The organism is Flavobacterium sp. SOK18b (assembly GCF_014156605.1).
Lineage (GTDB): Bacteria > Bacteroidota > Bacteroidia > Flavobacteriales > Flavobacteriaceae > Flavobacterium > Flavobacterium tiangeerense.
In genome coordinates, this window is sequence record NZ_QKNZ01000019.1 from 1 (window position 1) to 51,441 (window position 51,441).

Annotated in this window: 43 protein-coding genes and 1 riboswitch; of the genes, 22 read left to right on the forward strand and 21 right to left on the reverse strand. The window is 34.3% G+C overall.

Annotation, left to right across the window (positions count from 1 at the left end):
* Positions 1-48: 48 nt before the first annotated feature.
* Positions 49-2,226, forward strand: coding sequence for a carboxy terminal-processing peptidase (locus DNC80_RS04245; protein WP_182649507.1), 2,178 nt, complete (start codon positions 49-51; stop codon positions 2,224-2,226).
* A 159-nt stretch (positions 2,227-2,385) separates the two neighbouring features.
* Entirely contained in the window at positions 2,386-3,201 is an 816-nt protein-coding gene (locus tag DNC80_RS04250) for a DNA/RNA non-specific endonuclease (RefSeq protein WP_182649509.1), read from the forward strand.
* 57 nt (positions 3,202-3,258) lie between these two features.
* Here DNC80_RS04250 and rodA read toward each other — a convergent pair whose 3' ends face one another.
* The 6 genes from rodA to purH all read right to left on the reverse strand — a co-directional run bounded on the left by rodA (position 3,259) and on the right by purH (position 10,485).
* A complete protein-coding gene (gene rodA, locus DNC80_RS04255) occupies positions 3,259-4,494 on the reverse strand; it encodes a rod shape-determining protein RodA (protein ID WP_182649510.1) in 1,236 nt (411 codons plus the stop codon).
* Entirely contained in the window at positions 4,469-6,454 is a 1,986-nt protein-coding gene (mrdA, locus tag DNC80_RS04260) for a penicillin-binding protein 2 (protein WP_182649512.1), read from the reverse strand. The genes rodA and mrdA overlap by 26 nt, the downstream gene beginning before the upstream one ends.
* A complete protein-coding gene (mreD, locus tag DNC80_RS04265; protein WP_144891504.1) occupies positions 6,451-6,957 on the reverse strand; it encodes a rod shape-determining protein MreD in 507 nt (168 codons plus the stop codon). The genes mrdA and mreD overlap by 4 nt, the downstream gene beginning before the upstream one ends.
* Positions 6,950-7,774, reverse strand: coding sequence for a rod shape-determining protein MreC (gene mreC, locus DNC80_RS04270; protein ID WP_182649514.1), 825 nt, complete (start codon positions 7,772-7,774; stop codon positions 6,950-6,952). The genes mreD and mreC overlap by 8 nt, the downstream gene beginning before the upstream one ends.
* Before the next feature lie 102 nt (positions 7,775-7,876).
* Complete coding sequence (locus tag DNC80_RS04275; protein ID WP_086454445.1) at positions 7,877-8,905, reverse strand: rod shape-determining protein; 1,029 nt, start codon at positions 8,903-8,905, stop codon at positions 7,877-7,879.
* Positions 8,906-8,958: 53 nt separating this feature from the next.
* A complete protein-coding gene (purH, locus tag DNC80_RS04280; protein ID WP_182649516.1) occupies positions 8,959-10,485 on the reverse strand; it encodes a bifunctional phosphoribosylaminoimidazolecarboxamide formyltransferase/IMP cyclohydrolase in 1,527 nt (508 codons plus the stop codon).
* A 196-nt stretch (positions 10,486-10,681) separates the two neighbouring features.
* Here purH and DNC80_RS04285 point away from each other — a divergent pair, with 196 nt between their 5' ends.
* On the forward strand, positions 10,682-11,932 hold the full coding sequence (locus tag DNC80_RS04285; protein WP_182649518.1) for an ABC transporter permease: 1,251 nt from the start codon (positions 10,682-10,684) through the stop codon (positions 11,930-11,932).
* Positions 11,933-12,061: 129 nt separating this feature from the next.
* Here the strand turns inward: DNC80_RS04285 and accD are convergent, their stop codons facing one another.
* The 3 genes from accD to DNC80_RS04300 form a co-directional block, all read right to left on the reverse strand.
* Positions 12,062-12,916 (reverse strand): acetyl-CoA carboxylase, carboxyltransferase subunit beta, encoded by an 855-nt coding sequence (accD, locus tag DNC80_RS04290; RefSeq protein WP_086454725.1) that lies wholly within the window; start codon positions 12,914-12,916, stop codon positions 12,062-12,064.
* 74 nt (positions 12,917-12,990) lie between these two features.
* Positions 12,991-14,058 (reverse strand): class II fructose-bisphosphate aldolase, encoded by a 1,068-nt coding sequence (gene fbaA / locus DNC80_RS04295; protein WP_144891512.1) that lies wholly within the window; start codon positions 14,056-14,058, stop codon positions 12,991-12,993.
* A 61-nt stretch (positions 14,059-14,119) separates the two neighbouring features.
* Positions 14,120-16,687, reverse strand: a complete 2,568-nt coding sequence (locus tag DNC80_RS04300; RefSeq protein WP_182649520.1) for a BamA/TamA family outer membrane protein — start codon at positions 16,685-16,687, stop codon at positions 14,120-14,122.
* A gap of 38 nt (positions 16,688-16,725) precedes the next feature.
* Here DNC80_RS04300 and DNC80_RS04305 point away from each other — a divergent pair, with 38 nt between their 5' ends.
* Positions 16,726-17,451 carry an RNA methyltransferase gene (locus DNC80_RS04305; RefSeq protein ID WP_182649522.1) on the forward strand — a complete coding sequence of 242 codons (726 nt, stop codon included), beginning with the start codon at positions 16,726-16,728 and terminating at the stop codon, positions 17,449-17,451.
* Between the two features lie 27 nt (positions 17,452-17,478).
* Here DNC80_RS04305 and DNC80_RS04310 read toward each other — a convergent pair whose 3' ends face one another.
* The 4 genes from DNC80_RS04310 to DNC80_RS04325 all read right to left on the reverse strand — a co-directional run bounded on the left by DNC80_RS04310 (position 17,479) and on the right by DNC80_RS04325 (position 20,322).
* Positions 17,479-18,183: a porin family protein gene (locus tag DNC80_RS04310; RefSeq protein WP_182649523.1), complete on the reverse strand. Its 705-nt coding sequence runs from the start codon at positions 18,181-18,183 to the stop codon at positions 17,479-17,481.
* Between the two features lies 1 nt (position 18,184).
* Entirely contained in the window at positions 18,185-18,916 is a 732-nt protein-coding gene (gene ubiE / locus DNC80_RS04315; RefSeq protein ID WP_144891520.1) for a bifunctional demethylmenaquinone methyltransferase/2-methoxy-6-polyprenyl-1,4-benzoquinol methylase UbiE, read from the reverse strand.
* Between the two features lie 578 nt (positions 18,917-19,494).
* Positions 19,495-19,977 carry a dihydrofolate reductase gene (locus tag DNC80_RS04320; RefSeq protein ID WP_182649525.1) on the reverse strand — a complete coding sequence of 161 codons (483 nt, stop codon included), beginning with the start codon at positions 19,975-19,977 and terminating at the stop codon, positions 19,495-19,497.
* A gap of 18 nt (positions 19,978-19,995) precedes the next feature.
* Positions 19,996-20,322: a 2TM domain-containing protein gene (locus tag DNC80_RS04325; protein WP_182649526.1), complete on the reverse strand. Its 327-nt coding sequence runs from the start codon at positions 20,320-20,322 to the stop codon at positions 19,996-19,998.
* Between the two features lie 241 nt (positions 20,323-20,563).
* Here DNC80_RS04325 and DNC80_RS04330 point away from each other — a divergent pair, with 241 nt between their 5' ends.
* Positions 20,564-20,860: an isoamylase early set domain-containing protein gene (locus DNC80_RS04330; protein WP_182649528.1), complete on the forward strand. Its 297-nt coding sequence runs from the start codon at positions 20,564-20,566 to the stop codon at positions 20,858-20,860.
* A gap of 18 nt (positions 20,861-20,878) precedes the next feature.
* On the opposite strand, the gene DNC80_RS04335 is transcribed toward DNC80_RS04330, so the two are convergent.
* The 5 genes from DNC80_RS04335 to DNC80_RS04355 form a co-directional block, all read right to left on the reverse strand.
* Positions 20,879-21,703, reverse strand: a complete 825-nt coding sequence (locus DNC80_RS04335; RefSeq protein WP_182649530.1) for a thymidylate synthase — start codon at positions 21,701-21,703, stop codon at positions 20,879-20,881.
* Positions 21,704-21,721: 18 nt separating this feature from the next.
* Positions 21,722-23,005: an amidohydrolase family protein gene (locus DNC80_RS04340; RefSeq protein WP_182649532.1), complete on the reverse strand. Its 1,284-nt coding sequence runs from the start codon at positions 23,003-23,005 to the stop codon at positions 21,722-21,724.
* A gap of 122 nt (positions 23,006-23,127) precedes the next feature.
* Positions 23,128-23,751 (reverse strand): bifunctional nuclease family protein, encoded by a 624-nt coding sequence (locus DNC80_RS04345; RefSeq protein ID WP_086454858.1) that lies wholly within the window; start codon positions 23,749-23,751, stop codon positions 23,128-23,130.
* Positions 23,752-23,900: 149 nt separating this feature from the next.
* A complete protein-coding gene (locus tag DNC80_RS04350; protein WP_182649534.1) occupies positions 23,901-24,866 on the reverse strand; it encodes an electron transfer flavoprotein subunit alpha/FixB family protein in 966 nt (321 codons plus the stop codon).
* A gap of 101 nt (positions 24,867-24,967) precedes the next feature.
* Entirely contained in the window at positions 24,968-25,714 is a 747-nt protein-coding gene (locus tag DNC80_RS04355; RefSeq protein ID WP_144891541.1) for an electron transfer flavoprotein subunit beta/FixA family protein, read from the reverse strand.
* Between the two features lie 291 nt (positions 25,715-26,005).
* On the opposite strand from DNC80_RS04355, the gene DNC80_RS04360 reads away from it, so the two are divergent.
* The 5 genes from DNC80_RS04360 to DNC80_RS04380 all read left to right on the forward strand — a co-directional run bounded on the left by DNC80_RS04360 (position 26,006) and on the right by DNC80_RS04380 (position 33,614).
* A complete protein-coding gene (locus DNC80_RS04360; RefSeq protein WP_144891543.1) occupies positions 26,006-26,983 on the forward strand; it encodes a pyruvate dehydrogenase complex E1 component subunit beta in 978 nt (325 codons plus the stop codon).
* Between the two features lie 99 nt (positions 26,984-27,082).
* Positions 27,083-29,569: a DUF5686 and carboxypeptidase-like regulatory domain-containing protein gene (locus DNC80_RS04365; RefSeq protein WP_182649536.1), complete on the forward strand. Its 2,487-nt coding sequence runs from the start codon at positions 27,083-27,085 to the stop codon at positions 29,567-29,569.
* A 138-nt stretch (positions 29,570-29,707) separates the two neighbouring features.
* Positions 29,708-30,310, forward strand: a complete 603-nt coding sequence (locus tag DNC80_RS04370; RefSeq protein WP_182649538.1) for a DNA-3-methyladenine glycosylase — start codon at positions 29,708-29,710, stop codon at positions 30,308-30,310.
* Positions 30,311-30,416: 106 nt separating this feature from the next.
* Positions 30,417-30,947: an inorganic diphosphatase gene (locus DNC80_RS04375; protein WP_144891548.1), complete on the forward strand. Its 531-nt coding sequence runs from the start codon at positions 30,417-30,419 to the stop codon at positions 30,945-30,947.
* 111 nt (positions 30,948-31,058) lie between these two features.
* Positions 31,059-33,614, forward strand: coding sequence for a sodium-translocating pyrophosphatase (locus DNC80_RS04380; RefSeq protein ID WP_182649540.1), 2,556 nt, complete (start codon positions 31,059-31,061; stop codon positions 33,612-33,614).
* A gap of 86 nt (positions 33,615-33,700) precedes the next feature.
* On the opposite strand, the gene DNC80_RS04385 is transcribed toward DNC80_RS04380, so the two are convergent.
* Together DNC80_RS04385 and DNC80_RS04390 are read right to left on the reverse strand one after the other, a co-directional pair.
* A complete protein-coding gene (locus DNC80_RS04385) occupies positions 33,701-34,315 on the reverse strand; it encodes a deoxynucleoside kinase (protein WP_086453323.1) in 615 nt (204 codons plus the stop codon).
* A complete protein-coding gene (locus DNC80_RS04390) occupies positions 34,315-35,106 on the reverse strand; it encodes a hypothetical protein (RefSeq protein WP_182649542.1) in 792 nt (263 codons plus the stop codon). Before DNC80_RS04390 ends, DNC80_RS04385 begins: the two co-directional genes overlap by 1 nt.
* A gap of 114 nt (positions 35,107-35,220) precedes the next feature.
* Between DNC80_RS04390 and DNC80_RS04395 the strand changes: the two genes are divergently transcribed.
* Together DNC80_RS04395 and DNC80_RS04400 are read left to right on the forward strand one after the other, a co-directional pair.
* Positions 35,221-36,111 carry a GLPGLI family protein gene (locus DNC80_RS04395; protein WP_182649544.1) on the forward strand — a complete coding sequence of 297 codons (891 nt, stop codon included), beginning with the start codon at positions 35,221-35,223 and terminating at the stop codon, positions 36,109-36,111.
* A 31-nt stretch (positions 36,112-36,142) separates the two neighbouring features.
* On the forward strand, positions 36,143-38,893 hold the full coding sequence (locus DNC80_RS04400; RefSeq protein ID WP_182649546.1) for a carboxypeptidase regulatory-like domain-containing protein: 2,751 nt from the start codon (positions 36,143-36,145) through the stop codon (positions 38,891-38,893).
* 74 nt (positions 38,894-38,967) lie between these two features.
* Here DNC80_RS04400 and metK read toward each other — a convergent pair whose 3' ends face one another.
* Positions 38,968-40,218, reverse strand: a complete 1,251-nt coding sequence (gene metK, locus DNC80_RS04405) for a methionine adenosyltransferase (RefSeq protein ID WP_182649548.1) — start codon at positions 40,216-40,218, stop codon at positions 38,968-38,970.
* Positions 40,219-41,021: 803 nt separating this feature from the next.
* Between metK and DNC80_RS04410 the strand changes: the two genes are divergently transcribed.
* From DNC80_RS04410 to DNC80_RS04455, 10 genes are all read left to right on the forward strand, one after another.
* On the forward strand, positions 41,022-41,231 hold the full coding sequence (locus DNC80_RS04410) for a hypothetical protein (protein WP_182649550.1): 210 nt from the start codon (positions 41,022-41,024) through the stop codon (positions 41,229-41,231).
* A gap of 226 nt (positions 41,232-41,457) precedes the next feature.
* Positions 41,458-41,565, forward strand: a riboswitch (SAM riboswitch).
* A 77-nt stretch (positions 41,566-41,642) separates the two neighbouring features.
* On the forward strand, positions 41,643-42,605 hold the full coding sequence (locus DNC80_RS04415) for an alpha/beta fold hydrolase (protein WP_255493161.1): 963 nt from the start codon (positions 41,643-41,645) through the stop codon (positions 42,603-42,605).
* Between the two features lie 19 nt (positions 42,606-42,624).
* Positions 42,625-45,039 (forward strand): bifunctional aspartate kinase/homoserine dehydrogenase I, encoded by a 2,415-nt coding sequence (thrA, locus tag DNC80_RS04420; RefSeq protein ID WP_182649554.1) that lies wholly within the window; start codon positions 42,625-42,627, stop codon positions 45,037-45,039.
* Between the two features lie 95 nt (positions 45,040-45,134).
* Positions 45,135-45,584, forward strand: a complete 450-nt coding sequence (locus tag DNC80_RS04425; protein WP_182649556.1) for an OsmC family protein — start codon at positions 45,135-45,137, stop codon at positions 45,582-45,584.
* An 83-nt stretch (positions 45,585-45,667) separates the two neighbouring features.
* Positions 45,668-46,840 (forward strand): PLP-dependent aspartate aminotransferase family protein, encoded by a 1,173-nt coding sequence (locus tag DNC80_RS04430; protein ID WP_182649557.1) that lies wholly within the window; start codon positions 45,668-45,670, stop codon positions 46,838-46,840.
* A 101-nt stretch (positions 46,841-46,941) separates the two neighbouring features.
* Positions 46,942-47,352: an Rrf2 family transcriptional regulator gene (locus tag DNC80_RS04435; protein ID WP_144891578.1), complete on the forward strand. Its 411-nt coding sequence runs from the start codon at positions 46,942-46,944 to the stop codon at positions 47,350-47,352.
* Positions 47,353-47,442: 90 nt separating this feature from the next.
* Complete coding sequence (locus DNC80_RS04440) at positions 47,443-48,369, forward strand: sulfite exporter TauE/SafE family protein (protein ID WP_255493162.1); 927 nt, start codon at positions 47,443-47,445, stop codon at positions 48,367-48,369.
* 11 nt (positions 48,370-48,380) lie between these two features.
* Entirely contained in the window at positions 48,381-49,121 is a 741-nt protein-coding gene (locus DNC80_RS04445; RefSeq protein ID WP_370628691.1) for a phosphoadenylyl-sulfate reductase, read from the forward strand.
* Positions 49,122-49,179: 58 nt separating this feature from the next.
* Positions 49,180-50,079, forward strand: coding sequence for a sulfate adenylyltransferase subunit CysD (cysD, locus tag DNC80_RS04450; protein WP_182649560.1), 900 nt, complete (start codon positions 49,180-49,182; stop codon positions 50,077-50,079).
* A gap of 97 nt (positions 50,080-50,176) precedes the next feature.
* Entirely contained in the window at positions 50,177-51,421 is a 1,245-nt protein-coding gene (locus tag DNC80_RS04455) for a sulfate adenylyltransferase subunit 1 (protein ID WP_182649562.1), read from the forward strand.
* Positions 51,422-51,441 lie beyond the last annotated feature (20 nt).

Here is a 51,441-nt window from a genome sequence, read left to right on the forward strand (position 1 = left end):
TGTCTTTATATGGCATGGTTTTTACCGTATCTTAGAATAAAAAAATTCATGAATACTATTCTTCACTTTATGAAAAGAAATTATAAAATATTAATTGTTGTCGCATGTATTTCGATGGCTTTATTTGCATTTAATATCAAAAGCTCAAAAAGTAATGATCCTGAAAAAGATAAATTACTGTTAGAATTATTGACATTTGTTATTGAGAAAGGACATTATAGCCCTGCTACAATTGATGATAATTTTTCCAAGGGCATTTACAAGGATTACATTGTAGCATTAGATCCTTCAAAACGTTTTTTCTTGCAATCAGATATTGATGAGTTTTCAAAATTTGAACTGCAGTTAGATGATCAATTATTGAACAAAGATTTAAGTTTTTTTAATCTTACCTACGATCGTTTGATCAAAAGGATGAACGAGAGTACTAAAATTTACAAATCAGTGCTTAGTAAACCGTTCAATTATGAAACTGACGAGAGTTTCAATGTTGATTATGAAAAGGCACCATATTCTAAAAATCTTACTGAGTTAAATGATAAATGGAGAAAACAAATCAAGTTATCAACCCTTTCTTCATTAGTTGACAAGCAAAGATTAGAAGATGATAAGAAGAAAAATGACGCTAAGTATGTAGTGAAATCTTTTGAAGCATTAGAAAAAGAAACGAGAGAAAGTTCTTTAAAATCTCTTGATGAGTACTTCAGTTTTATAAAAGATTTAGATCGTAATGATTGGTTTTCAGTTTACATAAATGCAATCACAGCTCGTTTTGATCCTCATACTAATTATTTTGCTGCCGAAGAAAAAGAACGTTTTGACGTAAGCATTAGTGGAAAGTTAGAAGGTATTGGAGCAAGATTACAAAAGAAAAATGATCTTACTGAAATATCTGAACTTATATCTGGTGGGCCTGCTTGGAGAGGAAAACAATTAGAATCAGGTGATCTAATTATGAAAGTTGCTCAAGGTGATGGCGAGGCAGTTGATGTTGTAGGAATGCGTCTTGATGATGTGGTTAAAAAAATTAAAGGACCAAAAGGTTCTGAAGTGCGTCTTACGATTAAAAAAGTGGACGGAACTATTAAAATTGTTTCTATCATTCGTGATATTGTTGAAATTGAAGAAACATACGCGAAGTCAAGTGTAGTTGAGAAAAATGGATTAAAATATGGTGTTATTTATTTACCGAAATTTTATATCGATTTTGAAAATCCAGATGGTAGAGATGCTGGTAAAGATATAGCTCTTGAAGTAGACCGTTTGAAAAATGCAGGTGTTAGCGGAATCGTATTAGATGTTAGAGATGATGGAGGTGGATCGCTATCTACGGTTGTTGATATTGCAGGATTATTTATTGAGCAAGGTCCAATTGTTCAAATTAAATCAGCTGGACGTAAAAAAGAGGTTTTGTATGATAAGGATCCTAAAATTGAATGGGACGGTCCTCTTGTAATTATGGTGAATAGCTTTTCTGCTTCTGCTTCTGAGATTCTTGCTGCTGCAATTCAAGATTACAAACGAGGAATTGTAATAGGAAGTAAACAAACGTATGGTAAAGGTACTGTTCAAAATGTATATGATTTGAATACGCTTGTTCGTAATAGCGCAGTTGGAGATTTAGGAGCTATTAAAACTACTACTCAAAAATTTTATAGAATTAATGGAGGATCTACGCAACTAGAGGGTGTACATAGTGATATTGTAATGCCGGATCGCTATTCTTATTTAAAAATGGGTGAAAGGGATATTGACAACGCTATGCCTTGGGATAAAATTGACCAAACTAGTTATCAATTATGGAGTGATAATTCTAATTTTGGCCAAGTAATAATGAATAGTAAAAATAGAATTACTCAAAGCCCACAATTTCAATTGATCGAAGATAATGCAAAATGGATCGATGGCCGTAGTGAGGAAAATATTTATAGTTTAAATATTACTAAATTTAAAATTGCTCAAGCTCAAATTGAGGAAAAAGCAAAAAAGTATAAATCAATTGTTGATTATAAGAATGATTTAAGATTCACTTCTTTACCACATGAAATAGAAGCTATGAATCAAGATAGTTCTTTGAAAGAAAAAAGAGCGAGATGGCATGAAGCATTGTCGAAAGATATCTATGTAGAAGAAGCTTTAAATGTATTAGATGATTTACAGTCTAAAGCTTTTACTAACAAAGTGTTACCAGTTAAGGTAAAAAAAGATAAGCTTGTAAAGTCATAATTTGATGACAACCATACTAAAACGCTCAAAAGTAATTTTGAGCGTTTTTTTTTATGTTCTCTTTTTAATATTTCCCTATCTTTATTTCAATAATTTTTTTAACGTTATCTAAGTTATATGAGTTTTAATAGAAGCAAAATAGTAATAGGGTGTACTGTAATGATTGTAATACTTTTTTCTTGTAAAAAGGATATATCAAATACTCAAATAGGTTTTGTGCCAATCGCAAATGAAAAGAGTGAATACGTAAACGGAAGTAAATTTGAGGATGTAAATCAAACAGAATCGCGTTTTACTACAAATGATTTGTTGCCAATATCGACAACAAATACAATTGTGAAACACAATTATTATTCTCTTTCTTATAATGAAAATTATGAACAAGCTGAGTGGGTGGCTTATGAATTAAAGAAAGATTACATAAAGAACAATAACTTTAAACGCCCATATTTTATTGAGGATGCTAAGGTTATAACAGGTTCTGCTGATTGGAGGAATTACAAGAATTCTAATTATGATAAAGGGCATTTGTGCCCAGCAGGAGACATGGAATTCTCAATGTCAGCGTACAATGATACTTTTTTGACCTCAAATATAGCTCCTCAGGATAAGAAATTCAATAACGGTATTTGGAATAGATTAGAGCAAAAAGTTAGGTATTGGGCAGTGAAAGATAATGGTGTGTATGTAGTGACAGGAGGTGTTTTGAACAATTCCTTAAAAACTATTGGAAAAGAAAAGGTCGCTGTGCCTCAATATTTTTATAAAATATTAATGAATCGCTCTGGAAATAGAGTGAAAATGATTGGTTTTTTAATGCCTAATCAACCAAGTGATGAACCTTTATATAAATTTGTAGTCTCTGTAGATGCAATAGAAAAACTCACGGGAATTAACTTCTTCCCTCAATTAGAGGATCGTTTAGAAATTCAATTAGAAGCTAACAAGGATTATAAAGATTGGAGTTTTAACTAAATCTACTACTACACATTCGATAAGGATTAAGCTAATAGTTTTAAACTTAAGCAACAATTACCATTCATTCACTTTATTAGCATCCATTTTGATGAAAATAAACAGTAGTATTGTAAAGCCCCATAGGCCTGATCCTCCGTAGGAGAAAAAAGGTAATGGCACACCAATTGTTGGGAATATTCCAGATACCATAGCAATATTTACAAAGAAATGGGTAAATAAAATACCCGCTACGCAATATCCATAAACCCTACTAAACTTCGTTTTTTGCCTTTCGGCCAAATATATAATTCTAAGAAATAATCCTGCAAATAGGGCTATTACTACTAGTGATCCTGCAAAACCCCATTCTTCACCAACTGTTGTGAAAATATAATCGGTATGTTGTTCTGGTACAAAGCCACCTTTTGTTTGTGTGCCTTCTAGAAATCCTTTTCCCAGCCAACCACCAGAACCTATGGCTATTTCTGATTGATTGGTATTGTAACCTGATCCTTTTAAATCTACTGCTTTCCCTAGTAGAATATTAAAACGGTCTCTGTGATGCTGTTTAAAGACATTATTGAAAATATAATCAACAGAAAATACAAAACCGGACATCAGTACAAACAGAATACTGCTTAATAGTATATTTCTATCTGCTAATCTTGATCTATAATGAACTAAAACAATGACAAGTAAAGCTGCCAAAACAACGTAAATAGGTTGAATTACTAACGTAAGTACAAATAATAAAATGGTTATGAAACCCGTCCAAACATACCAGGATGGCAAACCTTCTCTATACAGTACAATAATAAAAATACTATATATTAAAGCGCTACCAGGATCTGGTTGCGGAAGTATAAGAAGTACAGGTAAAAGTATTATAGCTAGTGCTTGAATTTGTCTATTTGGATCTTTTAAATTTATTTGAGAATCACTTAAAAACTTTGCTAAGGCTAGTGAGGTAGCTGCTTTTGCAAACTCTGAGGGTTGAATTGTAAAACTTCCTATTGCATACCAACACCTTTGGCCAGCTATGGTTTTCCCAAATAAAAATAGACCAGCTAATGATAAAAGTGCTACAATAAAAATGATACTAGCATATTTTTCATAAAACTTACCATCAACAGATACAACAATAAAGATTAATGGGATAGTAAATAAAATGAATATCAATTGCTTCTCATAAGTGTCTTGCATAGACGATAATGAGGAGGAATAAATATTCAACCAACCTAATAGTACTAGCACCGTATAAATAATGATGCTGATCCAGTCAATATTATTTGTTATACTTTGGTTTTTCATTAGATTGAGAAGCTAGTTTTTTTTCTTTAATGGTATCAGTAGTCAACGGAACTTTTTTAGGTGTTCCTGTCTTTAATTTTTGTAACGAATCTGCTATTTTTAATTGCAGTTTAACGGTTTCCGAAAGTCCACCTAATTTGGCGTAACGACCTTGTAAACTGGTTGCTAGAATTCTTTTTTCAAGATCTACACGAGTGATTTTTTTTCTTAGGTATTTTTCAATCATCAAAGTCGCAATCGGACCTGCAATTGTAACTCCATAACCTCCATTTTCTACCATTACTGCTATGGCAATTTTTGGGTTGTTCATTGGAGCAAATGCTACAAATATGGAATGGTCTTCCATTTTTACTTTTATTCCACCAATTCTGGTTGAGTTTTCTGCTGTACCAGTTTTTCCGCAAATTTCAATTCCCTCTACTCGAAGGCTTTGTGCAGTACCTAGATTATAAACATCAAATAAACCGCTTATGATAGGTTTGAAAAACTTTTTATCAATTGTTGTGGTATGTTTAGTAGTGAACTTACTTTCAATTGGGACACCTTCTATTTTTTTTATGATGTGAGGCGTGTAATAATATCCTTCATTAGCTACTGTTGCCATCATATTTGCTAGTTGAATAGGGGTCATCAATACTTCTCCTTGTCCAATAGCGTTGGATACAATTGCAGTACTTCTCCAGCCACCATTTGGGTACATGCGTTTGTATGTTTTTGAGGTTGGTACCAATCCTCTTTTGCCAATAGGTAAATCATATCCCATAAATTGGCCTAAACCAAAACTTTTAAGGTGATTGCTCCAAACGTCAACTGCATAGGCAGGTTTAGCATACTTATTGATAGTTTTCATATAAGCAGTTGCAAAATAAGAGTTGCAAGACTCAAAAATTCCTCTATGTAATTGAAGCGCGCCTCCATGACAGTGACATCCCATAAACCTACCTCTAGCATAGCTAAAACCTCGATTACAAAATACGGTCGTATTGTAGTCAATTACGCCTTCCTGTAAAGCAACAAGCCCTGTTAAAATCTTGAATGGCGAACCAGGGGGGTATTCAGCTAGTAAACCACGATCGTATAATGGTTTAGCAATAGAGTCTCGGTATAATTTTGTGTAATTTTTTGAGCGTTGTCTACCTACTAGAATTCCGGGATCGTAAGATGGAGCTGTTACAAGTGCCAAGATTTCACCAGATTTAGGTTCAATGGCAACAATTCCACCTCTTTTATTAATCATTAACTCTTCTCCGTATTTTTGGATTTCGGCATCAATAGTAAGGTTAATATCTTGTCCTTGAACGGCTATAGTATCATACTTACCTGCTTTGTAGGATCCTATTTCACGGTTGTGCTTGTCTTTTTGAAGATATTTTACACCTTTAATACCACGTAATAAATCTTCATAACTTTGTTCTACGCCTTGTTTTCCAATTAAATCTCCGCTGTTGTAATACGGATTTTTTTCAATTAGTTTTTCATTTACTTGTGTGATAAAGCCAAAAATATTGGCGCCAAAATTCACTTCATAATCTCGAAGAGAACGTTTTTGAAAGTAAAAACCCTCGTATTTTCGTATCTTTTCTTGAAAAGCAGCAAACTCATTTTTATTTAATTGCGATAAAAAAACAGAAGGCAACCTCGGGCTGTAAACAGTTGCTTTTTCAATTTTTTTTATGAAATCTTCTTTTGTAATGTTCAGTAATTGGCAAAACTCTAGTGTATCAGTTTTCTTTACCTCTCTGGGAATAACCATAATGTCATAAGAGGCTTGGTTAGCTACAAGTAGTTTTCCGTTACGATCATAGATATAACCTCGTTCAGGATACTCGTATTTCTTTTTAATGGCGTTGTTTTCTGATTCTAATTTTAAGGTTTCATCAACTACTTGTAAATAAAAAATCCTTACAACCAATAATAGCGTAGCAATGGTTATTAGGCCGGGCAAAAGTGCTTTTCTCATCTTTTATTAGGCTTGATTAGATAAATAATTATGATGCAAATAATTATTGTAAAGATGGTACTCAATAACACAGTAAGTAATGTGTCTAAGATAAAACTCAACTGAAAGGCTTCTAATAAAAACAATGTAAAATGATGAATGACAACCGATAGTAAGATAAATGTAAAACGTTGTGGGGTAAGTACCTCATTTAATTTTATGGTTTGGTATTCATAACTTAATCCAAATGCAAATTTAAAAAGAGTAGGTCTTACGTAAGCTAGTAATATGCAAGCTGTTGCATGTGTTCCTCCAGAATTACTAAAAAGATCCATGATGATGCCCAATAAAAAACTAGATGCCAGCAAGGCAGATTTGTTTCCATTTACAGGATACAAAATGATAAACAATACATAAGGAAATGGACTAACATAGCCCAGTAAATTCATATTGTTGAACACAATTATCTGAAGTGCTAATAAGAGAATAAATCGAAATGTGTTGACAAACAAGGTGCTATTCATCTTTTTCTCTTTTTTCTAAATTAGTAATCTCTTCCTTGTCCTTACTTTTAATAATATATACATGACCTAGATTAGTCATGTCATTAAATAACTTTACGTCAAGTGTATAAAAGTTAGTTTGTGTGTCTCTGTAAATTTTTGAAATAGTACCAATATTTATATTCTCAGGAAAAATAACAGATTGACCACCAGTTACTATCGTATCGCCTATTTTTATCATTGCTAGTCTTGGTAGATCAGTCAGTTGAACAAATCCAGTACTTTTTCCGTTCCAATTTAACGACCCAAAGTGGTTTGACTTCTTAATCTTAGCATTAATTTGCGATCGTTTATTCAAGATAGAAATTACGGTCGCATAATTTTTTGAGGTGTTTTCTACAATTCCTACAATTCCTAAACTGTTGATCACGCCCATGTCAGGTTTTACTCCATCCAGCTCCCCAGAGTTTATAGTGAGGTAGTTTTCATATACATTATAAGAGTTGTGAATAACTTTAGAAACTAAAATGTCACTAGGTTTTACACCTTTCAAACTGTCCATTAATTTTACGCTAGCGGTATCTTTTTTATTAAAGAGTAAGCTTTTAAGGGTTGCATTTTCTTGTGCCAATGCGTCATTTTGAGCTTTTAAATTCAAATATTCATTGACATTGTTTATTTTTTCATAAACGCCACCACTCAAAAAATTAGCAGAACTTATTATTTTACTTCTATGAAACGAGTGTGATTGAATAGTCAAGGAAAGTGATATACCCAAAAGCAGCAAAAACAGCAATCGGTTGCTGTTTTTAAAAATAAAATTAAAAATTTGCTGCATTTTCTTAAATGAATTATTTTAAAGTAAATTGAAACAAAAACTAAATCCTAATTATTAATTCAATTGGTAAGCCTATTTAGGATTTAGTTTTAAATGTTTTAATTATTTAATAAGTATACTTTTAAATTTAACTATGTTTTTCAAGGCCATACCAGTACCTCTTACAACAGCTCTCAAAGGATCTTCTGCTATATAAACCGGTAAGTCTGTTTTTTGAGAAATTCTCTTGTCAAGACCTCGTAGCATTGATCCACCACCTGCAAGATAAATACCTGTATTGTAGATATCAGCAGCTAATTCTGGAGGTGTTTGAGATAAGGTTTCCATTACGGCATCCTCAATTCTTTGAATAGATTTGTCTAATGCTTTTGCAATTTCTCTATAAGACACTTCTACTTGTTTTGGTTTACCAGTTAATAAATCTCTTCCTTGAACAGACATATCCTCTGGAGGTGTTTCAAGATCTTCGATTGCGGCTCCAATTTGGATTTTTATTTTTTCGGCTGTACTTTCTCCCACAAATAAATTGTGTTGTGTACGCATGTAGTATACAATATCATTTGTAAAGACATCACCAGCAATTTTTACGGATTTGTCACATACTATTCCGCCAAGAGCGATAACGGCAATTTCAGTAGTACCACCACCTATGTCAACAATCATGTTTCCTTTTGGTTGCATAATATCAATACCAATACCTATTGCGGCTGCCATTGGTTCGTGAATCAAGTATACTTCTTTACCATTTACACGCTCACAAGATTCTTTTACAGCACGCATTTCCACCTCAGTAATTCCAGACGGAATACATACTACCATGCGAAGTGCTGGAGTAAACATTCGTTTTTTTAATGCAGGTATGCTTTTTATAAACATACTGATCATTTTCTCTGAAGCATCAAAATCAGCAATTACACCATCTTTCAAGGGTCTTATTGTCTTAATGTTTTCATGCGTTTTACCTTGCATCATATTGGCCTCTTTACCAACAGCAATGATTTTTCCAGAAATTCTATCGCGTGCTACTATCGAAGGGCTGTCAATTACTACTTTATCATTATGTATGATTAAAGTGTTTGCGGTACCAAGGTCTATCGCAATATCCTCGGTCATGAAATCAAAAAATCCCATAAGTTTTTTAAGGGTTAAAAGTTATATAAAAATGCCAGACAAAGTTAAACAAATTAATGTTTAAAATGACGCGTTCCTGTAAATACCATTGCAAGATTATTTTCATTGCAATAATTAATGCTTAATTCATCTTTAATAGATCCTCCAGGCTGAATTACGGCTGAAATACCTGCCTCTTTTGCTAATGCTACACAATCTGGAAACGGAAAAAAAGCATCACTCGCCATGGATGCACCTTGTAAATCGAATCCGAAATTTTTAGCTTTTTCAACAGCTTGCATCAAAGCATCAACTCGAGAGGTTTGTCCAGTACCCGAAGCAATAAGTGTACCGTTTTTTGCAAATACAATTGTGTTTGATTTCGTGTTTTTACAAATTTTAGAAGCAAAAATTAAATCTTTAATTTCTTGCTCAGTAGGCGCTGTATTGGTAACGGTTTTTAGATCCTCTTTAGTATCTGTGATGTTGTTTCTTTCTTGAATTAATAACCCGTTTAAACATGTACGAACTTGTTTTTGAGGCAAATCCATTTCGTTTTGGATTAAAATAATTCGGTTTTTCTTTTCCTGTAGAATGCTAAGCGCTTCATTATCATATTCAGGAGCTATTACCACCTCGCAAAATAAAGAGTTGATTTCTTGAGCGGTTGCTACATCTATTTTTGTATTCGAAATTAATACACCACCAAAAGCTGATGTTGGATCACATGCTAAAGCTGAAACATAGGCGTCATGTATTGTTGTTCTCGTTGCAAGTCCACAAGCATTGTTGTGTTTTAAAATGGCAAAAGTTGGGCCATCATTTTTGAATTCATGTATCAAATTAACGGCTGCATCAACATCTAGTAAATTGTTATAAGAAAGTTCTTTTCCATGAACTTTTTTAAACATCGCATCAAAATCACCAAAGAAAAATCCCTTTTGATGTGGGTTTTCTCCGTATCTTAAAACTTGACCATCTGCAATACTTTCTTTGTAAATGGTTTCATCTGTATTGAAATAATTAAAAATTGCACCATCATAATGCGAAGATACGTGGAATGCTTTGGTAGCAAATAATTTACGATCTTCTAGTGTTGTGGCTCCGTTCTGTTTTGTAATTGTTTCTAAAAATAAACTGTATTGCTCCATTGACGAAACGATAACGGTATCTTTAAAATTTTTGGCTGCAGCGCGAATTAACGATATTCCACCAATATCTATTTTTTCAATGATATCCGCTTCACTGGCTCCTGAAGCAACTGTTTTTTCAAATGGGTATAAATCAACAATAACAAGGTCTATTTGTGGAATGTCAAATTCTTTCATTTGTTGCACATCACTCTCATTATCCTGACGGTTTAGTATCCCGCCAAAAACTTTTGGGTGTAATGTTTTTACTCTACCGCCCAAAATAGAAGGGTATGAGGTCACGTCTTCTACAGGAATTACTGGGATTCCAAGATTTTTTATAAAATCTTCAGTTCCACCAGTAGAATAAATTGTAACATTTTGTCTGTTTAGTTGTCTAACGATTGGCTCTAATCCTTCTTTCGAAAAGACAGAGATTAATGCTGATTGGATTGTTTTTGTTGTGCTCATTATGTAGTTATAGTTATGAGGTGCAAAAATAGTTTTTTAATGTTAAAATTAAGCCATTTGAAAATGAGATAATTTTAATTTGTAAATCTCTTTTTTGGAGTTTCTATTAAAATGAAAGGATTCATGTAACGTTTCTTATTTTTATTAGGTTTTTGAATATTATTTATAGATTTTTACTTAACACAATACACATTATATGTTAGTTTACCTTAGATTGTTACGAGAAAGTTTTGGATTTGCGATGAGTGCCTTGCGCAACAATAAATTGAGAACCTTACTTTCGTTATTGGGGGTTACCATTGGAATTTTCTCAATCATTGCAATTCTAGCTGCGGTAGATTCACTAGACAAAAAAATTAAAAAAGATTTAAGTAGTTTAGATAAAAATACGATTTATCTAATGCGTTTTTCTTTTGGTCCTTCCGAAATACCTCAATGGAAAAGAGAGCAATTTCCAGATGTGAAATATGATGAATACGAATATTTGAAAAGTTCGATGAATGATTTAGATCAAATGGCTTTTCAGTTTTTTGTTGGAAGAGAATCCTTAAAATTTGAATCGGAATCTGTAAGTGATGTTAATGTTGTCCCGGTGTCTCATGAGTTTATTGACATACAAGGTCTTGAGTTTGATAAAGGAAGGTTTTACAACGAATCTGAATCTAATTCTGGAGCGGCAGTAATCGTTTTAGGGTATGATATTGCTCAGAGTCTTTTCGGTGAAAGCGAACCAATTGGAAAAAATTTACGATTGTATGGACAAAGATTCACCGTAATTGGTATGCTCAAAAAACAAGGTGCTGGAATGTTTGGGGACAGTAATGATACCTCCGTGTTTATACCGGTTAATTTTTTAAGACGTATGTATGGCGATAACAATAATGGGATGACTCCAGTAATCCTTGTAAAGCCAGAAAAAGGAGTTGATATGGACGCTTTTAAAGCTGAACTTGCTCAAAAACTTAGGAGTTTTAGAGGTATGAAAGTAGATGAAATGGATAACTTTTTTGTCAATGTGCTATCTGGTTTTACAGATTTGTTAGACGGAATCATTGGTGCAATGCGCGGTGGAGGAGTACTGATTAGCTTTTTCTCGTTTTTAGTAGGTGGATTTGGGGTGGCTAATATTATGTTTGTTTCTGTAAAAGAGCGTACCAATTTAATTGGTATTCAGAAATCATTAGGCGCCAAAAACAGATTTATACTTTTTCAATTTTTATTTGAAGCTATTATTCTATGCGTAATAGGAGGAACTATCGGTTTGATAATTGTGTGGTTGCTGTCTATATTACTGACAAATGTATTGGATTTTGAATTTGTTTTAAGTTTTTGGAATATTCTAATAGGTTCTGGATTATCCATTGTTGTTGGGGTAATTTCGGGAATTTTACCAGCAATTTCGGCTTCTAAATTAGATCCTGTTGAGGCTATTCGAACTGGTATGTAAAAGATTATTTCTAATTTTTAATAATTTATGGTAAAAAAAAGCAGCTTCCCAATTATGAGAAGCTGCTTTTTTTATTTTAATGAATCAAAAACGATTGAATAATATTCAGCCGATGCTTTAGATTTCAAATTATCGTACAGGATTGTTTTGAATCAAATCTATATACAAGTTGATCTTGTCTTTCAATTCTTTTCTTGGAGTAATAAAATCTAGGAATCCGTGCTCAAGAAGAAATTCAGCAGTTTGAAAACCTTCTGGTAAATCTTTTCCAGTGGTGTCTCTTACAACTCTAGGACCTGCAAAACCTATCAATGCACCTGGCTCAGCGATGTTAATGTCACCTAGCATAGCGTATGAAGCTGTAGTTCCTCCGGTAGTTGGATCGGTACATAAAGAGATGTAGGGTAGTTTTGCTTCAGCAAGTTGGGCCAATTTTACGGATGTTTTTGCTAATTGCATTAAAGAATAAGCGGCTTCCATCATTCTGGCTCCACCTGATTTTGAAATCATCAAAAACGGCATTTTGTTTTTGATAGCGTGATCTATTCCTCTAGCAATTTTTTCGCCTACAACAGCTCCCATAGATCCGCCAATAAAAGCAAAATCCATACAGCAAATTACTAAATCTTTACCTTTAGATTTCCCAACGCCTGTGCGTACGGCATCTTTAAGTTTGGTTTTATCCATGACATCTTTCAATCGATCGGCATACTTTTTTGTATCCACAAAATGAAGAGGGTCTTTTGAAGTCATGTTTTTGTCTAATTCAACAAATTCATTGTTGTCAAACAAAATTTGAAAATATTCAGCGCTACCTATTCTTACGTGAAAACCATCTTCTGGACTTACAAATAAGTTGCGAGCAAGTTCATCTGCATCAATAATTTTTCCTGTAGGAGATTTATACCAAAGCCCTTTTGGAATGTCCATTTTGTCTTCAGTAGCAGTTGTAATCCCTTTTTCTTTTCTTTTAAACCAAGCCATATTTATTGTTTTTGTTGTTTCAGGTTTAAAGTTTAAAGTTTTGAAACCTTAAACCTGAAACTTTAAACTTTTTATTATAATGTATTCACGTTGTTCAAGTCAGCAAATGCTTGCTCCAATCTTGTATTGAAAGTGATTTCGCTTTCACGCAACCATTTTCTTGGATCGTAATGTTTTTTATTTGGAGCGTCAGCCCCTTCTGGATTACCAATTTGTGTTTTTAGATAATCAATATTTTTAATCATATAATCACGAATGCCTTCTGTAAATGCAAATTGCAAATCAGTATCAATATTCATTTTGATAACACCATAGCTAATTCCCTCTCTGATTTCTTCAAGTGTTGATCCTGATCCACCGTGGAAAACAAAATCAACGGGGTTGTGACCTGTGTTGAATTTATTTTGAACAAAATCTTGAGAATTCTTTAAGATTTTTGGAGTTAATTTTACATTTCCTGGTTTGTATACTCCGTGTACATTTCCAAAAGCGGCTGCAATTGTAAAACGAGGACTTATTTTAGAAAGTTCCTCATAAGCATAAGCAACTTCTTCAGGTTGAGTGTATAATTTTGAGCTATCTACATCAGAGTTGTCTACACCGTCTTCTTCACCACCTGTAATACCTAGTTCAATTTCAAGAGTCATCCCCATTTTGCTCATTCGCTCTAAATAGCCTTTGCAAATTTCGATGTTTTCTTCAATTGGCTCCTCAGATAAATCAATCATGTGTGATGAGTACAGAGGTTTTCCTGTTTTTGCAAAATGTGCTTCGGATGCGTCTAATAATCCATCAATCCAAGGCAATAATTTTTTTGCACAATGGTCAGTATGTAAAATTACCGTTGCACCATAGGCTTCCGCTAGTGTATGAATGTGCAAAGCACCAGCAATTCCACCAGCAATGGCTGCCTTTTCTCCAGCATTAGATAATCCTTTACCAGCATTAAACTGTGCTCCACCATTAGAAAACTGAATGATTACGGGAGCATTTAGTTTAGCGGCTGTTTCAAGAACGCTATTTATTGTATTTGAGCCAGTTACGTTTACTGCAGGCAATGCAAATCCTTTTTCTTTAGCATAGTTAAAGATTTCTTGAACTTGATCTCCTGTTGCTACTCCTGGTTTTATGTTGTGTGCCATAGTGTTAATATTAAGTAATTTTTTTAGTTTTTAGTTCTGCAAAAATAGGAATTAAATAGTATTAGAACGGATAATTTATACCAAAATTTAAAACGGAGTTCGTAAAGTTGTACTCTCTAAACCATCTTTTATTTGTTTCATTGGCTGGGTTATAGGTTTTAAAACCCAAATCAAAACGGATAACAAAAAAACTCAAGTCATATCTAAGTCCAAAGCCAGAGCCTATTGCGATGTCCTTAAAATCTCGGTAACTGGTAAACGTAGATTTTTCATCTTCAACATTATCTAGTACGTTCCAGATGTTTCCGGCATCTGCAAATAAAGCACCTTTTAAATCGCCAAGAACTTTAAATCGAAATTCACCGCTTATGGCAATTTTCATATTGGCTTCATTAAAATCATTTACCGCTCCACTGCTTCCTGGTCCCAGTGCATAGGGTTGCCAAGCTCTATTATCATTTGATCCTCCCGAAAAATAACTTCTTGAAAATGGGATATTGTCAGAGTTGCCAAAGGGAATAGCAATACCAAAAAAAGATCGAAATGCAATTACTTTATCTTTTGTAAGTTCCCAATGTTTGATGTAATCAAACTCAGTTTTAATGTATTCTGAATACTCTAGATTAAAGATTTCATAGTTGCCATTAGAATTTCTTTTTTGTTTTGTTGAAGATGCAAAAGCAGACAATAACGTACCAGCAGATTCAATTTTGGTTTTAAATAAATAAAAGGTATTATCAGTTATATCTTTCTTAGTGGTTTTTGAAAAAGTGAAATTTGTAGCTAGAATAAAGTCATTTTCGGTTAATCTTTGTCTTCTTTCTTCAATGCTTTTTACAGATTGAAAATCAGCAGGTTCTATAGGTTTTAAAAATGTGCCACTATTACTCAATACATCATTTGTAAATCCCGAAGTACCTCTTTCAATAAGAAGATTTTTTGATGTTGGGTTATCGTAATAAGTACTATTGGTGTTGTATTCTTTACTAATGTTATTTAAAGCATTATAGGATGATTTGTAAACATTGAAATAATTTTGAGAATTTAAATTTCGTACAAATTGTGTGTTGAGCAAATCAAATCGTGCTGTATTGTTTTTTTGTGGAGTCCAATTGTAAGATAGTGTACTCGTAAAGTTTTCTTTATCAAGTCCAATGTTTTGTTGCTTAGCAAAACCTACCGTAATCAATGTTGAAGGAATCATGCTTTTTGGGATGATTTTTTCGGTTCTGAAAGGCATAAAAATCCTTGGGATATTTAGTTTTAGATCTAAACCATATTCAGATACATTGAAAAAATTATTATTCGGATTAGCTAAATCTCGAGAGGAGCCAATGTTGCCGCGCACTGCCAGTTCTAATGTTTCGGCACCATTAAATACGTTGCGCACAGTTTCAGAGATGCTAACTCCAACACCAAAATCTTGAATGTTAGAATGTGTCACATCAAGAGTGGTGCCAAAACTATATTTTTTTCGTGGTGTCAAGAATACTTTAGCAATAAGAGATTGTGCAGTAGTATCTCTCTTATCTACCTCGTACTGTATAGAGGGATAATTAAAAATTTTAAGATTGTTCAAATAGCGTGTTGTCAGTACGGTTTTGTTATCGGCATACAATCCTCCTTTTGTTATAAAAAGTGCATTAGTTATGGCTTTTGGTTTGTATTTAAGTTTGTTTTGACTGTAAATTGTAAAGCCATTATACGTCACGCTGTCTTTGATTTGAAACGAATTCAAATTAGGGCTGTAATCCGAATATATTTTTACATCACTAATTTTATATAGCTTAAACGGTTCCGTTTTAGTGCTGTCATTCATTTGGTATGAATAATTCGCAACTAATAAATTGATGTTTGCCTTGTTAATTTTTTTTATGGTATCTACATCAAATGTGATATAATTTGGCTGGAAATAATAAGCGCCATTGTTTCTAAAATGAGTTGTGATTCTGTTTTTTTCATTTTCAAAATCCACTGTCTTATACGTATTGCCAGCTTTAATGAAGCTTGCGCTTTTTATAGAAGTATATAAAGAATCTAGGGTAGGTGTTAATATTGTTGTTTTTATAGTATCCAGAGTATATTCTGAACCAGATATAATATTGTATTTAATTTTCCCTTTTTTTCTTTCAAGTGTGTCAATAACATATGATGCGTTTACATTGAAGAAACCGTTATTAAAAAAATAATATTTTAATCTGAATAACGATTTATCTGCTTTTTCTTTGTCTAAAATAACGGGAGCTTCTCCGGTAGTTTTTAAAAAATCATGAATGCCATGGTACCAGAAAGATTTGCCTAATCGGTCAACCTGTTTTGCAGAAAGCCATTTTGATTTACGATTGTACTTGTTGGGATTATTAGTAAATTTAGCTTGATAAGTTGAATCAGGATTTAAATTTGCAATAGAGTATAAATTAAGTCTTAATCGGTATCCAAGTAAGGTGCTATTTGGTTTTTGATACAATTGATTGAAAATAGTTTCATCAGAAACATTTTTATCATTCACCGTTATTTCATTCTTTGTAAGCAATAATTTGCCCTCAGGAACTCTTTTTACGGCGTTACAGGCACAAATAAGTATTGCAATTAGAATAAATGCAGTTATTTTTGTAGAAATTTTTTTCAAGAGGTCTTAATATATTTAATTCAAAAGTACATTTTTTTATGGTTAGTAAAAACCAAATAAAACTTATAACGAGTTTACAGCAAAAAAAATATAGAATAGCCCATCAATTATTTTTTGCCGAAGGGGTAAAGGGTGTTCAAGAGCTAATAGATTCAAATTTTGAATTAGTTCATTTGTATACTACCTTAAATGATTTTGAAAATGTTTCTCCTGCCATAAGAACGATGGTACAAGATCAAGACTTGAAGAAAATTTCAGCGCTAGCTACTCCTAATTCTTGTTTAGCAGTATTTAAAATGCCCATAGAAAAAGAAATTAAAACCTCGGGTTTGATTCTTGCACTTGATGCAATTAGAGATCCAGGTAATCTAGGGACTATTTTAAGATTGTGTGATTGGTTTGGAATCCAACAAGTACTTTGTTCAAAAGAAACAGTTGATCTTTATAACCCAAAGGTCGTGCAAGCCACAATGGGATCTATTTCAAGAGTAAATGTGAATTATGTTGACTTGAATTTGTTTTTATCTCAAACGCAATTACCAGTTTATGGTACGTTTATGAATGGCGAAAATATTTATCAAAGTTCACTTCCCTCGCAAGGTATTATTGTAATGGGTAATGAGGCCAATGGAATATCACAAGAAATAGAATCTAAAATTACAAGTAGACTCACAATACCAAAATTTGGAGCTGTACAAAAAGCAGAAAGTCTTAATGTAGCAACGGCTACAGCAATTGTTTTGAGTGAATTTTGTAGAGGCTAATAAGAGACTTTTGGGCTTGAAGTTTTTTTAATGAAATGTAAAATTGATTAAAATTGCTCGAGACTTCAAGGATTCAATATTACTAGTCCACGGGCTATTTGGGTCATTGTCTCTAATTAACTCATCATTAATTCCAAAAACACCTCGAATGGAAGGGGAGAAGATAAAGTATTCTGAAAATACATCAATCCCAAAGCCCAATTCGTAATTTGTAGTCCAGCTTTTTACCCTAAACCGTTGCTGTAAGTTATCGTCCATTAATTTGGAATTACTGGATAAGTTAAGCGTAGCAGATAACCCGCCGAGTGCATAAGGTCTAATGTTCCCTGTTCTTAAAGATGAGAATTTTAATAAAAGAGGGAAGTGGATGTATGTGCTGTTTACTTCTCTTAATGCGTCACTAGGATTAGAAAAATTAGGGTAGTTTAAATCCCTTTTAGAATAATACAATCCTGGTTCAAAACGCAGATTGATATATTCATGTAGTTTATAATCACCTACAATACCAACATTAAATCCTGTGGTCTTTTTCACAAGAATATCAGGAGTTTCTGTCTTATAGTCTATTTTAAAATCGAAAGTATTAAAACCCAAGAAAAATCCAAAATACACCTTTTTTTGTTGAAAATTTTCAAGATTTATGATGGGGTCTTTGCTGAAAATACCTTTTGAATTCTGTGCATTTCCAGTAATAATTCCAGTTAAAAATAGGGCAATAATTAATTTTTTCATATTATTTTTTAGATGCTGAATAAATGGTAGCAACCCCAAAAGTTTGTGGTAAAGCTACAACATCTATAAACCCAGTTTTTCTTAAAATATTGTTTAATGCTTCTCCATATGGGAAAGCTGCTGCCGATTCTGATAAATAGCCGTATGCTACGTTGTCTTTTGAGAATAATTTTCCTATTAGTGGTAGTATATTTTTACTGTAAAAATTATAGCCTTGTTTATAAGGAGTTTTCACGGGAACCGAAGTTTCTAGAATAACAAAAACGCCGTTTGGTTTTAGTACCCTCAAAATCTCCGAAAGACCTTTCTCAAGATTTTCAAAGTTTCTTACTCCAAAAGCAACAGTTATGGCATCAAAATAATTGTCCTCAAAGGGCATGTTTTCTGAATCGCCTAAAACCATATCTATAGTTTTAGTCAAATTCTTATCAGCAATTTTACGTTCGCCCACCTCAAGCATTCCTGCAGATATGTCTAGACCAATGATTTTTTCAGCTTGAGTTTGAGCCATTAGTATAGCAAGATCTCCAGTTCCTGTTGCAATGTCTAAAATTTTATTAGGCTTTGACTGGGCAACTATTTGCAAAACTTTTTTGCGCCATTTGATGTCTATTCCAAAAGAGATAACACGGTTGAGACTATCATAATTTCCTGATATGGTGTCAAACATTTGAGCTACTTGTTCTTTTTTACCTAGAGAAGAATCCTTGTATGGAGTGATTTTTTGTGACATTTTTTTTGTTTGTACAAATATAATACAATCTAAATGAACTAGTAATGTGTTTCTATAATTTGACTCAAGATTTATTTTTTTAACGTATTGAAAAAAGATTCTTTCATTTTTTTACAAAAAAATCAAAATATCACTAAAAGTGGGTATTGTGGAGGTGAATTTTAATCTACACATTTGTACCGAAGAAATAAGCATAATAAATGGTTAAAAGACAAATGGTGGACCAAAGCAAATGGATAGTTCTTGCGTTACTTATCTCGTTTGTTCTAGTTAGATTTTTTGAGCGTACTGTTCTACAAAGCAGTATAGAGGTTAAAACGCAACATACGTTCTTAGGATTAAATTTGTTTTTGGAAATTTTAATTTTTTTCGTCTTTAGTACCTTCGTGGTATTTGGTATTAAAGGCTACTTTGAGATGTACTCTCAAAGGTTTTCAAACATTATTATTGCCATATCTGGTATATTATTAATGTTTGTAATTTTTATTTTATGTTATCAGATACTCTTTCTAGAGTAGTTCACCACTTTTAACCAATTGCTAAAAAAAAACATCCTGAAAAGGATGTTTTTTTTTGTTTTAAATTCTAATGTATGTTTGATATGTGAATGCGTATTGGTGTTTTTCGTCGGGAGCATGATATTCGGTTGCACTTATTTTCCAGATGTTTAAATCTATTTCTGGAAAGTAAACATCTGCTTCAAAGTCATGATGTACTCTTGTAATGTCAAGTTGATCTGCGTATTGAAGTCCTAGTTTGTATATTTCTCCTCCACCAATAATATATTTGTCTGCATTTTCGGGGCAATGATCTAGTGCTTTTTCAAGACTATCTACAATAATACAGTCATTTGCTTCGTATTTTTTGTCTCGGGTAATAATGATGTGTTTTCTATTTGGTAATGGTTTAGGAAAACTTTCAAATGTTTTTCTACCCATTATAATATGATGACCTGATGTTAGCGCTTTAAATCTCTTAAAATCATCTGGTAAATGCCACATTAAATCGTTGTTTTTTCCTAAAGCATTGTTATCTGCAACGGCAGCAATCATTATGATCATAATGTTATCAGGTTATTATTATTCGTTATTATTAATTTGAGTTTGTAATTGGTCTATCTTCTTTTTTTGTAAGGCAACCAATCTGTCAATTTGTTCTCTTTCCCAACTTTTATTCATAAAACGATCTGTGATAAATATTTTTATAAAATGTAGCGTAAATAAAAATAACCATACTGTAATGATGTACAAGTACCAATTTGAAATAAAAGAATTCTCAAATAAATGTTTCAAAGTAAATAACAATAAACTACTTAGCACAAAGAGAACAAAATGAAAGTAAAGTCGTTTTTTTTGCTTGATTCTGCGTCTTGCATATTCGTATTGTTCGTGTATTTCTCGTTCCATTTTTTTATGCTTTTAATGTATAAAGATAAAGTTTATTTCTTAAAATGAATCAATTGGAAAACGTATAATTTTGAACGCAATCGATTCACGATTTTTGAATTCAAAATTTTATGCCTGTAAAAATATATAAAAGTTTAAAAATTAACACTGTTTGAAGCATTTTAGAAATTCTAATAATGAGCGTTTGTATGTTCGTTAATTTTCACTTACTTTGTTGTATAAATCTATAAATGAAATAGTTATGTCTGTTAAAAAACAATTCATCAAAGCTAAACCTGTCTGTAAAGTTACTTTTTCTTTCCCTGCTAAAACAGCTCAACAAGTGGCTGTTGTAGGTGATTTTAATAATTGGGATCCTAAGCAAGGTAGTTTAAGTAAATTAAAGAGTGGCATCTTTAAGGGAGTCTTTGATTTGAATAAAGATGCTGATTATGAATTTAAATATCTAGTAGACGGAAACTACGTCAATGAGCCCGAAGCTGACTCCTACCGATGGAATGCCTTTGCTGGAAATGAAAACAGTGTTGTAGTTGTTTAAACTATAACACTGTTTTTATTATACTGCAACACTACCTTTTATACTGTCATGCGGATCATAACCTTCTAGTGTAAAATCTTTAAATTCAAATGCAAAAAGGTCTTTTATTTCTGGATTCAGGATCATTTTTGGCAATGGTCTTGGACTTCGGGTTAATTGCAGTTCCAATTGTTCAAAGTGGTTGTTGTATATGTGTGCATCACCGAAAGTGTGAATAAATTCACCGACTTGTAAATTACAAACTTGTGCTATCATCATGGTTAGCAATGCATAAGAAGCAATATTAAACGGCACACCAAGGAAAATATCGGCACTGCGCTGGTATAGTTGGCAGGATAGCTTACCATCCGCTACATAAAATTGAAAAAAGGCATGACACGGCGGTAAGGCAGCTTTGTTATTAGCAACATTTTCTTCAAATGATTTTGTTGTATCTGGTAGAACTGAGGGATTCCATGCTGAAACTAACATCCTACGACTGTTAGGATTTGCTTTTAATTCCTTTATCAAATCTGATATTTGATCAATTTCTTCGTTATTCCAGTTGCGCCATTGCCTACCATATACTGGTCCAAGATCACCGTTGGCATCAGCCCAAGCATCCCAAATTTTCACTCCGTTTTCTTGAAGATATTTGATATTGGTATCTCCTTTTAAAAACCATAGCAACTCAAAAATAATCGATTTTAAATGAAGTTTTTTTGTGGTCACCATAGGGAAACCTTCGTTTAAGTCAAAACGCATTTGATACCCAAAAACACTTTTTGTACCCGTTCCCGTGCGATCTCCTTTTTGACAACCGTTTTCCATAACGTGTTGTACCAAGTCTAAATATTGTTTCATGTTTAGTGTTTCAAAACGTTAGTTTTTGTAAATTTTACCGTCTTTCATTACAAAAACTATTTTTTCAAGTGTTTTTATTGTTGTAATAGGACTTTCGTCAACTGCTATAATATCTGCAAGAAAATTTTCTTTTATTTGACCTACAGTATCAGCTATTCCTAATAAGGATGCATTTGTAATTGTGGCGGCTTGTATTGTTTCTAGCGCGGGCATTCCGGCTTCTACCATATAACCAAATTCTTTTGCATTATTTCCGTGTGTAAAAACACCTGCATCAGTACCAAATGCAATTTTCACGCCCTTTTTATATGCTTTTGCAAAAGTTGCTTTCAGTTGTGGACCTACTTCTCTTGCTTTAGGTACTACAATTTCAGGATAGTATCCATTTATTTCTGCATTTTTCTCTACTTCTTTTCCCGCAGTTAAAGTAGGAACAAGATAAGCGTCGTATTTTTTCATCAACTCCATCGTTTCCTCACTCATAAAAGTACCGTGTTCAATGGTTTTAATTCCGCCAATGATTGCTCTTTGCATACCTTCGTCGCCATGAGCATGTGCAGCAGTTAGCATGTTGTAATCCTTAGCTGTTGAGGTGATTGCTTTTATTTCTTCTAAAGTGAATTGAGGATTTTTTCCGCTTTTTGCAACGCTTAGCACACCGCCAGTTGCAGTTATTTTAATCACATCTGCACCTTCTTTATAGCGCTCTCTCACTGCTTTTACAGCCTCTTCGGGTGAGTTTATTACTCCTTCTTGTGGTCCTGGATCACCTACTAGTTTACGATTACTACCGTTTGTTGGGTCGGCATGACCGCCTGTAGTAGCTATAGATTTACCTGCGGTAAAAATACGTGGTCCTTTTACAATGCCTTTATTAATCGCGTTTCTAATAGAAATATTTACACCTGTACCGCCTAAATCTCGTACGGTTGTAAACCCTGAAAGTAAGGTTACTTCGGCACAACGAACAGCTTGAAAAGCAATGTCTGCTTCGTTTTCTAGATACTTAGACATATAGCTTTTAGTGTCGTGTTCGCCCTCAATATGAACGTGAAGATCAATTAATCCTGGTAAAACGTACTTTTTCTTAAGGTCTATTTCGATATCATTTGGTTGAGATTTCGATACAAAACCTTCCTGAATCTTTATAATCTTATTTTTGGAAACAATTACGGTGTGGTTTACCAATTCTTTTCCAGTTAAGGTGTTTAATATTTTTCCACAATGCAAATAGATGTCTTGGCAAAAAGCATCAGTGCTGCATCCTAATACAAGTAGGAGTAAGGCAAGTTTTGTTTTCATAGTTTGATTTATAGGTAATTGCAATCAAATATAGGATTTAATAAAACAGTTTTCAAATAAATGTTGCACTGTTTTAGTATTGCCAATTCTAAAAAAATAGGATCCTTTATGAATTTCTTGTTTTATCGTTTTGAAATTTCATCACGTATTTTAGCCGCTTTTTCATAATCTTCGTTTGTTACAGCTTGATCTAGTAAATCATGAAGTTCTGGTAAAGTATGTTTTGAGTAGGTGTTTCCAGCTTGATTAGATTCGTCTTCATGACCAAAAGTTTCTGGATTTGACAACACATCGTCTAGGTCTTGATTGTCTTTGTTGGGGTCAAGTGGATTTGTTTTTAAGAAAATACCAGCTTTGTCTAAAATGTTTTTATAAGTAAAAATAGGAGCTTTAAAACGTAGAGCCAGCGCTATAGCATCAGATGTTCTAGCGTCGATAATCTCCTCAATTTTGTCTCTTTCGCAAATAATGCTTGAATAGAAAACACCATCTACAAGTTTGTGAATGATTACCTGTTTTACTACAATATCAAAGCGTTCTGCAAAATTTTTAAATAAATCATGAGTCAAAGGACGTGGTGGTTTTATTTCTTTTTCTAATGCAATGGCAATGGATTGGGCTTCAAAAGCACCAATTACAATGGGTAGTTTTCTTTCGCCGTCAACCTCGTTCAAGATTAAAGCGTAGGCTCCGTTTTGAGTTTGACTGTATGAAATTCCTTTTATAGATAGTTTAACTAAGCTCATAATTGTGTTGATGGAAAAGTACAAAGTACTTTTTTTTAAATTAAAAGTAAGTGGCATTTCCTTTAAAAAGAAATGCTACTTAAAAGCAAAGATACAAATATCTTGATTTAAGTAGCATTTAAAATGTTGTAATGATTTCTTTTTCCTTATTAGTTTTGCGCTTTAAAGGCTTTGAATTTTTCAATTAATTGAGGTACAATTTCAAAGGCATCACCTACAATTCCGTAATCAGCAACTTTAAAGAAAGGTGCTTCAGGATCGCTATTGATCACTACTTTAACTTTAGAAGAGTTAATTCCGGCAATATGTTGAATCGCACCTGAAATTCCAATAGCAATATACAAGTTTGTTGCTACCGGTTTTCCTGTTTGTCCTACGTGCTCTCCGTGAGGTCTCCATCCTAGATCAGAAACTGGTTTAGAACAAGCTGTTGCTGCTCCTAACGTTGTTGCTAGTTCTTCAATCATTCCCCAGTTCTCTGGACCTTTAAGTCCACGTCCCGCTGAAACTACAATGTCAGCATCAGCTATAGAAACTTTTCCAGAACCTTTTTCAACAGATTCTACTTTAACTCCAAAATCATTTTCACCGATTGTTGGATTAAAGTCTACTTCGTTTGCTGCAACTGGACTTTCAAAAATACCATACGAATTCTTAGCTAAGCCTAAGATCTTAACATCGGTATCAATTTGAGTGAAATTGAAAGCTTTGTTTGAAAAAGCAGTTCTTTTTACTTGAAAAGGGCTTGTAGAAACTGGTAAACCTACCACGTTTGAAGCAAATCCAGCCTCAAGTGCAACTGCAACTAGAGAGGATAAGTAAATGCTATCTGTAGTGCTAGATAATAAAACTAGTTTTGAACCTTCTTGTTGTGCAGCTTGCTTAATAACATCAGCATAAGCTTTTGCAGTAAAACCAGATAATTTATCATTGTTTACTTTAAGAACTTTGTCTACTCCGTATTTTGCTAATTCAGATACATCACTTGCATTAACAGTAACAGCTGTAACTGTTGTTCCTAGCGTTTCAGCCACTTTTTTTGCGTAAGAAGCTAGTTCGAAAGCTACTTTTTTGAATTTTCCTTCTGCGTATTCCGCGTATATTAATATTGACATAATTTTTTATTTTAGTCTTAAAGTTTTAAAGTCTAAAGTCATAAAGGGAAGTTATTGTTACTTTCTTTCCTTTCGACTTTCGACATTCGACTTTATGACAGTTAGATTACTTTTGCTTCGTTGTGTAATAAGTTAATTAACTCATCTAAATTATCTGCAGATACTAGTTTCACAGCTGATTTAGGAGCAGGTTTTTCAAACTTAACTGCTTTTGTGTTTACAGTAGCGTCTACTGGCTCTAGGATAGTCAAAGCTTTTGTTCTTGCAGTCATAATTCCTCTCATGTTTGGAATACGCAAGTCTTTTTCTTCTACAAGTCCTTTTTGTCCACCAATAATTAATGGTAAAGTAGTGGCTACAGTTTCTTTTCCACCATCAATTTCACGTACTGCTTTTACAGCAGTTCCGTCAACTGTTAAGTTAGTACAAGAGTTTAGGAAATTATAACCTAAAATTCCAGCGATCATTCCAGGTACCATTCCACCGTTATAGTCTAATGATTCTTTTCCAGCGATAACAATATCGTATCCTCCGTTTTTGATTACTTCGGCTAATTGTTTAGCCACAAAAAATCCGTCAGTAGGCGTTGCGTTAACACGAATAGCTTCGTTAGCACCAATTGCTAAAGCTTTTCTTAATGTAGGTTCAGTGTCAGGACCTCCAACATTTACAACAGTAACAGTAGCACCTTGTTGCTCTTGAAACCAGATAGCACGTGTTAGACCAAACTCGTCATTTGGGTTAATTACATATTGAACACCGTTTGTGTCAAATTCAGAATCTCCATTGACAAAGTTAATTTTTGATGTAGTATCAGGAACGTGACTGATGCAAACTAATATTTTCATACCTATATTTTTTATTAATCTTAATTTCTTTTACAAATTTAAAATATTAATTTGAATAATATACTATGCGTGCATAATATTTTTTTAAAATTACAACGTTTTCGTAGCCCGGATAGTAGCGGCATCCTTCTTGTGGCTCCTTTAGCCACAGGAAGATACAGCGTAGAGCCGGAAAAAGCTCCTAAAAATCATCCGTGTAAATCCTGAATTAATTTAGTATGTTTTATGCTTTTAAGTGATTTAAAATATTTATTTTTGCTTTTCGAAAATTAGACACATACAACATATAATATGAGAACGATACAATTTAGAGAGGCTATTTGCGAAGCGATGAGTGAAGAAATGCGTCGCGATGAGTCCATATACTTAATGGGTGAAGAGGTTGCTGAATATAATGGTGCTTACAAGGCGTCAAAAGGGATGCTTGCAGAGTTTGGTGAAAAAAGAGTGATTGATACTCCTATTGCAGAGCTTGGTTTTTCAGGTATTGCAGTGGGATCAGCAATGAATGGTTGTAGACCAATTGTAGAGTATATGACTTTCAACTTTTGTTTAGTTGGAGTTGATCAAATTATAAACAACGCTGCCAAAATGCGTCAGATGAGTGGTGGGCAATTTAATGTGCCTATTGTTTTTCGTGGACCAACAGCTTCTGCGGGGCAATTAGGTGCAACGCACTCTCAAGCTTTAGAAAACTGGTTTGCAAACACTCCAGGTCTTAAAGTTGTAGTTCCTTCTACAGTTTATGATGCAAAGGGATTATTAAAAGCGGCTATTCGTGATAACGATCCTGTGATTTTCATGGAATCAGAGCAAATGTATGGTGACAAAGGTGAAGTGCCAGATGGAGAATATGTTATTCCACTTGGAGTTGCTGATATTAAAAGAGAAGGTACTGATGTAACAATTGTATCTTTTGGTAAAATTATCAAAGAGGCTCATATTGCTGCTGACGAATTAGCAAAAGAAGGTATCTCTTGTGAAATTATTGATTTAAGAACAGTACGTCCGATGGATTATGAAACGATTTTAACTTCGGTTAAAAAAACAAATCGTTTAGTAGTTCTTGAAGAGGCTTGGCCTTTTGCAAGTGTAGCATCGGAGATTACATATATTGTTCAAGAGCGTGCTTTTGATTTCTTAGATGCGCCTATACAGCGTATCACAACGGCTGATACTCCTGCGCCTTACTCTCCGGTTTTATTGAAAGAATGGTTGCCTAATGCTGGTGACGTTGTGAAAGCGGTAAAGAAAGTAATGTATAAATAAAATGTAATGTACAACTCTTGTTGATGGAGTTGGTATTTATAATTTTTAACCTTAATAACTTCATCAATGGTTTCTATTGGTGAAGTTTTTTTATTTGTTATGAAAAAGTATCTTTTAATTTTGACTTTGTTTTTTTGTGGTGTATTCCATAACGTATTGGCGCAAACCAAAATAAGCGGTATTGTAGTAGACAAACAAAACCAGCCGATTCCGTTTGCCAATGTGGTTTTTAAAGGATCAAGTGAAGGAATCGTTACAAATGAAGATGGGAATTTTTATTTGGAATCCCAAAAGACGTATACCGTTGTGTTAGTTTCCTCAGTAGGTTTTTCGGAAAGAGAAATTACCTTAGAAAAAGCAGTTAACTATAATTTTAAAATCACGCTTAATGAGGCCGAAAGTTTAAATGAAGTAGTAGTTTTTGCTGGTAAGACTTCAAAGAAAAACAATCCTGCGCTAGATATATTGAGGAAAATTTGGGAACGAAAACGTAAAAACGGTTTGTACCAGTTTGATCAATACCAAATGGAAAAGTATGAGAAAATAGAATTTGACATGAACTCCATTGATAGTGCTTTCATGAAAAATAAAATTTTCAAGGGCATGGAGTTTATCTTCAATCAAATGGATACTTCAAGAGTTACTGGTAAAACGTACTTGCCTATTTTTATTAATGAATCTCTAAATGACGTTTACGGAGATAATGTTTTAAAGAAAGTAAAAGATAAAATAAAAGCAAGTAAAACATCTGGATTTAATGGCAATCAGCAAATATTAGCTTTTGTTAAAGATTTATATTCGGATTATAACATTTACAACAATCACTTAACTTTTTTTGACAAGAGTTTTACGAGTCCATTGTCTAAAACAGGAATTGATGTGTATAATTATGTACTGAGAGACAGTGCCTATATTGATAAAAAATGGTGCTATAATATTGTTTTTTATCCAAGAAGAAAAAACGAATTGACTTTTAAAGGAGATTTTTGGGTGAACGATTCTACTTATGCTATCAAGAAAATTAATATGGCAGTGACTAAAAGTGCTAATATTAACTGGGTAAAAGACATTTATATTGAACAAGAATTTGAGGTAGTAAGTGACTCCGTTTTTTTATTGACAAAGGATTATTTAATGTCTGACTTTGCTTTGAATAAAAAAGAAGATTCAAAAGGAGTTTATGGTAAACGAACGACTTATTTTAGAAATCATCAGTTCAACAAACCCTTGCCGGCATCTTTTTACAAAGACGAAGTCAATTACATGGATGATGAAGTCTATAACAAATCAGAAGAATATTGGGACGATAACCGATTTGAGAATTTAAGTAAAGACGAGTTAGGGGTGTATAAAATGTTAGATACACTACAAACAGTTAATAAATTCAAACGCTTGTACAACCTAGTTTCTATACTTGGTAGCGGCTACGTCGAATTTAAAAATTTTGATTTTGGTCCTGTTTTTTCATCCTTTGGATTCAATGAAGTTGAAGGAATACGATTGCGTGCAGGTGGTAGAACGTATTTTGGACCTAATGATCCTTGGCGACTTCAAGCTTATACAGCTTACGGTTTTGATGATAATAAATTTAAATACGGCGTTTCGGGAAAATGGATGGTCGATAAGAAAAACCGAATCATTATTTCGGGAGGAAACAGGCGTGACATTGAGCAAATAGGCGCGAGCTTAACCACAACCAATGATGTTTTGGGACGCAGTTTTGCTTCGTCAGCGGTTTTTTCATCAGGAAGTAATGGGAAGCTGACTAACATTAACTTAACTAATATTGCACTAGATATAGAACCTATTAAAAACGTAGTGATTCAGGCTGGTGTTTCGTATCGTACTCTTGAGTCGGCATCTTCTACTTTTAGTTTGGATTATTTTACAGATAGTGCAAAAAAGGTGACCAAAAGTGATGTAAAGCAATCTGAAGCCAACCTTCAAATTGAGTTTTCTCCAAAACGTAAAACAATTGGTTTTGGCGTAGAGCGCAGTATTGTAGATAGTCCCTATAGCCGCTTCTTTGTCAATTATAGCCATGGTTTCAAGGGACTTTTGGATAGTGATTTTAAATATGATAAGTTGCAATTGTATTACAAGCAGCCTATCATTATTGGTCCACTAGGAAGAACGAATTTAATCATGGAAGTAGGGAAGACTTTTGGAGAAATTCCGCTTGGTTTGTTGAGCGTAATTCCAGGAAATCAAACGTATTTTACTATCGAAAACACTTTTAGCAATCTTAATTTCTACGAGTTCGTTTCAGATGAGTACATAACCTTACAATGGAATCACAACTTTAATGGGCGCATTTTTTCTAGAATTCCGTTCATGCGCAAACTCAATTGGAGAGAAATCATAGCAGTACGCGGGGTATATGGTTCTGTTACTGATGGCAATAGAGCAATAAATGCATCCGGCTTGGTTTACAATGCGCCAGAAAGAGGCTACTGGGAATATAGCGCCGGTATTGGAAATATTTTTAAAGTATTCCGTATTGATTTTGCTTGGAGAGGTAATTATCTCAACACGCCAGGGGCCAATAATTTTACGGTAAAAGGCTCTTTTGGATTTAATTTCTAGGAGCTATTCCGGCTATTCGTTACAATCTTTTATCTCGTTAAAAAACGAGATAAAAGGATTTTTACTTCAAACGAAGTTCGCTGAACTCCTATTAAAAATAGATGTTAAGTGAAGTAATCCGGGCTAAAAAATCAAATTATGCAAGAAGCCATCGACTACCTTTTAGAAAAAGATGCCATTTTCAAGTCAATTGTTGAAAATTACGGATTGCCAACTGTTCCCAAAAGACCACAAGGTTTCGAGACTTTGGTATTATTGATTTTGGAGCAACAAGTTTCTATTGATTCGGCGAAAGCCACTTTTTTGAAAATAAAAACTACTCTAAAAACGATGGCACCCGAAATTCTTCTTGATGTGTCTGATGTCGATTTTAGGAATCTTGGCGTAAGCCGACAAAAAACGTCCTATATCAAAGCTTTGGCAAAAGCGCTATTAAATAAAGAACTTGATTTAGAAAGTTTACCAACTAAAACCGCTCAGGAGGTTCGGGAAGAACTCATCAAAATCAAAGGCATAGGGAACTGGACCATAGATATTTATTTAATGTTTTGCTTGCAAGCACCAGATGTATTGCCACTTGGTGATATAGCAGTAGTCAATACTTTAAAAGAATTACTAGACATTCATGACAAAGAACTCATGTATGCACACGCACAGCAGTGGAGTCCATATCGGTCCTATGCGACTTATTTATTGTGGCATCATTACTTGAAGAAACGAAATAGAACCATAACCTATTAAAAGAAGGTTTTTTTAAAATTTATTGAATAGATAACCTTGAATTTTCATTGCAAAAACGTATCGTTTGATTACTTTTGCAGGATAATTATAGATAAGAAAAACTAAAATGACTGCAGACAAATTAACAACTTTCGATGTCTTAATCGAAATACCAAGAGGAAGTAGAAATAAATACGAATATGATTTCGAAATAAAAAGAATGCGTTTTGATAGAATGTTATTTTCTTCAATGATGTATCCAGCTGATTACGGATTTATCCCTGAAACTTTAGCATTAGATGGAGATCCATTAGATGTATTAGTTTTGGTAAACGAGCCAACTTTTCCTGGTTGTGTAATGGAAGTAAAACCTATTGGAGTATTTCACATGGCAGATGATAAAGGACCAGACGAAAAAGTAATCTGTGTGCCTGTTTCTGATCCAATTTGGAATTCATTAGAAAACCTTTCAGATATTAACCCACACTTATTAAAAGAAATTGAGCACTTCTTTCAAGTATACAAAGATCTTGAAAACAAGAAAGTAGATGTTGAAGGTTGGGGAGATGTAAATGAAGCCTACGCTATCATCAAAGAATGTACAGAACGCTTTAATGCTATCGAAAACAAACCAGAAGGTTTGTTTAGCATTAAGTAATAATTTAGCATAATAATTGTAAAAAAAGCAATATTCCGTTTGGAGTATTGCTTTTTTGCTTAAATTCGTTTGGTTACACAATAAGTATTAACTATAAACCAAACCAAAATTATGAATACAATTATGATTTATTTGCCAATCGCCATGGCATTCATTGGACTGGCATTTATGTTTACAAAACGAGCATGGGTTTTAAAACAAGATCCAGGCGATGGTAAGATGAAGGAGATTTCAGATTACATTTACGAAGGCGCTTTGGCTTTCCTCAAAGCAGAATATCGATTACTGACTTTCTTTGTTATTGGAGCCAGTATCGCATTGGCGGGTATTTCGTTTATTGTTCCCACAACACATATATTAATAGTAGTAGCTTTTATTTTTGGTGCTTTCTTCTCTGCTTTGGCAGGAAATATGGGAATGAAAATAGCCACCAAAACAAATGTTAGGACTACACAGGCTGCTCGTACGAGTTTGCCGCAAGCTTTAAAAGTATCTTTTGGTGGTGGTACCGTGATGGGACTTGGTGTTGCAGGTTTAGCGGTATTAGGTTTGACTACCTTCTTTATATTTTTCTTCCACTTTTTTATGAACGGTGTCTGGACTTCAACAGAAGATATGACCATTGTTTTGGAAACTTTAGCTGGTTTCTCTCTTGGAGCAGAATCTATTGCTTTGTTTGCCAGGGTTGGTGGCGGAATTTATACAAAAGCCGCCGATGTAGGTGCCGATTTAGTAGGTAAAGTAGAAGCTGGAATTCCAGAAGATGATCCCCGAAATCCAGCTACCATTGCAGATAACGTGGGAGACAATGTAGGCGATGTTGCTGGTATGGGAGCTGATTTATTTGGTTCTTATGTAGCCACAGTTTTAGCAGCAATGGTGCTCGGAAATTATGTGATCAAAGATATGGGTGGTGCTATTCAAGATGGTTTTGGTGGTATTGGACCTATTTTATTGCCAATGGCTATTGCCGGTTTTGGAATTTTATTTTCGATAATCGGAACCATGTTAGTGAAAATCACAGATGATAATGCTAAAGAAGCGCAAGTACAAAGGGCTTTGAATATTGGTAATTGGGTTTCGATAGGTTTGACTTTAGTAGCTTGTTACTTTCTAGTGCAATACATGTTACCAGAAACCATGAAAATGGATTTCTTTGGAGAAGGAACTAAAGAAATTTCATCCATGCGTGTTTTTTACGCAACAATAGTAGGTTTGGTTGTTGGTGCGGTTATTTCATCGGTTACTGAATATTATACGGGATTGGGTACAAAACCAGTAATGGCTATTGTACAAAAATCAAGTACAGGAGCAGGTACAAACGTAATTGCAGGATTAGCAACCGGAATGATTTCAACTTTCCCAACGGTTTTATTATTTGCGGCAGCAATTTGGTCTTCGTATGCGTTTGCAGGGTTTTATGGAGTGGCTCTGGCGGCTTCTGCAATGATGGCAACTACAGCGATGCAATTAGCAATCGATGCTTTTGGACCTATATCTGATAATGCGGGCGGAATTGCAGAAATGAGCGAATTGCCTAAAGAAGTACGTACTAGAACCGATATTTTGGATTCAGTAGGGAATACAACAGCAGCAACTGGGAAAGGATTTGCTATTGCTTCGGCAGCATTGACATCACTAGCCTTATTCGCAGCTTATGTAACATTCACGGGAATCTACGGAATCAATATTTTCAAAGCGCCAGTATTGGCCATGCTATTTGTAGGTGGAATGATTCCGGTAGTGTTCTCTGCCCTAGCCATGAATTCAGTGGGGAAAGCTGCTATGGATATGGTGTATGAAGTACGCCGTCAGTTCAGAGAAATCCCAGGAATTATGGAAGGTACTGGAAAACCTGAATATGCAAAATGCGTTGATATTTCGACGAAAGCCGCTTTACGCGAAATGATGTTGCCAGGAATTTTGACTATTGGTTTTCCAATAGCCATTGTACTTTTAGGCAAGTTAGTGTATTCAGATAACAACCAACTCATTGCCGAAATGCTTGGTGGTTATATGGCTGGAGTTACCGTTTCGGGTGTTTTGTGGGCCGTTTTCCAAAACAATGCTGGAGGTGCTTGGGACAATGCCAAAAAGTCTTTTGAAGCAGGTGTAATGATCAATGGTGAAATGACCTATAAAGGTTCTGATGCGCACAAAGCAGCGGTTACTGGTGATACAGTTGGTGATCCTTTCAAAGACACTTCGGGACCATCTATGAATATTTTAATCAAATTGACTTGTTTGATAGGTTTGGTTATTGCGCCAATTTTAGGAAATGGTCACTCAGATGTAGCTACAGTTAAGTCTTGTTGCGCTGCTCATTCCAAAACAGAAATGGTTTACAGTATGGGCAAATGTGACCCTTCAAAAATGGCTAACATGACTAAAGCAGAATGTGAAGCGATGTGTAAAGAAAACGGATGTACACCTGAACAAACAGCAAAATGTTTGGCAAATTTTGATGCCAATGGTAAATATAAATATCAAAAAACAGATTGTTTTGATACCAGTAAATACGAGAAAAAAACCGTGAATGTTAGTATCTCTTCTACAAATGGAAAGACTGTTGGGAAAGTAACTAAAATAGTAAACGGAAAAACAACAACAGAGGTTTTTGAAGGTACAGAAGCTGAAGTAAAAGCCAAAATTGATGCTGTGAAGTAAAACAGCATATTATATAATAAAAAAATGCCTTGCAATTTTGCGAGGCATTTATGTTTTATAATATTAGGTTATCTTTTTTTGTTATTCTAAAACAACCCATTCAATTCGGCATCAATACGGTTAAAAATGTTTCCTAAATCCTCTGGATTGTCCACAAAGTTGATATTGTCTACATCAATGATCAATAATTTTCCTTTGTCATAGGTTTGTATCCAGCCTTCGTATCGCTCGTTCAAACGGCTTAAGTACTCAATTGATATGGAGTTTTCGTATTCGCGGCCACGTTTGTGTATTTGTCCCACTAAATTAGGAATAGAACTTCTTAAATAAATCAGTAGATCGGGTGCTTTAACAGTAGATTCCATCAATTCAAATAAAGAAGAATAATTTTGAAAATCACGATTGGTCATTAAACCCATCGCATATAAGTTGGGAGCAAAAATGTGCGCATCCTCATAAATGGTTCTGTCCTGAATGATTTTTTTACCGCTTTCGCGAATTTGCATCACTTGACGAAAACGACTGTTCAAGAAATAAATTTGTAAATTAAAGGACCAACGTTCCATTTGATGATAAAAATCATCTAAGTACGGATTGTCAACTACATCTTCAAAATGCGGTTCCCACTTAAACTGTTTCGCTAATAATCGGGTTAAAGTTGTTTTTCCTGAACCTATGTTTCCTGCTATTGCTATGTGCATTACGGTATTGTGATTTTATAATTGCTAATTCCTGATGGTGTAAAAATAGATAAAATTTGGTCTTTGTAATGAAATTTGATAAACGTTTTTTCGGAAATTACCAACTGTGTTTTTTTATCTTTTACTACATCAATAAAGTATAATTCTCCGCTTTTAGAATAAATGTATTGCGTGTCATTTAAAAGGGCAATACAATCAAAATCAGGTATTCTATGTATTTTTTTTATTTTTCCAAAAATATCACAAGCGTACCAGTTGTTGGTCGCATCAATCCATTGGAACAAATTAAAATCAGTACTGTAAAATATAATGTTTTCACTTAAGGGTGTCGCCAGTGTTTTGTAATTTTGGTTTAAATAATCGTACAAGCCTATTTGTTGATTCATACTGTTATAAACCCAAATTTGGTTTTGAGAAGCTATACCTACCGCTGTTGCTACTATTGGTATTGGACTTTCTGAAAAATTTATTTTTTGAGTCTCATTCAATTGATTGTCTAGAGTAATAACGGTATTGAAATTTTCGTAAAATAAAACTAATTTGAGAGGGTTTTGTAGATCGATCTTTGTGATCTTCCCCAATGAAATGTTTTTGTAATCCAATCTTTCGCTCCCATTAATTTTTGAAAAAACATCATTTTTAATGGTGTAATAAAACCCAAAGGAGTCGTATCCTAAAAAATCATCAGCATCCAAAGCAATCGTGTTCAATTTTGTAACAGTTGGTTTTTGATCTTGACAAAAACCTATTGCTGAACAGTAAAATAGGGTCAAAAAAACTAATTTTTTCATAATGGTAAAATTACAATTAAACCAAAAGCGTAATTGATTGTCTTAGTATTTATTTAACATTATCATTGTAACAAAAATAGTAATTTTCACACTTATCTATTAAAAACCATCAAGATGCAAAAATTAATTTACACTGTAGTAATTGCTATCGCCTCTTTTTTAGGGGTGCAAGCTCAAGAATTTCAAGGTATGGCTGTTTATGAGTCAAAAACTAGCACGTCAGATTTTAAATCTAGAATGCAAGGCAACAAAGAGATGACTCCAGATATGCAGAAAATGATGGAGGAACGTATGAAAAAAGCGTTCGAAAAAACATTTATTCTCAATTTTGACAAATCGGCTTCAGTTTACAAAGAAGAAGAAAAACTAGATGCTACAGGTCAAGGTAACGGTGGAATGAGAATGATGATGTCTTTTACAGGCGGTGGCGGAACGTATTATAAAAATGTCAAAGAAAAATCATTTACAGTGGATAAAGAGTTCATGGGAAAAGAGTTTTTGATAAAAGATTCATTGCCTAACTTACAATGGAAAATGGAAAGTGAAACACGTGTAATAGGAGGTTATAATTGTTTTAAAGCCACAGCTGTAAAGCCAGCAAGTAAAACAGATTTTAGAAATTTTAGACCTAGAAGAGAAGAAGTTGCTACTGCTAAACCAGCTGATGGCGCTGCTAAAACAAGTCTTTTGGATAATTTAGAAATGCCAAAAGATATTGTAATTACGGCGTGGTATACTCCCGAAATTCCAGTGAGTCAAGGTCCTGAAAACTACTGGGGATTGCCAGGTTTGATCTTAGAGGTAAATGATGGTAGAACTGTTATTTTGTGTTCTAAAGTTGTTTTAAATCCAAAAGTCAAAACCGAAATCAAAGCATCTACCAAGGGGAAAGTAACATCACAAAAAGATTTTGACGATGCTGTTACAAAAAAAATGGAGGAGTTTAGAGAAATGAATCAAGGACGTGGCGGAAATGGCAATATGCAAATGCGCATTGGAAATTAATACCAACTATAGTAGTTTATACCCAATTAAAATGAGAAAAATTTTAGTTTTTATCGCCTTTATAGCGGTATCAATTTCTTTTGCACAAAATATCCGTTTGGAAGGATTGGTTCAGGATAAAACAAAACTGCCGTTGGAAATGGCCAATGTGATGGCGGTGAACCAAACGACCAAAGCCATGGATGCGTACGCCATAACTACTGATAAAGGAAAGTTTACCCTAAATCTTAAATCCAATACAACTTATGTAATCAAACTAAGTTATTTGGGAATGCAAAATAAAGAAGTCACTGTAACAACACTCTCCGAAAATATGGTTCAAAATATTACCATGGAAACAGGCGGGATTGAATTAGACGGTGTGGAGATCGTTCGCGAAATGCCAGTTTCCATCAAAGGGGATACGATTGTTTATAATACAGATTCGTTTAAAACAGGTGAAGAGCGTAAGTTGGAAGACGTATTTAAAAAGCTACCGGGCTTTGAAGTAATGGCTGATGGACAAGTACAAGTTGAAGGGAAAAAAGTGGCTAAATTGTTTGTAAACGGCAAGCCCTTTATGGAAGGAGATACGAAACTAGGTTCTAAAAATATTCCGTCTGATGCGGTTGATAAAGTGCAAGTACTGCGTAATTTCAACGAAGTATCGCAAATGAAAGGACTTGAAAACAACAACGATGATATTGCACTGAACATCAAACTTAAAAAAGGAAAAGATAAGTTTTGGTTTGGTGACGTGAGCGGAGGACTGGCTAATGATAAAGGATATCTCTTTAATCCAAAAGTATTTTACTACTCCCCAAAAACAAGTATCAACGCCATTGTGAATTTGAATAATATTGGTGAGGTATCATTGACTTCTGCTGATTTTTTCAGGATAACAGGTGGCGCCCGAAATACGATTGGTCGAAGTGGAACTTCTCTTACCTTAAACCGAAATTTCTTTGGACTTTCTGGTGGTGATAATGTAGCCAAGGCGAGTGACAAATTTGGGGCGTTAAATTTGAATCACTCCGTTTCAAAAAAATGGACTCTATCTAGTTTTGCAGCCTATTCTTCTACGTTTAATCAGTCTATTACGAATTCAGAACGTGGTATTTTTGAACCGAACACGACCAACATTGCTACTTTAGAAAACAGAAAAAACAGAACAGATTCCAAAAACAATGCTTTCATTGCCAAATTTGGTTCGAAGTACAAGGCCAATGATAATTTTCAATTGGATTATGACGCGTTCTTTAGAAAAAATGACCAGCAAGATGTAGACAACAGTCAAACTAATTTCACTTCTACTTCAAACGGAAATACAATAACTAATAATAATACGGTGATTGCTTTTCAAAAACAAGCACCAGCCTCTTTCAACCAGAGTTTGAATATGTTTTATACCCAAAATCCAAAATCGACTTGGGTGTTAGAAATGCAACATCAGTACGAGGATGAAGATCCATTTTACAATCCGCAACTTTCGGTAAATCCGTATCAAAATGCAAATTCAACAAATCCGAACGATCCAAGTGCTGTTTTTGTAAATGAAAATGCGCTGAATATCGAGCAATCTCGTTTTGTTAAAACCAATAAACTAGATGCTAAAATCGATTATTTTTATCAAATTTCGAACAAAAGTATATTGAATGTAACGGCGGGAAATACGAATGCTTTTCAGTCGTACAATTCGAGTATCATGCAAATTCTTCAAGATAACTCAGTAAATCCAGTGGAGCAATCTGCCTATAATAATGATGTACGTTATCAGTTTAATGATGCTTTTATAGGGTTACATTATAAGTTTATTAGAGGCAAGTTTACTTTTAATCCTGGTTTTTCTGTGCACCAATACAACACTTCTAACGAGCAATTTGAAAACCCTTTCAAACTTAATTTCACTAGAGTATTACCAGATATGTTTGCTCGTTGGGATTTAAAAAAATCTGAAAATTTGACCTATAACTTCAATGTTCGTAATGGTTTTAACGATGTAAATGCCTTGGTTGAAGGTTTTATTTTTACCAATTTTAACAGCTTGTCACGAGGAAATGCAAAATTAGAAAATTCATTAATTACAAGTCATCGATTGAATTATTCTAAGTACAACTTGTATAATTTCACTACGATTTTTGCAAACGTAGCGTATACAACTACCAAAGATCCGGTGGTAAATGGAGTTTCTTTCCAAAGTATTTATTCCACATCAGACCGTTTGAATTTGGATGCTGAAAATGAAAACTTGAACGGAAATGTATTTTACTCTAAAAGTTTTAAAAAGTACTATAAATTAACGGCAGGAGTTAATGCAAGTTGGAGTAAGAATTTTGTTTTGAACAGAAGGATTACTAACGGAGCAACTCAGGAATTTATTCAAGGGATCGAAAATGTAAATCACGGATACAACTTAGCTTTTGCAACGCAGTTTAAAAAATACCCTAATGTAGATTTGGGTTACCGTATTAATTTTTCGGAGCAAGCTGCCAATCGGTTTACAACTCAAACTCCGACAGTAAAATTAAATTATTATTTCTTGAATGGTTTAAATGTCAACTGGGATTATGCATTTAATCGTTTTAAAAATGAAACCAACGGCATTACAAACGATTTTAAAATCATGACGGCAAGCTTAAATTACATCAAAAAAGACTCGAAATTTGAATATCGAATTCAAGCAAACAATTTATTAAACACCAGATCTAGATTGAACAACTCTTTTAGTGTAAATGGTTTTAATGCGAATGAAAGTAGAATTTTGCCTCGCTTTGTAACCTTTATTGTAAAGTATAATTTATAGGTTTCATTTCGAACCAAAAGAAAGGGGATTTTACATTAGTAAAATCCCCCTTTTAATATAGTATCGCTTTGAGTTTACAATCCAAAAGCAGTTTTTACTTGATCTACGAAATCTAATTTTTCCCAAGTAAACAAATCAACAGTAACAGTTTTTGTTAATCCACCTGGAGCAGAGAAAGTCTTAGTTACGGTTTCTGGAGTACGTCCCATGTGTCCGTAAGCAGCAGTCTCGCTATAAATTGGGTTTCTTAATTTCAATCGTTGTTCGATGAAGTACGGACGCATATCAAAAATAGCTTCTACTTTTTTAGCGATTTCACCATTGGTCAAATTTACTTTTGAAGTTCCGTAGGTGTCAATAAAAATACCCATTGGCTTAGCCACACCAATAGCGTACGAAACTTGAACCAAAATCTCATCAGCAACACCAGCTGCAACTAAGTTTTTAGCGATATGACGTGTAGCATAAGCCGCACTTCTGTCTACTTTACTTGGATCTTTTCCAGAGAAAGCACCACCACCGTGAGCACCTTTTCCGCCATAAGTATCTACAATGATTTTTCTTCCTGTTAATCCAGTATCTCCGTGAGGTCCCCCAATTACGAATTTACCTGTTGGGTTAATGTGGTACTGAATAGCATCATTAAATAAATGAGCATGCTCAGGATTTTTAGCAATGATTCTTGGAATCAATATCTCGATAATGTCTTTTTTGATTTTAGCAAGCATAGTAGCTTCTTCGTCAAAATCATCGTGTTGCGTAGAGATAACAATCGCTTCAATACGAGTTGGTTTATTATCGTCGCTGTATTCTAAAGTTACTTGCGATTTAGCATCAGGACGCAAATACGTAATTTCGTTATTTTCACGTCTTAAAACAGCTAATTCTTGCAATAATTTATGAGATAAATCAAGTGCCAATGGCATGTAATTTTCCGTTTCATTGGTTGCGTAACCAAACATCATTCCTTGGTCACCAGCACCTTGCTCTTCTTTGCTTGCTCTGTCAACTCCTTGATTGATATCAGCAGATTGTTCGTGAATAGCCGAAAGAATACCGCATGAGTTCGCTTCAAACATGTATTCGCTTTTGGTATAACCAATTTTTCGAATGACTTCACGTGCAATATTTTGCACATCTAAGTACGTATTTGATTTTACTTCTCCTGCCAAAATAACTTGACCAGTAGTTACTAAAGTTTCACAAGCTACTTTTGATTCAGCATCAAATGCTAGAAAGTTATCAATTAATGCGTCTGAAATTTGATCTGCAATTTTATCTGGATGTCCTTCGCTCACAGATTCTGACGTAAATAAATAGGCCATAAGTTTTATTATTTTATAAAATTAAGCGAGAAAAAATAATTGCTGAAAAGGACTAAAGGAGCGTTTCTGCTTTAGCATTTTTTCTACTGAGAATACTTCAGTATCCATAATGAATAAGTTTCATTATGAAGAGGTTGCAATCAGTTCAAATTTTTCCTCTGGTAATAGTTTGCAAAGGTATGAAACCATTTTGATTTGCATATAATTCTTAACTTTTTTTTACTATTTTATCTTTTGAAAATATTTTTTGAATTATAAACAAAATTAATACTATTAAAATTTTGTAGTTTAAATAATATTTTCGATATTTGATAATCAAAATAAGTAATCATGAAATCAAGTATTTGCAATGTTTTTAAGGTCGCACAGGAAAATTCCTGAGGGTTGTTTATTGCATAATTTGAACTAAATTATATAGTAAAGCTTCCCAGTATTTGGGAAGCTTTTTTTTTTGAAATACCACAAAGAATAAAAATTTATGAATACACTAAAATGCCAACAAAAAATGAATGCAATAGCGCCTATTTGTGCTGTTGTACTATTTGATAAATCATGACCCGAAAGGACAAGTTTAAAAAACTAAACCCCTTTTGGATACGTATCTAAAAGGGGTTTATTGCTTTTAGTACGAATAGTAATTAACGTAGTTTTTCAAGAAGATTATGGATTGTTAAATTATTTGGTTGAACAGAATAATAAGAAAATAAATATTGATAAAATTTTAATTTTCATAAAAACTGGTATTGATGTTGATACTAATTTTAAAAATAGAATTTCATAATTATTAACCTAAAACAAAAAAAATGAAAAAAAATGACTATTTAACGAAAGGAATCCTGTTATTGAGGAAAGGATTATGGAGAACAAAAAAAAGAAATAATACAAATGTAACGAATGAGCTTATCCATCCTAGATTTGAGATGGCTACCAATGATGTTACAGCACTAAAGACAGTGCCTAATTCATTACTTTTTTTAATGTATTCCAAAGAAAATGATGTCCTTTTTATTTAGGGATTCCAAATGTATTTTAATGAGCGAGAAAATGCATTTTAAATTAGGATTGCTGTTTTAATGGAGTTATGGTCTAAAACGATACATTTCTTTGTTAAAACAGCTTGCTTTTTGCATACTTTTGCGAATACTGCAAAAGTAATTCAGACTAAACTTTGCATAAAAATTTGCTCAGAATAAAAATTAGTGCTTTATTTGCACTCACAAAGTTCACAACAGTATTGAAATGTTATAAAGAAAGGCAGAGGGATTAGACCCGATGAAGCCTTAGCAACCCTTCGATTTATCGGAGAAGGTGCTGCATTCTACCACGCCCATCGTGGAAAGATAACACTAAGAATTTGTCTAGATAACACCTAGCTTTCTTTCTAATATTTCCAAACACAAGTCATAATTATAACAGATTTGCAATTGGAAAATAAACCAACAACAATAACATTACACAATTTCACCACGGAGTCAGGTGTAATTTTTAATGCTCTAAACTTAAGTTATCAAGTTTTTGGGTTGCCATTACATACAGCTCCCATCGTTTTGGTCAATCATGCGCTAACCGGAAATTCACAGGTTGTGGGCGATAACGGTTGGTGGAATGACCTAATTGGCACCAACAAAACTATTGATACTACAAAATATACCGTACTTGCTTTTAACGTTCCTGGAAATGGATTTGATGGAGTTGTAATTGAAAATCATCTTGATTTTACAGCAAGAGATATTGCTAGAATTTTTATAAAAGGCATTCATTTACTTGAGGTTACAAGACTATTCGCCATTATTGGGGGTTCTGTAGGTGGCGGAATTGCATGGGAAATGGTCGCATTAGAACCAACAATAACGCAAAAATTAATTCCTATTGCGACCGATTGGAAAGCTACAGACTGGCTTATTGCCAATTGTTTTTTGCAAGAACAAATTCTGAATAATTCGTCTAAACCCATTCAGGATGCCCGTACACACGCGATGTTATGTTATAGAACTCCAGAATCATTTGCCGCAAAATTTCAGCGAACTACTAATGAAGAGTTAGCCATTTTTAATGTTGAAAGTTGGTTGTTGCATCACGGCGAAAAATTGCAACAGCGTTTTCAATTGGCATCCTATAAAATGATGAATCAATTATTGAAAACCATTGATGTCACTCGCAATAGGTCTTCTTTTGAAAATACAATCCAAACTGTTGAAGCAGAAATTCATATAATAGCCATCAATTCGGATTTGTTTTTTACAGCCAGTGAAAATAAAGCGACTTTTGAGCAACTACAAAAAATAAATAAAAAAGTTAGTTATCAAGAAATAGTTTCCATTCACGGACACGACGCTTTTTTGATAGAATACAAACAATTACACAATTTGCTTCAAGATTTATTCTAAGCTACAAACACACAACACAATGAAAATATTAAAATTTGGAGGTAAATCGTTATCAAATGGTGACGGATTAAATAAAGTTATTGCCATAATAACAGACAAAGTAAATCAAGGAGAAAAAATTGCAATTGTAGTTTCGGCACGTGGTAATGCAACGGATGAGTTGGAACAAATTTTAACCATTGCTTCTCAAAACGGAGATTACAAGCCTCTTTTTGAAGATTTTAAAAAATACCAGCAAGACGTTTATGAAGCTGTTGATTTGTCTGAGGAGTTTACTATTTTAGAAAAATTGTTTGAAGGTGTCAGTTTGATTGGCGATTACAGCAAAAAGATCAAAGACCTTATTTTGTCTAAAGGTGAATTACTTTCGGCAAAATTACTGACGGCCATCCTCATAGAAAATGGAATTCATGCTCGTTTTACAGATACGCGTGAATTGATAAAAACCGATGCTAAATTTGGTGATGCACAACCATTAGAACAACTTTCGAAGAAAAATGTGGTTGCTTTTTTTAAGCAAAACACTGAAAATACAGTAAGTATAATCACAGGTTTTATTGGCTCTACGACCAATAATGATACTACAACTCTAGGAAGAAACGGTAGTAATTACACCGCTTCGTTGATTGCGAATTATTTAAATGCCGAAGAATTACAAAATTACACGCATGTTGATGGAATTTATACTGCCAATCCTGATTTAGTTGTAGATGCGAAGAAAATTGATCACTTATCGTTTAATGAGGCGAATGAGATTGCTAATTTTGGAGCTACTATTTTGCACGCCAAAACTATCATTCCGTTATTAGAAAAAAACATTCCGCTCCGTATTTTAAATACTTTCAATCATGAAAATAAAGGAACTTTAATTACTTCCAATTCTAATAAGGAAGGAATTAAAACGCTTTCGGTTCTTGAAAATGTGGCTTTGGTCAATTTGGAAGGAAGAGGGTTGCTTGGTAAAACAGGTGTCGATGCTCGAATTTTTAGAGTAATGGGCGACAACAATATCAGTGTTAGTATTATTTCGCAAGGTTCATCAGAGCGTGGAATAGGCTTGGTTGTGGCTGCTGACAAAGCAACTACGGCCATGATTGAATTGGAAAAGGAATTCGAAAATGATTTCTATTCGAAAGATGTCAATAAAATAACTGTGGCTGATGATGTAGCTGTCATCTCAATTATTGGGCAGGATTTAAGCACTTTTCACAAACCTTACACGGCTTTAATCAAGAATAAAATTGTTCCGATTCTGTTTAACAATACGGTGACGGGTAAGAATGTGAGTTTGGTTGTTAAAAAATCACAATTGCACAAAGCCTTAAATGTGATTCACGGAGAGATTTTTGGCGTTGCCAAGAAAATAAATATTGCTGTTTTTGGTCACGGTTTGGTGGGCGGCACCTTGATTAATCAAATTTTAGAATCGGCAGCAGCCATCGAAAAAAGAAAAGATATTAAGTTGAATGTTTTTGCGATTGCCAACTCTAAGAATGTTCTCTTGAATAAAAACGGCGTAACGCCCAACTGGAAAAACGAAATTCAAACCAACGGATTCTCGTATACCATTGATGACGTGATTGCCTACGCAAATGAGCATCATTTAGAGAATTTAATTGCCGTTGATAATACAGCAAGTGCTGATTTTGTTACGAATTATATTTCGTTAGTAGAAAATAGTTTCGATTTGATTTCGTCAAACAAAGTGGCCAATACGTTAAGTTATAGTTTTTATAAAAAATTACGAAAAGTTCTGGCAGAAAACCAAAAGACGTATCTTTATGAAACCAATGTTGGAGCAGGATTACCGTTGATTGACACTATTAAATTGTTGCATCTTTCTGGTGAAAACATCACAAAGATTAAAGGCGTTTTCTCGGGAACATTGAGTTATTTGTTCAATAATTTTTCGGCCAAAGACGTGCCGTTTAGCGAGATTTTGAAAGAAGCCATCGATAACGGATATACCGAGCCAGATCCAAGAGAGGATTTATGCGGAAATGATGTAGGACGAAAATTATTGATTTTGGCTAGAGAACTAGATTTGCAAAATGAGTTTGAAGAAATTGCTATTCAAAATTTAATTCCAGAACATTTGCGTAGCGGAGATGTAGGAGAGTTTTTGAATAAATTGACGGAGTTTGATCCTATTTATGCAAAAATAAAAGCAGAACAAAAACCGAATCACGTGTTGCGTTACATTGGAGAATTATCGGGAGATTTGCAAAATGACAAAGGAAATCTAGAAGTAAAATTAGTTTCGGTACCATCAGATACGGCATTAGGCGGATTGAAAGGTTCAGATTCTTTCTTTGAAATTTACACTGAATCGTACGGAGACCGACCAATTGTAATTCAAGGCGCTGGCGCAGGATCAGCAGTAACTGCAAGAGGTGTTTTTGGTGATATTCTAAGGTTGTCTGATAAAGGTTAGTAGAAGTAAACGTTTTCAGTAAACAGTATTTAAATATAAAATCAGTTGTATCCGCGTGAGGAAATCCGCGTTATCAGCGTTCAAAAAATATAGTAATGAAAATAACATTAAACAGAGTAAACGACAATTTCCATTTCGAATTAAAAAACGAAAGAGGGCATTTGGTAAACGTAGATAGCCGTCCTGAATATGGAGGAAACGATATGGGTGCCAGTCCGATGGAATTAGTATTGATGGGAGTTGCGGGGTGTAGTGCCATTGATATGATTTCGATTTTGAAAAAACAACGTCAAGAAATCACGTCTTTCAAAGCTGAGGTTGAAGGCGAAAGAGTTCAGGTTGGAGAAGCAAAACCATTTAAAAATATCCATGTGGTGTTTTATTTAGAAGGTGATATCAAGGAGGACAAAGCCGCAAAAGCTGCACAACTTTCTTTTGAAAAATACTGTTCGGTTTCCAAAACATTAGAACCAACAGCAACCATACATTACAAAGTAGTTTTGAATGGAAGCCCCCTAACCCCCGAAGGGGGAACTAGCAACTAATAGTTGTTGGATAAATATTAAATTTAGTAACAAACAAATCAACCCCAACACAATTCCCCCTTTGGGGGTTAGGGGGCTTATTTATGGAAAATGATAATTTTGGTTTCGAAACCCAAGCCATACGCAATCAGTTAGAAAGAACACAATATTTAGAGCATTCGGTACCGTTGTACCTTACTTCTAGTTTTGTATTTGAAGATGCTGAAGACATGCGTGCCTCATTTGCAGAGGAAAAAGACAGGAATATTTACAGCCGTTACAGCAACCCAAATAACAACGAATTTATTAGCAAAGTATGCGCTATGGAAGGTGCTGCAGCTGGTTTTGCCTTTGCATCAGGTATGGCCGCGGTGTATTCTACTATGGCTGCTCTATTAAGTTCAGGGGATCATATTGTTTCTTCGAGCAGTGTTTTTGGTGCCACGCATTCGTTGTTTATTAATTATTTTCCAAAATGGAACATACAAACCTCGTATTTTGACATCAATCAACCCGAGACTATTGAAGGTTTGATTACGCCTGACACAAAAATTATTTTCGCAGAGTCACCAACCAATCCTGCGGTTGATATCATTGATTTGGAATTGCTAGGAAATATTGCCAAAAAACACAATTTAATTTTAATTATTGACAACTGTTTTGCAACGCCTTATTTGCAGCAACCAATCAAATGGGGAGCGCATTTAGTGGTGCATTCTGCTACCAAATTAATGGACGGTCAAGGTAGAGTTTTGGGCGGAATAACAGTTGGTGATGCTGATCTGATTCAGAAAATCTATTTGTTTTCCCGACTTACAGGACCTTCTTTATCGCCATTTAATGCGTGGGTATTGTCTAAAAGTTTAGAAACATTAGCCATTCGATTAGATAGACATTGCGAAAATGCCTTGAAAGTAGCGGTGTTTTTAGAGAATCATCCTAATGTGAATAAAGTGAAATATCCTTTTTTGAAATCGCATCCTCAGTATGAAATTGCACAAAAGCAAATGAAGTTGGGCGGCAATATTGTTGCTTTTGAAATAAAAGGAGGATTAGAAGCCGGAAGAGCTTTCCTAGATAAAATTAAATTGTGTTCGCTTTCGCCAAATTTAGGAGACACCAGAACTATTGTTACGCATCCAGCCTCAACGACACACAGTAAATTATCTGTTGATGAACGTTTTGCGGTGAGTATTACCGATGGTTTGGTGCGTGTTTCGGTAGGTTTAGAAACCGTAATTGATGTAATTGCCGATTTGGAGCAGGCGCTTTCGTAACGGATAGATTTGGGATTAACGATTTTAGATTGTAGTTTTGGTTCAAACAAAGCAATGTTTCATACTTGCGAATCTTTTTTATACAATTCTAAAACAGTAAAATGCTCTCAAAAAAAACAAAATACGGTATAAAAGCATTGACCTTTTTGGCGCGCCGTGAAGACCAAACTCCTGTTGCGATTGCGGATATTGCTAAATCTGAAAACATCTCGCTCAAATTTTTAGAGAGTATTTTATTGTTGTTGCGCCATTCCGGTTTTCTAGGAGCCAAAAAAGGAAAAGGCGGCGGTTATTATTTGATAAAAGAACCGAAGGACATCAGCATGGCCAAAGTGTATCGCATTCTGGAAGGGCCAATTGCTTTGTTGCCGTGTGCCAGTCATAATTTTTATGAGCCTTGTGACGATTGCACCGATGAAGCTACTTGCGCTGTTCGCAAATTAATGACTGAAGTGCGTGATAATACGCTTATGGTTTTGGAAAATAATAGTTTAGCTGATATTGCATTTTAAGTTTTAATTCGAAAAAATGTTTTGTAATTAAAGTAAATGTATTATTTTTGCACAATAATCTAGTAACCCGATAGGGTAAAAGTTTTTAAATTGAATTTTGTTGAATTGAAAGGAATGGATAAAGAATTAAAAGTGAATAATAATACCGAAAACCCTGCTGCAAGTTTTGTAGAACGATTATGGGTACTTGTTCCTGCAATTTTGTTGATAGGATTATTGGCAACATTAGTGTACAACCACCATGATGAATTTTCAGTGGATGGCTTGATAGCCGGTTTTGATCAAGAGTTTTTAATTTTTTTCTGTATTGGCGTATTTGCACAGTTAGTAGATGGAACGTTAGGAATGGGTTATGGAGCAACTTCAACTTCATTTTTATTAGCGTACGGAATTCCGCCTGCCATCAGTAGTACAGGTGTTCACGTGGCTGAAATGTTTACAACAGGAGCTTCGGCAATTTCGCATCATCGTTTTGGAAACATCAACAAAAAACTAGTAAGACATTTGTTAATTCCAGGTGTTTTGGGTTCTATTACTGGAGCCTATTTGTTGTCGGATGTAATTGATGGAGAAGTAATAAAACCGTTTATTGCTTTGTACATGATTGGGTTGGCAGTGATCATTATTAGGAAGGCATTAAAAAAGAATCTAGTAAAAAAGAAAACTAAAAAACTAGGTATTTTGGCAACTTTTGGAGGTTTTATGGATGCTGTAGGAGGCGGAGGATGGGGACCGATAGTGACTTCTACTTTATTAGGAAATGGAAGAAATCCAAGATATACAATTGGTTCGGTGAATGCAGCAGAGTTTGCAGTAGCTTTTTCAAGTGGAGTAACATTTATGCTTTTTGGAGGTATTCAAGGATGGCAAGTAATTATTGGATTGATTTTAGGAGGTGTAATGGCAGCTCCATTAGCCGCATTTTTAGTGAATAAAATTCCAAGAAAATCAATGATGATATTAGTAGGTGTTTTAATTATTCTTTTGAGTTTAAAAACCTTATCAAAACTGCTGTAAAACGAAATAAGATTATGAGTAAAGAATTAGTAGCGGCATTAGTAGAGCTTACAAAAGTCCTTAGTTTGGAGGAAACGTTTGTTTATTTAGCTGCCGAATATAAAGATAAAGTGGTTTTTTCAACTTCTTTTGGTCAAGAAGACCAGGTGATTACAGCATTGATTGCCAATAGTGGTTCTGCGGTTCAAATTTTCACATTGGATACAGGTCGATTGTTTCAAGAAACGTATGATGTTTTTCATAAAACTCAAAAGAAATACAATCAAAATATTAAAGTATTTTTTCCCGAGGCAGCTGCAGTAGAAAATTTATTGGAAACTAAAGGACCTAATAGTTTCTATGAATCAGTTGAGAATAGAAAAGAATGTTGTTTCATCCGTAAAGTAGTGCCTTTGCGCAAAGCTTTAAAAGGAAATGCTGTCTGGATTACAGGCTTAAGAGCAGAGCAGTCCGAAAACAGAAATGATTTAGCCTTATTTGAATACGATGCACATTTTGACATTATCAAATTCAACCCACTCTTAAAATGGACTTTGCAGGAAGTAGAAGATTATTTAGAAAAAAATAATGTACCACAAAACGTATTACATAAAAAAGGATTTGTAAGCATCGGTTGTGCGCCCTGTACAAGAGCCATCACTCCAGATGAAGACATCAGAGCTGGACGATGGTGGTGGGAGTCCAGTCATAAAGAATGCGGGTTGCATAGCCCCCTAGCCCCCAAAGGGGGAATTAACGAAGTGAAAAATTAATAGTAACAAAATAATTACCCCAATAGTTCCCCCTTCGGGGGTTAGGGGGCCGATAGATATGAGTACACAATTAAAAACAAACGCTTTAGAAAGCGAAGCGATATATATTTTCAGAGAGGTAATTTCTCAGTTTGACAAACCTGTGTTGCTTTTTTCAGGCGGAAAAGATTCGATTACGTTAGTTCGCTTGGCGCAAAAAGCTTTTTTTCCTGCTAAAATTCCGTTCCCATTGTTGCACGTAGATACAGGGCATAATTTTCCGGAAACCATTGAGTTCAGAGACAAATTGGTCGCTGAACTAGGGTTAGAATTAATCGTTCGCAATGTACAAGACGCCATTGACCAAGGAAAAGTGGTTGAAGAAACCGGAAAATATTCTAGCAGAAATAGCTTGCAGACCACAACACTTTTAGATGCTATCGAAGAATTTAAATTTGATGCATGTATCGGTGGAGCGCGTCGTGACGAGGAAAAAGCTAGAGCTAAAGAGCGAATTTTCTCAGTGCGTGATGATTTTGGTCAATGGGACGAAAAAAATCAACGTCCGGAATTGTTCGATTTGTTGAACGGAAAAATAGAGAATGGTCAAAATGTACGTGTTTTTCCAATTTCGAACTGGACCGAGCTGGACGTGTGGAGTTACATCGAACAAGAGCAAATTGAAATTCCATCGATTTATTTTTCGCATAAGCGTAAAGTATTCTTGCGAGATGGAATGATTTGGTCTCACTCTCCATTTGTGTACCAAGAAGAAAACGAAGAAATTGTAGAACGTATTGTTCGTTTTAGAACGGTAGGTGACATGAGTTGTACCGCAGCAGTTGATTCTTACGCAGCAACAATTTCTGAAGTAGTGGGCGAAATTAGATCTTCGACAATTTCTGAAAGAGGCGCTAGAATTGACGACAAACGTTCAGAAGCAGCGATGGAAAAAAGAAAGCAACAAGGATATTTTTAGAATACCAATTGAAAGATTTAAGGATTTAAAAATTAAAAGATTTAAGGTAAGGAGTTTTTAAAACTTGAAACTTTAAACCTGAAACAAAAATAGTAGAATGGAAGTTTTAAAAATAGCAACAGCAGGAAGTGTAGATGACGGTAAGAGTACCTTGATTGGGAGGTTATTGTACGACACTCAATCGTTGACAACAGATAAATTAGAAGCAATAGAAAAAAGCAGCAAGCAAAAAGGATATGATTATTTAGATTTTTCTTTGGCTACGGACGGTTTAGTGGCCGAAAGAGAACAAGGAATTACCATTGATGTGGCGCATATTTATTTTTCGACAGCTAAAAAAAGTTACATCATTGCAGATACTCCTGGTCACGTAGAGTATACGCGTAACATGGTTACCGGAGCTTCGACCTCGCAAGTTTCAATTATTTTAATTGATGCTCGTAAAGGCGTAATTGAGCAAACGTACCGCCACTTTTTTATCAATAATTTATTGAGAGTAAAAGAGGTCATTGTGGCGATCAATAAAATGGATTTGGTGGATTATTCAGAAGAAGTTTTTAATAAAATCAAATCCGACTTTGAAGCCTTAAATGCTAAAAGTACTTTCAAAGAGCAAAACGTGAGTTACATTCCGTTAAGTGCTTTGACAGGTGACAATGTAGTAGAATCTTTAGGCGGAATGCCTTGGTATCAAGGACAAACCATTTTGGAGCATCTGGAAGCGTTAGAGCCAGCCGATGTTTATGAAAAAGGTAAAGCGCGGTTCCCTGTTCAAACCGTTATCCGACCAAAAACAGAAGAATACCATGATTTTAGAGGCTATGCCGGAAAATTGTATGGGAATAATATCAAAGTGGGTGATGCAGTAACGGTACTACCTTCTTTAACAGAATCAGTGGTGACAAATATTCACTTTTTTGACAAGCAATTTGAGGAAGCAACTGTGGGCTCTTCGATCACCATCGAATTAGGAAATGATATCAATGTAACTAGAGGCGACATGATTGTAAAATCATCTGAATTGCCAAAAGTAGAGAAGGATATCAACACCACCGTATGCTGGATGGACAGTAAAAAGTTGGTTCCTGGTGCTAAATATTTTGTACAACACAATACCAACAGAGTTTTGGCTAAGATTGACAGTGTGAAAAATGTGATTGCAACTGATTTCTCAGGAACTACAGATGCCTCTCAACTAGCCATCAACGAAATTGGCGAAGTGAACATCAAGTTAAGCAAAGCCATTTATTTTGATGCGTACAACGATAATAAATCAAACGGGGCTTTCATCTTAATTGATGCTACAACCAACACAACAGCAGGAGTAGGATTTATAAAATAGGCCCCCTAACCCCCAAAGGG

What these genes read in the sequence shown, in the direction of transcription:
- DNC80_RS04330 (WP_182649528.1), top strand. Translation starts at nt 20,564, where the DNA reads ATGTCTGTTAAAAAACAATTCATCAAAGCTAAACCTGTCTGTAAAGTT.
- DNC80_RS04310 (WP_182649523.1), bottom strand. Translation starts at nt 18,183, where the DNA reads ATGAAAAAATTAATTATTGCCCTATTTTTAACTGGAATTATTACTGGA.
- DNC80_RS04350 (WP_182649534.1), bottom strand. Translation starts at nt 24,866, where the DNA reads ATGTCAATATTAATATACGCGGAATACGCAGAAGGAAAATTCAAAAAA.
- DNC80_RS04305 (WP_182649522.1), top strand. Translation starts at nt 16,726, where the DNA reads ATGGTTAGTAAAAACCAAATAAAACTTATAACGAGTTTACAGCAAAAA.
- mreC (WP_182649514.1), bottom strand. Translation starts at nt 7,774, where the DNA reads ATGCAGCAAATTTTTAATTTTATTTTTAAAAACAGCAACCGATTGCTG.
- thrA (WP_182649554.1), top strand. Translation starts at nt 42,625, where the DNA reads ATGAAAATATTAAAATTTGGAGGTAAATCGTTATCAAATGGTGACGGA.
- purH (WP_182649516.1), bottom strand. Translation starts at nt 10,485, where the DNA reads ATGAGCACAACAAAAACAATCCAATCAGCATTAATCTCTGTCTTTTCG.
- DNC80_RS04345 (WP_086454858.1), bottom strand. Translation starts at nt 23,751, where the DNA reads ATGAGCTTAGTTAAACTATCTATAAAAGGAATTTCATACAGTCAAACT.
- DNC80_RS04425 (WP_182649556.1), top strand. Translation starts at nt 45,135, where the DNA reads ATGAAAATAACATTAAACAGAGTAAACGACAATTTCCATTTCGAATTA.
- ubiE (WP_144891520.1), bottom strand. Translation starts at nt 18,916, where the DNA reads ATGTCACAAAAAATCACTCCATACAAGGATTCTTCTCTAGGTAAAAAA.
- DNC80_RS04340 (WP_182649532.1), bottom strand. Translation starts at nt 23,005, where the DNA reads ATGAAAACAAAACTTGCCTTACTCCTACTTGTATTAGGATGCAGCACT.
- fbaA (WP_144891512.1), bottom strand. Translation starts at nt 14,058, where the DNA reads ATGGCACACAACATAAAACCAGGAGTAGCAACAGGAGATCAAGTTCAA.
- rodA (WP_182649510.1), bottom strand. Translation starts at nt 4,494, where the DNA reads ATGAAAAACCAAAGTATAACAAATAATATTGACTGGATCAGCATCATT.
- DNC80_RS04380 (WP_182649540.1), top strand. Translation starts at nt 31,059, where the DNA reads ATGAATACAATTATGATTTATTTGCCAATCGCCATGGCATTCATTGGA.
- DNC80_RS04395 (WP_182649544.1), top strand. Translation starts at nt 35,221, where the DNA reads ATGCAAAAATTAATTTACACTGTAGTAATTGCTATCGCCTCTTTTTTA.
- DNC80_RS04250 (WP_182649509.1), top strand. Translation starts at nt 2,386, where the DNA reads ATGATTGTAATACTTTTTTCTTGTAAAAAGGATATATCAAATACTCAA.
- DNC80_RS04370 (WP_182649538.1), top strand. Translation starts at nt 29,708, where the DNA reads ATGCAAGAAGCCATCGACTACCTTTTAGAAAAAGATGCCATTTTCAAG.
- DNC80_RS04335 (WP_182649530.1), bottom strand. Translation starts at nt 21,703, where the DNA reads ATGAAACAATATTTAGACTTGGTACAACACGTTATGGAAAACGGTTGT.
- DNC80_RS04275 (WP_086454445.1), bottom strand. Translation starts at nt 8,905, where the DNA reads ATGGGATTTTTTGATTTCATGACCGAGGATATTGCGATAGACCTTGGT.
- DNC80_RS04435 (WP_144891578.1), top strand. Translation starts at nt 46,942, where the DNA reads ATGCTCTCAAAAAAAACAAAATACGGTATAAAAGCATTGACCTTTTTG.
- DNC80_RS04390 (WP_182649542.1), bottom strand. Translation starts at nt 35,106, where the DNA reads ATGAAAAAATTAGTTTTTTTGACCCTATTTTACTGTTCAGCAATAGGT.
- DNC80_RS04455 (WP_182649562.1), top strand. Translation starts at nt 50,177, where the DNA reads ATGGAAGTTTTAAAAATAGCAACAGCAGGAAGTGTAGATGACGGTAAG.
- accD (WP_086454725.1), bottom strand. Translation starts at nt 12,916, where the DNA reads ATGGCTTGGTTTAAAAGAAAAGAAAAAGGGATTACAACTGCTACTGAA.
- DNC80_RS04430 (WP_182649557.1), top strand. Translation starts at nt 45,668, where the DNA reads ATGGAAAATGATAATTTTGGTTTCGAAACCCAAGCCATACGCAATCAG.
- DNC80_RS04375 (WP_144891548.1), top strand. Translation starts at nt 30,417, where the DNA reads ATGACTGCAGACAAATTAACAACTTTCGATGTCTTAATCGAAATACCA.
- mrdA (WP_182649512.1), bottom strand. Translation starts at nt 6,454, where the DNA reads ATGAGAAAAGCACTTTTGCCCGGCCTAATAACCATTGCTACGCTATTA.
- DNC80_RS04285 (WP_182649518.1), top strand. Translation starts at nt 10,682, where the DNA reads ATGTTAGTTTACCTTAGATTGTTACGAGAAAGTTTTGGATTTGCGATG.
- DNC80_RS04355 (WP_144891541.1), bottom strand. Translation starts at nt 25,714, where the DNA reads ATGAAAATATTAGTTTGCATCAGTCACGTTCCTGATACTACATCAAAA.
- DNC80_RS04320 (WP_182649525.1), bottom strand. Translation starts at nt 19,977, where the DNA reads ATGATCATAATGATTGCTGCCGTTGCAGATAACAATGCTTTAGGAAAA.
- DNC80_RS04365 (WP_182649536.1), top strand. Translation starts at nt 27,083, where the DNA reads ATGAAAAAGTATCTTTTAATTTTGACTTTGTTTTTTTGTGGTGTATTC.
- DNC80_RS04325 (WP_182649526.1), bottom strand. Translation starts at nt 20,322, where the DNA reads ATGGAACGAGAAATACACGAACAATACGAATATGCAAGACGCAGAATC.
- mreD (WP_144891504.1), bottom strand. Translation starts at nt 6,957, where the DNA reads ATGAATAGCACCTTGTTTGTCAACACATTTCGATTTATTCTCTTATTA.
- DNC80_RS04410 (WP_182649550.1), top strand. Translation starts at nt 41,022, where the DNA reads ATGAAAAAAAATGACTATTTAACGAAAGGAATCCTGTTATTGAGGAAA.
- metK (WP_182649548.1), bottom strand. Translation starts at nt 40,218, where the DNA reads ATGGCCTATTTATTTACGTCAGAATCTGTGAGCGAAGGACATCCAGAT.
- DNC80_RS04245 (WP_182649507.1), top strand. Translation starts at nt 49, where the DNA reads ATGAATACTATTCTTCACTTTATGAAAAGAAATTATAAAATATTAATT.
- cysD (WP_182649560.1), top strand. Translation starts at nt 49,180, where the DNA reads ATGAGTACACAATTAAAAACAAACGCTTTAGAAAGCGAAGCGATATAT.
- DNC80_RS04400 (WP_182649546.1), top strand. Translation starts at nt 36,143, where the DNA reads ATGAGAAAAATTTTAGTTTTTATCGCCTTTATAGCGGTATCAATTTCT.
- DNC80_RS04385 (WP_086453323.1), bottom strand. Translation starts at nt 34,315, where the DNA reads ATGCACATAGCAATAGCAGGAAACATAGGTTCAGGAAAAACAACTTTA.
- DNC80_RS04360 (WP_144891543.1), top strand. Translation starts at nt 26,006, where the DNA reads ATGAGAACGATACAATTTAGAGAGGCTATTTGCGAAGCGATGAGTGAA.